The 57,671-nt window shown below is 40.0% G+C and carries 47 protein-coding genes (2 of these 47 cut by a window edge); 6 read left to right on the forward strand and 41 right to left on the reverse strand.

Features of this window, described 5'->3' with window-relative positions:
• The 3 genes in view from GC102_RS19100 to GC102_RS19110 are tightly spaced (at most 16 nt apart) and all read right to left on the reverse strand, a layout consistent with a single transcriptional unit that may run on beyond the window.
• Positions 1-104, reverse strand: the 5' end (the start) of a protein-coding gene (locus GC102_RS19100; protein ID WP_171690956.1) for a glycosyltransferase family 4 protein. 1,051 nt of this gene lie to the left of the window's left edge; the window shows 104 of its 1,155 coding nt (coding positions 1-104); its start codon is at positions 102-104; its stop codon lies beyond the left edge, outside the window.
• A 9-nt stretch (positions 105-113) separates the two neighbouring features.
• Positions 114-989 carry a UTP--glucose-1-phosphate uridylyltransferase GalU gene (galU, locus tag GC102_RS19105; protein ID WP_171690957.1) on the reverse strand — a complete coding sequence of 292 codons (876 nt, stop codon included), beginning with the start codon at positions 987-989 and terminating at the stop codon, positions 114-116.
• A 16-nt stretch (positions 990-1,005) separates the two neighbouring features.
• Positions 1,006-2,835, reverse strand: a complete 1,830-nt coding sequence (locus tag GC102_RS19110; RefSeq protein WP_171690958.1) for a polysaccharide biosynthesis protein — start codon at positions 2,833-2,835, stop codon at positions 1,006-1,008.
• A 506-nt stretch (positions 2,836-3,341) separates the two neighbouring features.
• Between GC102_RS19110 and GC102_RS19115 the strand changes: the two genes are divergently transcribed.
• Complete coding sequence (locus tag GC102_RS19115) at positions 3,342-5,840, forward strand: right-handed parallel beta-helix repeat-containing protein (RefSeq protein WP_171690959.1); 2,499 nt, start codon at positions 3,342-3,344, stop codon at positions 5,838-5,840.
• Between the two features lie 99 nt (positions 5,841-5,939).
• On the opposite strand, the gene GC102_RS19120 is transcribed toward GC102_RS19115, so the two are convergent.
• From GC102_RS19120 to GC102_RS19255, 28 genes are all read right to left on the reverse strand, one after another.
• Positions 5,940-8,096 carry a right-handed parallel beta-helix repeat-containing protein gene (locus GC102_RS19120; protein ID WP_171690960.1) on the reverse strand — a complete coding sequence of 719 codons (2,157 nt, stop codon included), beginning with the start codon at positions 8,094-8,096 and terminating at the stop codon, positions 5,940-5,942.
• Between the two features lie 434 nt (positions 8,097-8,530).
• Positions 8,531-9,589, reverse strand: a complete 1,059-nt coding sequence (locus GC102_RS19125) for a glycosyltransferase family 2 protein (protein WP_171690961.1) — start codon at positions 9,587-9,589, stop codon at positions 8,531-8,533.
• 389 nt (positions 9,590-9,978) lie between these two features.
• A complete protein-coding gene (locus tag GC102_RS19130) occupies positions 9,979-11,202 on the reverse strand; it encodes an acyltransferase family protein (RefSeq protein ID WP_171690962.1) in 1,224 nt (407 codons plus the stop codon).
• A 50-nt stretch (positions 11,203-11,252) separates the two neighbouring features.
• Positions 11,253-12,443: an acyltransferase family protein gene (locus GC102_RS19135; RefSeq protein WP_171690963.1), complete on the reverse strand. Its 1,191-nt coding sequence runs from the start codon at positions 12,441-12,443 to the stop codon at positions 11,253-11,255.
• A 69-nt stretch (positions 12,444-12,512) separates the two neighbouring features.
• Positions 12,513-14,054, reverse strand: a complete 1,542-nt coding sequence (locus GC102_RS19140) for a lipopolysaccharide biosynthesis protein (protein WP_171690964.1) — start codon at positions 14,052-14,054, stop codon at positions 12,513-12,515.
• 66 nt (positions 14,055-14,120) lie between these two features.
• A complete protein-coding gene (locus tag GC102_RS19145) occupies positions 14,121-15,218 on the reverse strand; it encodes a polysaccharide pyruvyl transferase family protein (RefSeq protein ID WP_171690965.1) in 1,098 nt (365 codons plus the stop codon).
• 56 nt (positions 15,219-15,274) lie between these two features.
• The gene (locus GC102_RS19150; protein ID WP_171690966.1) at positions 15,275-16,315 is read right to left on the reverse strand and encodes a glycosyltransferase family 2 protein; all 1,041 of its coding nucleotides are present in this window, start codon (positions 16,313-16,315) and stop codon (positions 15,275-15,277) included.
• Between the two features lie 35 nt (positions 16,316-16,350).
• Positions 16,351-17,544: a glycosyltransferase gene (locus GC102_RS19155; RefSeq protein ID WP_171690967.1), complete on the reverse strand. Its 1,194-nt coding sequence runs from the start codon at positions 17,542-17,544 to the stop codon at positions 16,351-16,353.
• The gene (locus GC102_RS19160; RefSeq protein ID WP_171690968.1) at positions 17,541-18,272 is read right to left on the reverse strand and encodes a glycosyltransferase family 32 protein; all 732 of its coding nucleotides are present in this window, start codon (positions 18,270-18,272) and stop codon (positions 17,541-17,543) included. Before GC102_RS19160 ends, GC102_RS19155 begins: the two co-directional genes overlap by 4 nt.
• 175 nt (positions 18,273-18,447) lie before the next feature.
• Positions 18,448-20,256, reverse strand: coding sequence for an ABC transporter ATP-binding protein (locus GC102_RS19165; protein WP_060645553.1), 1,809 nt, complete (start codon positions 20,254-20,256; stop codon positions 18,448-18,450).
• 11 nt (positions 20,257-20,267) lie between these two features.
• Complete coding sequence (locus GC102_RS19170; RefSeq protein ID WP_171690969.1) at positions 20,268-21,455, reverse strand: nucleotidyltransferase domain-containing protein; 1,188 nt, start codon at positions 21,453-21,455, stop codon at positions 20,268-20,270.
• Between the two features lie 12 nt (positions 21,456-21,467).
• Complete coding sequence (locus GC102_RS19175) at positions 21,468-21,929, reverse strand: lasso peptide biosynthesis B2 protein (RefSeq protein ID WP_171690970.1); 462 nt, start codon at positions 21,927-21,929, stop codon at positions 21,468-21,470.
• 38 nt (positions 21,930-21,967) lie between these two features.
• Positions 21,968-22,252, reverse strand: coding sequence for a lasso peptide biosynthesis PqqD family chaperone (locus GC102_RS19180; protein WP_171691073.1), 285 nt, complete (start codon positions 22,250-22,252; stop codon positions 21,968-21,970).
• A gap of 5 nt (positions 22,253-22,257) precedes the next feature.
• Positions 22,258-23,184 carry a phosphoenolpyruvate carboxykinase (ATP) gene (locus GC102_RS19185; RefSeq protein ID WP_171690971.1) on the reverse strand — a complete coding sequence of 309 codons (927 nt, stop codon included), beginning with the start codon at positions 23,182-23,184 and terminating at the stop codon, positions 22,258-22,260.
• Positions 23,185-23,284: 100 nt separating this feature from the next.
• Entirely contained in the window at positions 23,285-23,422 is a 138-nt protein-coding gene (locus GC102_RS19190) for a paeninodin family lasso peptide (protein ID WP_057305005.1), read from the reverse strand.
• A gap of 14 nt (positions 23,423-23,436) precedes the next feature.
• Positions 23,437-25,377: an asparagine synthase-related protein gene (locus GC102_RS19195; RefSeq protein ID WP_171690972.1), complete on the reverse strand. Its 1,941-nt coding sequence runs from the start codon at positions 25,375-25,377 to the stop codon at positions 23,437-23,439.
• A gap of 196 nt (positions 25,378-25,573) precedes the next feature.
• Entirely contained in the window at positions 25,574-26,602 is a 1,029-nt protein-coding gene (locus GC102_RS19200) for a nucleotidyltransferase domain-containing protein (RefSeq protein WP_171690973.1), read from the reverse strand.
• Complete coding sequence (locus tag GC102_RS19205) at positions 26,571-28,394, reverse strand: ABC transporter ATP-binding protein (RefSeq protein ID WP_171690974.1); 1,824 nt, start codon at positions 28,392-28,394, stop codon at positions 26,571-26,573. The genes GC102_RS19200 and GC102_RS19205 overlap by 32 nt, the downstream gene beginning before the upstream one ends.
• Before the next feature lie 20 nt (positions 28,395-28,414).
• Positions 28,415-28,870 (reverse strand): signal peptidase I, encoded by a 456-nt coding sequence (locus GC102_RS40620; protein ID WP_376769387.1) that lies wholly within the window; start codon positions 28,868-28,870, stop codon positions 28,415-28,417.
• Positions 28,857-29,126 carry a PqqD family protein gene (locus tag GC102_RS19215; protein WP_171641716.1) on the reverse strand — a complete coding sequence of 90 codons (270 nt, stop codon included), beginning with the start codon at positions 29,124-29,126 and terminating at the stop codon, positions 28,857-28,859. Before GC102_RS19215 ends, GC102_RS40620 begins: the two co-directional genes overlap by 14 nt.
• Positions 29,126-29,914, reverse strand: coding sequence for a hypothetical protein (locus tag GC102_RS19220; protein WP_171690976.1), 789 nt, complete (start codon positions 29,912-29,914; stop codon positions 29,126-29,128). Before GC102_RS19220 ends, GC102_RS19215 begins: the two co-directional genes overlap by 1 nt.
• Before the next feature lie 72 nt (positions 29,915-29,986).
• Positions 29,987-30,199 carry a hypothetical protein gene (locus GC102_RS19225; protein WP_171690977.1) on the reverse strand — a complete coding sequence of 71 codons (213 nt, stop codon included), beginning with the start codon at positions 30,197-30,199 and terminating at the stop codon, positions 29,987-29,989.
• Positions 30,200-30,211: 12 nt separating this feature from the next.
• On the reverse strand, positions 30,212-31,933 hold the full coding sequence (locus GC102_RS19230; RefSeq protein WP_171690978.1) for a hypothetical protein: 1,722 nt from the start codon (positions 31,931-31,933) through the stop codon (positions 30,212-30,214).
• 21 nt (positions 31,934-31,954) lie between these two features.
• A complete protein-coding gene (locus GC102_RS19235; protein WP_171690979.1) occupies positions 31,955-33,232 on the reverse strand; it encodes an efflux RND transporter periplasmic adaptor subunit in 1,278 nt (425 codons plus the stop codon).
• A 46-nt stretch (positions 33,233-33,278) separates the two neighbouring features.
• Entirely contained in the window at positions 33,279-33,944 is a 666-nt protein-coding gene (locus GC102_RS19240; RefSeq protein ID WP_171641707.1) for a CpsD/CapB family tyrosine-protein kinase, read from the reverse strand.
• Positions 33,925-34,686 carry a YveK family protein gene (locus GC102_RS19245; RefSeq protein WP_171690980.1) on the reverse strand — a complete coding sequence of 254 codons (762 nt, stop codon included), beginning with the start codon at positions 34,684-34,686 and terminating at the stop codon, positions 33,925-33,927. The genes GC102_RS19240 and GC102_RS19245 overlap by 20 nt, the downstream gene beginning before the upstream one ends.
• Before the next feature lie 209 nt (positions 34,687-34,895).
• Positions 34,896-35,234, reverse strand: a complete 339-nt coding sequence (locus GC102_RS19250; protein WP_171690981.1) for a response regulator transcription factor — start codon at positions 35,232-35,234, stop codon at positions 34,896-34,898.
• A 48-nt stretch (positions 35,235-35,282) separates the two neighbouring features.
• Positions 35,283-36,308, reverse strand: a complete 1,026-nt coding sequence (locus GC102_RS19255) for an HD-GYP domain-containing protein (RefSeq protein WP_171690982.1) — start codon at positions 36,306-36,308, stop codon at positions 35,283-35,285.
• 492 nt (positions 36,309-36,800) lie between these two features.
• On the opposite strand from GC102_RS19255, the gene GC102_RS19260 reads away from it, so the two are divergent.
• Positions 36,801-37,226: a collagen-like triple helix repeat-containing protein gene (locus tag GC102_RS19260; RefSeq protein WP_216628104.1), complete on the forward strand. Its 426-nt coding sequence runs from the start codon at positions 36,801-36,803 to the stop codon at positions 37,224-37,226.
• Between the two features lie 327 nt (positions 37,227-37,553).
• On the opposite strand, the gene GC102_RS19265 is transcribed toward GC102_RS19260, so the two are convergent.
• From GC102_RS19265 to GC102_RS19310, 10 genes are all read right to left on the reverse strand, one after another.
• Positions 37,554-38,252: a response regulator gene (locus tag GC102_RS19265; protein ID WP_171690984.1), complete on the reverse strand. Its 699-nt coding sequence runs from the start codon at positions 38,250-38,252 to the stop codon at positions 37,554-37,556.
• Entirely contained in the window at positions 38,218-39,780 is a 1,563-nt protein-coding gene (locus GC102_RS19270; protein WP_171690985.1) for an ATP-binding protein, read from the reverse strand. Before GC102_RS19270 ends, GC102_RS19265 begins: the two co-directional genes overlap by 35 nt.
• 4 nt (positions 39,781-39,784) lie before the next feature.
• The gene (locus GC102_RS19275) at positions 39,785-42,085 is read right to left on the reverse strand and encodes a histidine kinase (RefSeq protein ID WP_171690986.1); all 2,301 of its coding nucleotides are present in this window, start codon (positions 42,083-42,085) and stop codon (positions 39,785-39,787) included.
• Positions 42,086-42,161: 76 nt separating this feature from the next.
• On the reverse strand, positions 42,162-42,725 hold the full coding sequence (gene kdpC / locus GC102_RS19280) for a potassium-transporting ATPase subunit KdpC (RefSeq protein ID WP_171690987.1): 564 nt from the start codon (positions 42,723-42,725) through the stop codon (positions 42,162-42,164).
• Positions 42,726-42,753: 28 nt separating this feature from the next.
• Positions 42,754-44,796 (reverse strand): potassium-transporting ATPase subunit KdpB, encoded by a 2,043-nt coding sequence (kdpB, locus tag GC102_RS19285; RefSeq protein ID WP_171690988.1) that lies wholly within the window; start codon positions 44,794-44,796, stop codon positions 42,754-42,756.
• 31 nt (positions 44,797-44,827) lie between these two features.
• Positions 44,828-46,498 (reverse strand): potassium-transporting ATPase subunit KdpA, encoded by a 1,671-nt coding sequence (kdpA, locus tag GC102_RS19290; RefSeq protein ID WP_171691074.1) that lies wholly within the window; start codon positions 46,496-46,498, stop codon positions 44,828-44,830.
• 47 nt (positions 46,499-46,545) lie between these two features.
• Positions 46,546-46,623: a potassium-transporting ATPase subunit F gene (locus GC102_RS40625; RefSeq protein WP_376769389.1), complete on the reverse strand. Its 78-nt coding sequence runs from the start codon at positions 46,621-46,623 to the stop codon at positions 46,546-46,548.
• Positions 46,624-47,715: 1,092 nt separating this feature from the next.
• On the reverse strand, positions 47,716-49,542 hold the full coding sequence (kimA, locus tag GC102_RS19300; RefSeq protein ID WP_171690990.1) for a potassium transporter KimA: 1,827 nt from the start codon (positions 49,540-49,542) through the stop codon (positions 47,716-47,718).
• Positions 49,543-50,350: 808 nt separating this feature from the next.
• Positions 50,351-51,163 (reverse strand): sugar phosphate isomerase/epimerase family protein, encoded by an 813-nt coding sequence (locus GC102_RS19305; protein ID WP_171690991.1) that lies wholly within the window; start codon positions 51,161-51,163, stop codon positions 50,351-50,353.
• Positions 51,164-51,264: 101 nt separating this feature from the next.
• A complete protein-coding gene (locus tag GC102_RS19310; RefSeq protein ID WP_246321000.1) occupies positions 51,265-53,511 on the reverse strand; it encodes a helix-turn-helix domain-containing protein in 2,247 nt (748 codons plus the stop codon).
• A 244-nt stretch (positions 53,512-53,755) separates the two neighbouring features.
• On the opposite strand from GC102_RS19310, the gene GC102_RS19315 reads away from it, so the two are divergent.
• From GC102_RS19315 to GC102_RS19330, 4 genes are all read left to right on the forward strand, one after another.
• Complete coding sequence (locus GC102_RS19315; RefSeq protein ID WP_246321007.1) at positions 53,756-54,685, forward strand: ABC transporter permease; 930 nt, start codon at positions 53,756-53,758, stop codon at positions 54,683-54,685.
• Positions 54,686-54,697: 12 nt separating this feature from the next.
• On the forward strand, positions 54,698-55,582 hold the full coding sequence (locus GC102_RS19320) for a carbohydrate ABC transporter permease (RefSeq protein WP_171690992.1): 885 nt from the start codon (positions 54,698-54,700) through the stop codon (positions 55,580-55,582).
• 103 nt (positions 55,583-55,685) lie between these two features.
• Complete coding sequence (locus GC102_RS19325) at positions 55,686-57,317, forward strand: type 2 periplasmic-binding domain-containing protein (protein ID WP_171690993.1); 1,632 nt, start codon at positions 55,686-55,688, stop codon at positions 57,315-57,317.
• Positions 57,318-57,398: 81 nt separating this feature from the next.
• Positions 57,399-57,671: the 5' portion of a ComEC/Rec2 family competence protein gene (locus tag GC102_RS19330; protein ID WP_171690994.1), read on the forward strand. The gene runs 729 nt beyond the window's last position; 273 of the gene's 1,002 nt are visible here — the first part of the coding sequence; its start codon is at positions 57,399-57,401; its stop codon lies beyond the right edge, outside the window.

Consider the following 57,671-nt stretch of genomic DNA (forward strand, 5'->3'; position numbering starts at 1 on the left):
ATATGGACCTCCCAGCCCTGCTCTTTAAACCACTTCATGTAGGGTAAATGAAAAGCTTTGAAATGATAATCAACAGTAGCACATAATAGCACTTTCTTAGGCATCTGCATCCCCTACTTAATTAATTCCTTCTCCAAGATGGAAGAAAGATATTTTAGCAATTCGTATCTTATATCCTCACGCTGCAGCGCGAAATCAATCGTCGTTTGTATAAAACCTAACTTCTCGCCTACATCGAATCGCTGTCCTTCAAATTCATATGCATACACCGATTCGATTAGATTCAATTCCGCAATGGCATCGGTAAGTTGAATTTCACCACCTGCTCCCGGCTTTTGATTATTGAGTATGTCGAATATCCTTGGTGTCAGGATATATCGCCCCATAATCGCAAGATTAGACGGTGCTTCCTCTTTCTTGGGCTTCTCTACTAAATGATTGATGCTAAATAAACGATTCTCAATTTCGTTTCCGTCAACAATTCCATACCTGGACACTTCTTCATCGGATACATGCTTCACTCCAATGATTGAAGCATGGCGAGATTCATATTGATCCATCATCTGCTTCAGACAAGGCTTTTCCGCTCGAACGATATCATCACCTAGCAGCACTGCAAAGGGTTCATCCCCAATGAACTTGCGCGCACACCAGATGGCATGTCCCAGACCCTTGGGTTCCTTCTGACGAATGTAATGAATATCTACTTTGGACGACTTCTGAACTTCGGTTAATAAGTCGAACTTTTGCTTTTCCAATAAATTTTGCTCAAGTTCAAAGGAGTTATCGAAATGATCCTCAATGGCCCTTTTCCCTTTACCTGTCACGATAATAATATCTTCAATGCCCGACTCAACGGCTTCTTCAACGATATATTGAATGGTTGGTTTATCGACAATGGGCAGCATTTCTTTGGGCATGGCTTTGGTTGCAGGTAGGAATCTTGTCCCCAGACCAGCGGCAGGAATGATAGCTTTTCTTACTTTCATCGATGTCTTCTCCTTCTTAGCCAATTGAGACTAGTTTCTTAGGTAATGGAATTATATTGCTATTTCCTAAATTTACGAGATATTCCCTTAGGCTCTCTTTATCAAGAGAGGCGTAAATGGAAATCATCTCTTTGATTTCTTCCACATAAAGATCTGCCGTTTTACCAATGTAAATCTTTGGATATACTTGCTGTTCGTCGATTTCGTCGGCTTTCAGCAGCTCTTCATAAAGCTTCTCACCCGGTCTCATTCCGGTAAATTCAATCCCGATGTCCTCGAGTGAGTTGCCGGATAGCTTGATGAGATTTTTCGCCAGATCTACGATTTTCACTGGCTCTCCCATGTCTAGGATAAAGATTTCTCCGCCTTTCGCTAATGCTCCGGCTTGGATGACCAATCTGGATGCTTCGGGAATCGTCATAAAGTAGCGAATCATGTCGGGGTGAGTGACCGAAACCGGCCCGCCTTTTTCAATCTGATGCTTAAACCTAGGAATGACACTGCCCCTGCTCCCTAATACATTACCGAACCGAACGGCAACGAATTTGGTATTGCTGCTTCTATCCATATCCTGAATAATCATTTCAGCCATTCTTTTGGTGGCTCCCATGACGCTGGTTGGATTCACCGCTTTATCCGTTGAAATCATGACGAATGTACCCACTTCGAACTTGCTGGCCGCTTTGGCAACGTTCATCGTGCCGATTACATTGTTCTTTAACGCTTCTTCCGGGTTTCGCTCCATGAGCGGTACATGTTTATGGGCAGCTGCGTGGTACACAACATCTGGTCGATGTCTGTTCATGATCGACATCATCTTCCAGGAGTCCTGAATATCTGCAATTTCCGTAATGAATTCAATCTCAGTATGTAAAGAAATGTCCTTCAATTCCATTTCGATCGAATAAATGCTGTTCTCCCCATGTCCTAAGAGAATCAGTTTTTGAGGATGAAACTTCGTGACCTGACGGCAGATTTCCGAACCAATTGAGCCTCCAGCACCCGTTACCAGTACCACTTTGTCCGTAATAAATTCAGAAATACTTTCAATATCTAGCTCTATCGGTTCGCGACCTAATAAATCTTCCACTTGGACATCCAAGAATTGATTAACTGAAAGTTTACCCGTTACTAGATCTTCTAACTTAGGCAGTGTTTGGGTTTTGGCTGTCGTCTTCGCACATTCTTGGAATATGACGTTGAGGTCCTTTTTACCTAGAGAAGGAATAGCAATAATAATATTGTCGATTTGTAGTTCTTTAACTATCATTTCCATGCGATCAACGCCGCTAACGACGGGTATCCCCAAAATATCCAAATTATGTATTTTTGAGTTATCATCAATAAATGCAATAGGCTCTAACTCTGCGTCATTATTGTTAATCAATTGCCTGGCAACCATCATCCCTGCTGAACCGGCACCAACGATTAGTGTACGTTTCTTATTCACTGGATTTTTGATATACCCATTCCGAAGGAGTCGCCAGCAGAATCGCGAGCCTCCTATCAACAAGATATGCAGCATCCATGTCACAGCAAGTAATCGGAAGTAAATATCCTGAACAAAGACTTGTTGAACAAACGCCACAGTAACAATAGAAAACGTTATAGCCTTAACAATAAATAATAATTCGTCGATATTCGCATGTTCCCAAGCTTTCTTATAAAGCTTATACATAAAGGAAAACAAATGATGACTTAACAGCAACGTAATTGAACTAACGACCAAAGGCAACGTTATGACGTTTAGGTCTGCACTTAATAAAAATCGGCTAAAAAAAATGGACGTTAATACAATAAAGGAATCTGCGAAGATTAATAGCGATAACCTTTGTCGGTATGACAAATAAATCCACCCTCTCATTAAAGTTCTTAAGTATAAGGCCTTTGGTGAAAGACCATATAATTAAATCCTTTAATCCTTACTAGGGCATCTAACCCTTCCTCGCACCACACTTTTGACGACTCGCGTCTAAGGTCGATTCAACCCACAGCATGGCCGAGTGCTTCCATTGATAACGGTAAGGAGGCATCACCGAAGGGTATTTAGGAACCCAATATATCGTTCTTCATAAAGAACGAAGCTGGAAATATTGGCAATACTCCTATTATAAAGAACACTTTATGCATAATAATTCTTTATAAAGAACAATTTGAGTAAAAAAATTACTATTCTCAGGTCCCAAATAGTTAATTTTATTGTAGTTCTTTATAAAGAACGTGTCAACATAAATTAATTTTCCTAGTCGCTCATTATATTTGTATCTATTGCCCTATTCATACACCCAAGTAACCAGATCTTAAACTCATATACTAATAGAAACAATAGCTGATAAAGGGAGATGGTTTCAAATGACAACTGTTACCTATTTGGTTGAGCTAGAACGGTGGGGAATACAAAATAATGAAACAAATGCTATTAATACTACACAAGGTCTGAATAATGCCTTTCAATGGGCACGAGATAACAATTATCAAATAGTTACGCTGCCAAAGGGTAACTACCTCATTGATAAAAATTCCTCTGTAAAGCTCTTCAGCAACACACATTATATGTTTTACGACTGTGTATTAATAAAAGAATCGAATAGTTTCCAAGGTTACTCAGTGATAACTATTGACAGTATCTCTAATGTTATTATCGAAGGTGTTAAAATAAAAGGTGACCGCGAAACACATGACTACTCTAGCGGTAATACTCATGAAGGGGGTCACGGTATTCATTGTAAAAATTCATGTTATAGCGTCCTAATCAAAAATTGTGAAGTATACGAGTGTACTGGTGATGGATTTACAACGTTTATGGATTTTTCTGCGTTAGGAGGAGTCCAGCACCCAGCTCATTTCTCAAAAGGAGACATTAGCAGTCAAGGAAACTTAGATAGTTCAAAAACCAATTATACGACAGTTACTAGATACTTTGACGTTTCCAGCAATTTAGTTAAATCCGTTGGCTACTTTTATTATTCAGGGGATGGCTATGGTGGATATGGTACTGGGTGCAATCTAAATAAAACAGTAATTAAAGTACACTTTTACAATGCAACAGGCACCTATTTAGGTTATAGAAATACAAGGTCTTACGAGTTTATTTACCTGGATTCATTGCCAACGGGTACTACTCAGGTGAGATTCTCTTTTCTACAAAACTTTGATCTGATGAACGGCAACTTGCACTATGTTCTGTGTGCGAAAATTCCGCAACATATCACATATATGAATTGTAAATCTCATAAGAATAGAAGGCTTGGAGCTTCCGTCAATGGAGGCAGATTCATCACCTATGACAACTGTGAAATTTACAATAATAGCAATCCGATGTCTATTTCGACAGGATGTAATCCCGGTTTTGGAATGGCTATTGAAGATGGATATATGACTAACCAAAAGATAACAGTTAGAAATTGTAATTTCTACGATAATAGAGCCGGAGCTTTCATCTGTGTTAGCACAAGGGGGGTACAACTAGAAAATAATACATTCAGAGGTGCCGTCAATTTTGGAGGAAGCGGAGACGATTATTTCTCCCTTAATAATATGTATTATGGTGCTATAACCGGCAGGTCCATAACAAGTGGGGTTGAGACAGACGGGACATTTTGTACATTTAGAAATGATTCAATATTTGGTTCGAACTGTGCAATTACTGTTGGTAACACTACATTCGAAAACTGTGTATTCTCTAAATGCAGCTTAACCTTAAGTGGAGAAACAGTAAAGGTTTACCATTGTAAGCTTACTTTCGATGATCCTGATAAAGATGTAGTATTCAGTTTCTTGAGCAAAAACATTGAAATTCGCAATTCGACATTTGATATTAGAAGAGCAAAAGGCTTGGCTTTTGCTAGCTACAGCGCAACTGAAAACGCTATATTCTCCAATGTGAAATTCATTACCGATCAAACACCAGGAGGGCACTATATTGGAACTAAGAATTTATATATAGAAAATTGTGCGTTTATCCACACAGGGACAATTGTTAACTATAGTCGTATGATGGTATCTGATTCAATGCATGTAGAACACTCACTATTTAAAAATCAATCATTTAGGTTTGATGGTGGAGACATCAATGGAACAGAAAAATTAGCGAAGGATACAGGATATACTACTCATATATTTAGAAATAATAAAATTATTTGGGATGTTCCTTATACCGTTTATACTCACGAAGCTAGAAGTCCTGGAGTCTCATTCCTCTCTATCCCTAGACTGGGAATTCTAGATAATAATCTTCAGGTATTCGGAACAGGATCATCATTAGGCTCCTTATTTACAATGAGAGTATTTACTGAGAATCATTTACTTTTCTCCAATAACACCATTGTTACTTCTAATAATGCAGGAATAAATACAACTGGGACAATAGTCATAGAGGGGGCATATAGAAAAGGAGGAACAGCTTTAGCCACACCGAAGACAACGATAGTGGCGCAAAACAATAATAAAATTAACTCCAATATTATCTTTAGTAACAATGTGAATACACAATTAGAAAAAAATATTTTGGGGAATACCTTACTAGCAGCACTAGCATCATCTGCACCTACATTTGGAGCTTATAATGTTGGCCAACTAATATATAATTCTACACCGGTTCCGGGAGGATATGTTGGATGGGTTTGCACTACATCTGGCACAGCCAATAATAATCCATGGGTAGCAAATAGGACATATACACTGAATACCATGGTGAATATGAATGGGAAGGTTTACAAATGCATAACCGCTGGGACCACTAGTGCAACTCCGCCAAACCATATAAGCGGCACGGCTAAGGATGGTAGTGTGATATGGGAGTATACTGATGTATTAGCAATATTTAATGCATTTGGATTAATCACAGGATGATAAATATATATCAGAATAAATGTTCATTTGAAAGAACGAAAGGGGAAGGGAAGATAACCAACTTTGCTTCCCAATTGTCATTTACATGAAAATAAAAGGTTACTGCGTTAATTCTTCATTATCTATTTTAATATCGTTTGCCTTTAACTTTAATTTTGCTACAACGAAATTATTGTTGGAAATCGTATAGGCAGGTGCACCTGTTCCTGCGTCAATGGAGTGAATTCCGTCTAAATCTTTATTTGTTTTTATTGTGCTATTTTTGATTGTAAAGGATTTAACTTGGACTGGTTTGGTTGAGCCTGCAATTGATCCTACTTTGATAAATGGTGTACTTTTAAGTGTAAGATTATTAGCAGTGAAGGTGCTGTTTAGAAATGATAACTGTTTTGCTCCTTGGATATAAATTGCAGCTGCGTATCCAACATCTTTTGAAATAGTAAAGTTAGAATTGTTAAAGTTGATATCTGCTTCTCCAGACATATTATTTATTGTAAATATCTTACCTAAAGCATTAAAAGCACAATTGTTAAAAGTATACTTACCTGATTGATTAATAACCAACCCAGCAGATTCAGTTGTTGTGGATGAAAATTTGCAATTATTATATGTTCCTGCGGGGAATCCCGTTCCATTGATAGCATTATAATCTTGAACAATTAAATTATCATATATATTTTGATCCGTTCCTTTGCCTCCAAGTGCCGAGAGTTTTGTCAATCCTTTTATTGTGATATTTGAGAGGTGAACAGGATTTTTGCCAACGTTCAAAGACGTGAGAGAAGTTTTGTTGGTGTTGGTAATCGTAATATTCTCTACTTTTGACCCGAATGGGTCAGTGTTGTTCAAATTTAAAGTGCTATTAACTAGACTCGCATTTGTTAACGTGTTACTTGATGCACTCAGATTTACTTGCGAGTTATTGAATTTGTTTTGATCTGCAACTCCTGTTCCACCCATAGTAAGGCCACCATTATTAAATGTATTGTATGTAATAGTAGTATTGGGGAACCCTTTCCAAATGTACAAACCTATACTACTCTCAAATAAATTATCAGTAATTGAAGAAGTGTTCCCATCAGCAAAAACTATATCTCCACCTGTATTATTGTAAAAGTGATTATTTTTTATAATAAGATTACTATTGGGGAAAAACCCTTCCGCTTCTGCGTCAATTCCATATTGGGGAGCAGTCCCTTTGATATCATGAAACTTACTATTGCTAATTTCGATTCCATCTACTCCGACAAGTGAAATTCCTAGCCTTCTGTTGAACGCGGATTCCGAGTTTTTAATTACTATGTTCCTAGATACATCATTGCTAAAAAGAATAACAAAAAAATTATTAAGGTCATTAGAACTAAACACAGGGTAAAATGTATCAGCACCTACTGGGATTTGAACTAGGTCAGCTCCATATCTGACTTGTTTAACTGAAGACAAATATTTACCGTTACTATAGAAATAAACATCATATTTATTACTATTAACACCTTGTGGCTGCTCAAAAGCAAAATATTTTCTTCCTTTATATTTTGGGCTTGTAAAGTCTAGGGCAACCTTACTTCTAATTTTTGATGTGGAATTAATAAAGTTCCCATTATGATCTATATCTCCATAAACGTAGCTCTTACCATAGAAGCCAGCGATTACAACGCTAGAGCCGCTAATTGAAATGCCATCTCCAGTAAAATTTACTGTTTTAACACCATCTATCGTTAAATTGTATGCACCCTCTGAGGATATTCCGCTGCCGAATTCATGGGTTCCAGTGCTATAAGATTGGTCTTTCCCACTGAAATTATGTGACTGTTTATCCCCATGGTAAGTTCCACCTTTCAGAGTTACATTATTCACCCCATAGCCTACGTAAATTGTACGATATCCCTCAAACCCATTAGTTTCTTTTTGAATAATTGTTAAATCATCAAGTAAAAATGTCATATCACTTACCATATTTATCTGTGCTTGTGGATCTGCTGGACTATTTCCTTTACTAATTAAATATTTGCCAGTCGGTACTTTAAAGATTCGATATCCTTGATCATGTGCCCATTTCAGTGCATTGTTTATTCCATTTGTGGTTTCGATTGGATGTGTTCCGTCACTAGAGACATTCCAGCGGGAAAGCTCTAAGGTGTATGTTGAAGGTGCTACTGTTTGTGTTGAAGCCTCTTCTGAGGAAACTGCCCCGACATGTAAAGATTGAATAGAAATTATGAAAAACATTAGTATACCGATTGCTTTCGTAGTCATTTTATTACCATCCTTAAGGAGTTATTTATATTCATGTAACATTGTACACTAAAAAAAGGGAAAAATACCGAAAGAAGTCATAAAATGGATTATAAAGTAGATAATCTTTAATATTGTTGAAACATTACCTATGACGTTTCGATTATATGTTTTACATGGAACAAGTATTATTTTTACTTTATATACAAATAAAAAGACTGCATTCACCCAAGGAGGAGGAAAGGGTGTTTGTAGTCAATTACCGTTGTAACATTATGGCCGCATATCAATCAGCATGATAATTTCAGGTTTTTTCATTGTTCTCCTTCACATACGAACATATATTTGAGTATATTATACAACAAACACACGTTCGTTAAGCTGGCAGGGATACGGTGATGAGCTAAACTCAGTCTCTTGATCTTTGCATTTCCTATGAAATTGTAGTTTTATTATTAAGATATTCTTGATAGTAAATTCAGAACACATTTTCTGGGCTTATTTTTTATATGCAATCTCTCACCTAGATAATACAAATACTCAACGTCTTGATTTTTAATGGCATTCATGAAATATTCTGGAAAATGTCGCAATGCTCCTACATTCAAAATACATTCTTGCAATGACTCATCTGATACGCAGTTTTTTAATATCGCCCTTATCTCAGATGAATTAAGTTCACTATTAAATAAATTTTGTAAACATGTTTTAAAGGTATTTAGGAGCATAAAACTTATTCCGTTATGATGTTTTTCTTTAGTGTCCTGATAATACTCTTCAATTACTTGTTTTTGAATCTGATAGCCATTAATCATATCGTCGAATAAGTACGGTTGGAATCTGCTTGTAAAACCACCATGTCTGTAAAAATATAGTGGTTCATTGATCATTTTTATTCTTTTTGCTTTAAGCAACATTTCCAAATTATAGAAAAGGTCATCACCGAGAAATTTAATATTTTCAAGATACTTACCCGAATATAAAAGAAGATCTCGTTTAAATAATTTTGCACATAATGAAGATGGAAATGGATGACCATGAAAGTAAGCAGAAGCTAAGTCTCTTTTAATTTCATCTTCTTCATAAAGTTTATTGCCATCAAAATACCAACTTTTCGTAACTTTCTTTATGAGACCATTTTGACCCAATACTTTACAAATGTTGCATATCGTAATATCTGCATTGTTTTGAGTAGTCCCATTATAAAGTACTTGTATGGTCTTTGAATCAATCCAGTCATCAGCATCAACAAACATTACATACTCAGAGGTCGAAACTTCAATTCCTTTTTTTCTTGTGGCAATACTACCTTTATTATTTTGATTTATTATAATAATACGAACATCTTGTTTTTCGTATTTATTGCATATTTCCAAACTGATATTATCAGTAGATCCGTCATTTACTAATATTAATTCAAAATCTGAAAATGTTTGGTTAAGAATTGACTTGATGCATTTATCAAGTTTTTTACCCGCATTATAAATAGGAACGACTACGCTTACCTTACTCATTGAAATTCCTCCCTTATTTATACTTCTTTATCAAGAATACCACATTCTTTACAAAGAACAAAGAGAGAAAGAGAAGGGAATTTCGTTTATAAATTGGGAAGTCGTCATGTTTGTATTAAACCATATTGTATTAAAATTACAGGGACACCAACTTGCTTCCACGTTATTATTTGTCTAGGAACCCACACTACGCCATTGTCAAGATTAACGTTCATGGCTACATTCGATGATAACGACCTAGTTGGCAATTCCTCTGTATTATGATTAAATGTCTGTCCTTTTTTAGCCATAAAAAAATATCCCCTCCAAGTTACACTCGTTCCTTATGGTACCATAAGGTTTTTTCTGAGTGTCTACTTAAAGGGGATATTACCAATGTTAGATTATTTTTATTTAGATAGATTGCTTTCCATGCTAATTTCTTTTGTCTTACGATTACGGCTATTAAACCTTTCAATGCTGCTCATCATAAATGTTCTTGCAACATTAGTTCGTGCTTCTGTTATTCTTGAGAATAGAAAAGCAATCATACACATCAAGACTACGATTAATATTTCGATTAAGACAGACTTTATGTTAGGTTGGAGTCCGGTAAAACCATTTTTAGCTCCCCAGTAATATACAAGATTAATAATGGGATAGTGAATTAAATAAAGACTAAATGAAAAACTAGCTAATAAACTTGATGTTTTTTCAAACCATTTATTGTTTCTTTCGCTCTTAGTTTTGTTTGCATTAGCGTGCATCAATATGTAAATAAGAAATCCCAACGATAACCCTATAAATAAATCTACAAAAAACAAGTTGTTAGTATGATGGACAATAAAAAGTCTTCCATTATTCACAAGAGGTCTCAAAAGCATTGCCAAACATACAAGTAACAATGAAATGGACATAATGATTTTACTCTTTACTAGAGGAATAGTCGGCAAAAAGAGAACGAACATTCCCAACAACCATATTAAGAAATACGAACTTATACGTTGCCCAACCATAAACAAAATACCGAGAACAATGAAAAGGTATATAATTTTCAAAGCTTTCTTCTGATTTCGAAGTAGCAAAATTAATACAGGAAACATCATATAATACCAAAACTCATAACTTAGACTCCATAATGGCCCGTTTGACCCATAATTCCCCACAAAAATAGTCTGAAGATAAAACAGATTCCCAATAAATTCTTTGATATTGGTATAATCGTCAACATATCTTTGATAATTCAAAAAAAGGCTAGCCAATTTATCTGCAATAAATGTTAAAAATAAAGCTGGTATTAATACAACGTATAATCTAGATAATCGGTTTACAAGGTATGATTTCCAAGACCATCTATTGTCAAAGATTGCTTTCAGGACAGTTCTAGAAATGAATAAGCCACTAAGAACAAAAAATACTATAACTGCTGGCCCCCCTAGTAAGTTAAGAAGATAAAGCAGTTTAACGAAGGCGCCAGGACTTTGTAAATATCCATACCCTACAAATAATCGCGATCCTAGATGTTCCATCACTACTAAAATTGCAGCAAATCCTCGCACGAAATCCAAATAATTAGATACTTTCCCGTCTAATAAATCATTGGCCTTTGAGAAATTACTATACATTCTACTCATACTTTACCTCTACTACGTATCTTATCGTTGATAAATCTAAACGAGTCGAGTTAACCAATACGGACCCCCCCTTTTTGCAAACTTGTAGCTGATTTTCGTTTTATATTTTTAATGATATACCCTCGTAATTTTTGGGTCCTGGCCTCAGTAACCATTGAGAATAACCATGCAATTCCAAGCATTGTTAACACCAATATTCCTTCTATTGTAAATGATAGAATACTTGGTTTTAAACCAGAAAAACCCTTTGTTTTGGCCCATCCTTGTACAAAATTTAAAATTGGTTGATGAATAAGATAAAGACTAAAAGCAAAGTTAGCTAACAATCTGGATATTCTTGCAAATAGCGTTTTACTCTGTTCAAAGCTGGTGTTTCTATCACTAGAATGAAAATTTAGTAAGACATAAGTAAACAAAACAAATGCCAACCCGATAAAAATATCTACATAGGGCATTATATTACCTTTGTCTTCTAAAATCTTACCGGTTAACACCAAAGGTCTTATTAACGAGGCTAAGCAGAAAATCAAGAATGATGTGACTAGTACCAATCTATTTTTTAAAGGTGTAATAATTGGCAGAAAGAGAATAAGCGTACCCATTAACCAAATAAAAAAGTAAAAACCTATTCTTATACCTATCATTATGAATATTAAGGATGATAAACCCAGTAAAATGATTCTGGTTGATTTTTTTGCCCCTCTTTTTACCATTAATAATAACAATGGAAAAAGAATGTAGTACCAAAACTCACAACTTAGACTCCATAGTGGATGATTCGTCCCAAAAGGTTCAACAAATATCTCCTGTAAGAAAAATAGATTTCCAACAAAAGTTAGTAGTCCGTCCTTTGTATTTCCATATGGTGTTCCCCATAATATTGACCCTAACCAATCTAAGATAAATGTAAGTATTAAGGCAGGGACCAGCACAACATACAATCTACAAAAACGATTTATTAAGTATGAGCCCCAAGACCAACTTCTTGTATCTATTGCCTTCAATATACTTCTTGAGATAAAAAGACCGCTTAAAATAAAGAATATTCTTACGGAAACACCACCTAATAAATTAAAAATATACAACATTTTAATAATTGGTCCCTCATTAGCAAAGGCAAATATCATAGGACTTAAATGTTCCATCAATACTAAAATAGCAGCTATTCCGCGTATAAAATCTAAATATATAGATACCTTACCTCCGAGTAAAGAATCAATTTTCCGGAAATTAGTCCACATAAGCGCCCTCCTTTTCTTCGCCGATATGTTTTTTATTAAGAATAATTTCGAATGTAAAATTAGTGAAGATTAACTTACTTTGTATAATTTCCCTTTTGAAAATCTATGTATTATATTTTTAAGTGGCACCAGAAACAGATCTTTTTCATAACTGTTCATTCCAGCAAACCATATCAATATAGAATATACGACGGAAAATACAATAATCTTAATAGTAAAAAAAGCCCAGCTTTCTGTAAGTACTAATTTATTTAATGTTATTCCAAACAATAAGCTTACAAGAAGCGGTGAACTCATATATAAGATATTTTTCCAGAATGTAGGAATGGATATTTTCAACTTCTTCCAATAATAAATGTTCATAATTATTATATTACCTGTAGTGAATGCTGCAGCAGTTGCAATAGCACATCCTATTGCCCCCCACTTTTGAACTAATATAACGCTTAGAAGTACATTAGCTATAGCTATAGCTAAATAAACTATTGATCTAAATTTATGCATATTTTTCGCTTGAAGAATGATTATTCCCATGCTCTGTGTTAAGGATATTATCATAGGAACAAGAATTATAATGGCTATTATAAATGAAGTTCTATATGCCTTACCTACCCATAAAATAATAAATTCTTGTCCAAATACAACGAATCCACTTAGAGCAAATGATAAAATAATATATTGAACTCTCCCTATCCTAATAAATAAATCTGATAATTCTTTATCTGAGACCTCATTGGTAACCAGCCCTGTAACTTTACTTAAAAAAACATTGGAGATAGCTGCAGAGAAACCTGAAAAATATCCAGTAAAAGATACTCCAATTGTATATATTGAAATTGCTGCTGTACCGCTATATATACCTAGTATAAATGGATCTTTTGACCAATATATTTTATCTATAATTAAATTTAAAAATATATAGGATGAGAATACGATGATTTCTTTTAATATATCTGGTTTTAATTTCTTAAATAAAATTTTTATTCGGAGCACTCTAAAACAATAATATATATTGATTAAAATTGTTATAAAATTAATTGTAGTAGTTACAATTGCCACAGAAATAGACCCATATCCCATAATTAGAAGAGGCAACATAATGAGAGGGTTTACAATTAGACTCGCTATAGTTATCACTTTTTGAAATATAAATTTTTCATGCGCTAATATGATAACACTGAATAAACCTAACCCTATCCCTATAGATATGTTTATTACCATTATCCACATTAAGACAATTAGTTTATCAACCTCATCAATACTTAATGAGTTAGAGAATATTTGTTGCGAATTTAGTGTTAATATTATACCTGATGCTAATGCTATGATTCCTAATATACCGTACATTATACTAAACATCCCATATAAACGAGAGCAACCTTCTTCGTCTTTAAGAGTCTTATATTTTGCTGTGTACCTAATAACGGCATTACCTAATCCAAAATTTAACACCCCAACAAATCCTGCAGCTGTGGTAGCTAAACTATATAACCCATACTCTGATTGACCAAGAAGATTCAACATTATTGGAGTATATAATAATGATATAGCACTACTAATAAATAGCGCTATATACGATAAAACTGCACCAGCTTTAAGTTGACTTTTCATACTTGCAGCTACCTTTCATATTTAACATCCATCCATATGTCCTGAGAAGATACAGCAGTATCGATTTTACACTTTTAAAAGCTTGCTTATTTTTTCAAAGTGATCTTTAGAGTCATGTGAGATTGAGGTTAGATTTGCTTTGTTATCAAAAGATTTATTAATGGTATTTTCATCGCATTGCAAGTGAAGCTCTTCCATTTTTATTAGAATATTATTAAGATTTATATCAGTAAGCATATCAGTAGTTTTCTTACTATATATTATTGGCATAACACCGATACCCAGCAGTAGAGCAATTATGTTAGCATGGAATCTTGCAGCAACAAGCAACTCATATGTCGCAATTAGATTTATTGCCTCTTTTAAATCACCATTATAGTTGTATATAAATACATTTTTTAATGTATCTGGAGAAAGATATGATTCAATAGATTTTATTACTTGTAAGTCACCCTCCCGTTCACAAAAGGACATTAGGTAACACTCATACCCTCTTTTTGCAAATAATTCGATTGATTTAATTGTGTTAGTTATATATGCGTCATAATAATTTGATAACCCATTTTTATGTCTAACGTCTATTATTGAAAATCCAACTCTTTTTTTAGAAGATACTGCTTTATATTCATCTACATTCATTTGAAAAACGATATCCGGTGCATATCTGACTTGTGACAGATTCTTAAATAATTCGTATGAATATAAATCTCTAAAACAAACATCATCACATTGTTTAAATAGTTCTTTATAATCATTATGAAATTTTTCTGTCTTAAAAGGTCCAAAATTGGCACCTATTATAATAACTGATTTATCTCTCCTTTTAAATTCCATAACAAGTTTCATTCTTTCTTGATATAAAGAGTGATGATAATCCTCTTCTCTAAAAATGGAACCGCCAATAAATACTAATGCATCATGATCTTCCGCTATTTTTTCGAAATTATTTATATGATCGAAAATTTTTAGCCGCTGCTCAATTTTATTAAAAATTGTGTATTTTCTTCTCTTCATATTTTGATATTGAGAGATGAATTCGTCATAATTATTACCTAGATAATTAAGTGTAAATTCACAGTTTGGATATTTTCTTGCAAGAATATCTAAAAACAAGTCATCCCCTAAATTAAATGCCATGTAAACATCTACAAATACTTTTTTCATTTCAATATCACCACTCTTTTTTTAAAATGTTTTTTATATGGACATATATTTTTGTATCATGTTTTATTATTAATCTTTCTCTTTGAAAATTTCATTGTTAATCCCCTTAATGTATTTAGACAAACTCCATAAACAATACCTGGCTTTACAAATTTATTCTTCACAAGAAATACGTAAGGCTTATATAAAATTCTATTTGATGAAAAATTATCCAAATATCGCTCAACATACTGTATGGATATAATTTTTTCCACATTGCAGATTGCATGTTTCATTCCTATAACTTTTATATTTATACTCTGCTGCTGCACTAAGTTAATAACCATATCCTGAATTCTCTTTGTAATTACTTCGTTTGTTTTATTTTCATTCAGATTAGCTAAGTAAAATATATTTTCCAGATGCTTACAAACAGCAATATAGTTTTGTATATAGTCAATTGAAATATTTGAGCTTATACTATTTTGATTAAGTCTATTATAATAATACAAATGCCCTTCTATAGCAGCAAAAGACTTGCAATGAAGTGCATATTGTAGAACAAATATTAAATCCTCAGACATAAAAATATCTTTATCCATCTTCATATTATGTTTTATGATTATTTCTTTTTTGAATAATTTACTCCATAAAACTCCGCCCGTACCTTTACAAACTAAATCAATAAAATCGTGCTGCGAATTGCTTATTTCAAAATTAAAATCCGTACAATTTAGTATTCCATATACCGAGATATCCTTATATCCACAACACACTAAATCCACTCCAGTAGTAAGCATTCTACTAATCAGATACTCGATGTAATACCTATCAACCGTATCATCAGAGTCGATAAATGCTAAATACTCACCAGTTGATTTGTTGATTCCATGATTTCTTGCATCAGATGGTCCGCTATTATCCTGGTAATAGTAGACGATCCGGGCATCTTTTTCCATAAATTCATTTACTATCTCTTCACTTCGATCAGTAGATCCGTCATTTACAATAACAATTTCTAAGTTCGAATAAGTTTGATGTATGATGCTATCTAAACATTTGGAAATGAATTTTTCACAGTTGTATACCGGTACAATAACACTTACTTTCGGAAACATTCCTACCTCCGTGATCCGGTTAATACTTCAATCTCTCATCCATTCAACCTATATAACTTCTCTAATTCATAGCTATTACTATAGTCAGTACTCTCGCAATTCGTAGAGAGCTCTTTTCTTAGTTCAACATCCTTGTATAATTTTTCTATACCGTCAACAATCCCTTCGATCGACAGCTCCGAGATGACCCCATCATATCCATCTTCCACTTGACTCTTTGCGGTAGCATAGTTCGTGATTAATATAGGCTTACCTAAAATTTTCGCTTCGGTTACAGTAACAGCCTTGCCTTCGTACCTTGACGGTTGTACATACAGGTCACACGCTTTGATGTAAGGATATGGATTTATTTTCTTACCTAATAAGATGAATTGATCGTTTAAGTCATTACTTGCAATTAGCTCCTTGATAGCAGCCTCATCCCCACCGTATCCAACTATGTACCATACGATATCCCTATAGCCTTTATCATTTAAAACCCGTAAAGCCTTAACTGCATTGTCGATCCCTTTAGCATGAGATAATCTCGCAACTGTCACCAATTTGAATCTGTCATCATTCACCATGGGAGCAGCTGCTTCTTTATTAGCCATGTTTCTAATAAAATCCGGGGAGGTAATGTTCTCAATAACGACAACCTTGCTTTCCAATTCCCCATACTTGGATAAAAAGGAATCCTTACATGCGTCCGAGACAGCTACGATATGATCAAACTTTCTCCACATTTCCAGGTCCATCTTCACGTTGGTTTCCACATTAGAGTAATCAGTATGAATCCAGGCTATTTTCTTCTTCGCCTTAATCTTATGGGCTATAAAATAATGAGGCCATAAATAACTAATTGCCGCGTCATACTCTTTCTCAATCTGAGGCAAATAAGGTAACGCATATTTCCACATCAATTGCATTTGGTAGTATCCCGGCTCGGCTACTCTTCTTATTCGACCAAACATTTCCGCGTGTATCTTGGATAAGATTCTCGATAAACCGATTGTATATTGTCTATCTTGGAAGGTCTTTGCAATTGATTTTCTAAATGTGGTGTACTGGGGAATTTCGCCTAATAAATTGGTTTTATGGTTAATTAAATTCATAAATTCACCTTGATGTTTATATAGCATTAGATCAATCGCGTGTTCTTTATAATCGAAGTGATCAAGCATGCTAACCAGACTTCTCTCTACTCCCCCCACTTCCATATCATAGGAGGCAATCAATATGTTCTTCATTGTATCCTCCTAAGAACTTCCCTTATCCTTGCGATATTGTTTCCGCCAATCACTTTAGACGCAAGCACCTTCATTCGACTCTTCAATCTCGCCCTGGGTGACAACCAGCTCTTATAGAAGTGATGCATGGCGTACGTGTTTTCCGAAATAAATGTCCTACAGTTAATGTAGTCATAAGGGGAGAAGTATGTTTGCGGATAAAATGTTCCAACACCTTTTATGTCTTGATAGCTGCCATTGGGAGTAACCCCCCAGTCTCCTAGTATCTTCGTTATGATCGCTACATTGGTTAACGTGTCGAAGCTGCCGTCAGGACGGTTGAAATTTTTACTGTGATAAGAATCCATAAATACTTGAATCAGCTTATTTTCTTTCGCGGCTCCGATTGTACTTGTCGCGATATAGTTCTCTTGTTCAAATCCCCAGAATGACTCGTGATGCAACAGGTCGTCAAAGGATTTGAACACTTCCACATCGGTGTCTAAATAAATACCACCATAGTGGTATAGAGCGTACACTCTCGCATAATCGCTAACGAACGCAAATTTGCCTGCTTCGTAGGCCTCTTTTACATATGAATTACTACTGGTATCAAAGTTGTTTTCATTCCACTCTATGAATTGATAGCCAGTTAGATGGTTATGCCAGCTTGCTATACATCGCTTCACGATGTCGGGCTTTTCTTTCCCGCCAAACCAGCAATAGTGAATGATCTTAGGAATTTTCATTTCATGATCTCCCTCGCCCGATGACGCACATCTCAAATAAATTCAAAATTCTTTATTAAGAACATCTATCTATCCTTAATAATAGTTCTTTATAAAGAACATGTCAATGTGAATGTGCTTCGATAGAGAACATTTACACAATCAATATCCTTTTACACCACGCCAGCTTCAGAAACTATGAATTTACAGCACCTATTTGATTACCTAATAAGTTTGAAAATAGTCCCTCGCGCTCTTCAGCTAGCTGGTCATATTCTCCCTTTTGAATAATCTGCCCTTGATCGATGACAATGACTTGATCAGCCTTGCGAATGGTCGACATGCGATGGGCAATGACGATCATGGTCAACCTACCCTGCAATCGCTCCAACGCTTCTTGAATTTTCGCTTCATTCTCCCTATCTAATGCGCTCGTCGCCTCATCCAATATAAGGATAGATGGTTTACGCAATATGGCTCGGGCCAACACTAGACGCTGCCGTTCTCCACCAGATAACCGGATTCCTCTATCACCAATCAATGTGTCGAGACCCTCAGGCAGCTTGCTAACGAATTCCGCGGATGCGGCAAACTCTAGGGCTTCCCAGATTTGTTCCTCGGTTGCGTTAGGATCAATCATCAGAAGATTATCTTTTATACTTCCATTGAAAAGAAATGGATCTTGAGGGACATAGCTAATGGATTGCCTTAGTGCATATACCTTTTCGTTTGAAATTGGCTGCCCATCAATGCAAATCTGACCTGTTTGGGGTTCAATAAGACCCATAATAACATCAATTAATGTACTTTTCCCTGCTCCAGAACGACCCACTATAGCTGTCATCTTCCTAGACGGTATATAGATATTAATGTCTTTAAGCGCATAGGTCTGTTCATTTTGATTGTAACGAAAGGATACGTTCCTACACTCAATGTGCGTTTTAATTTCAATCGGTTGAAAGGTCTTGTTCTCTGGTTTGTTCTCCATATAAAATTCCTTCAGACGCACACATTCTTGCTGCAATTTGATGATTGCCTTAAAGGCAGGAATGGTTGAAGCGATTTGCTCCATGTTCGACTGTATGCCTGTAAAGCGAGGCCACAATCGGGAAAATATAACGAAGATTAGTAACAGTTGCTCCACTTTGGTCTGAAAGATGGTGACGGAAAGATAAACAAAAACAGCAATTAATACCGAAGAAGCAACTTTATAAAAAAGTTGGGAAGATGACCTTAGCTTGATGTATTCGACTTGTTCGTTCACTAAATTTTGTGTTAACGATCGATACCAACGCAGCCAAGATTCTTCCAATGAATTACTTTTAATATCTTTCATGCCGGCCATTTGATCGGATATACCTGCAAGAAAGTTTTGGGATAACTGTGAAGTTTGGCCGCCAAGTGATTTCGCTCTTTTAATAAATTTACGAGAAAATAAGGTTAGAATGACTCCAAACGTTAACACAAAGATTGTCATGACTGGGGATAGCCAGAATGCTATACCTATCTGGATTAAAGTGAAAATCAGAGAGGCTACTAATTGCAGCACTAAGGTTGTTCCAAACCCCACTCTTGTTAGTTCGGAAGTTAATAAATTAATGAGATCTGATTTTCTATGGTTTACGAAAAAACTCCAATTTGACTGCAGCAAATTCGTATAGGTTTCCAGTCGTAAGTGTCGAACGAATTTCTGTTGAATAATGGTATCTCGAATCGTTAAAGTTCGCAGCAACCAGTTTTGACCTATTACTAAAAAAACGAATAAACATAGAACTAACGGTAAGCTTAGAGCCTTTGGTAAGTCTTGAAGATACTTAATCATCATCGAAACAAGTGGAATTCCTGTCTCAACATTAGCAATGCCGCTCACATTAAGGATTGGAAGTAATAAAAGAACGCCTACACCTTCAATTAAACTAATAAATACCATGCCAAGAGTGTTAATAATCAATATTTTTCCAGAGAAAGCATATAGCTTTTTAGTAAAGTGCAGAACTTGCTCCATTTAAATTCCTCCTATGACCATGAGTGCCTCCTAGTTTTCCGCCAAAGCCACATGAAAGGCCTTAACGGAAAATATAAGAAATGGAGGTTCTTTGGTAAGGGTAGTAACTCTACATCCATGGGGTAAGGATGCAGGAAGCTTAATATATGTAACACTTTTAACTGATTAGACATTAAGGAAAATAAGTGACGTTTATGATACCTTGCTACATCCTCAGGTAGAGGCTCTCTGTGCAAGTGAATCATTTGTTTCATATAAAATAACGCTGCATGTGCTAAATGAACGGGGCGTTTCCCCTCGATCAGCGTATTCATTTCTTTGGTCAATGGAGTAGCTAATAAATTAGAGGCTAAGACTAGAGATTGCCCTCCAACGTGGGCCATTTGAAATTTTTTTAAGCAAGCGATTTGCTTCTCCCAGTTTATTTGATGCCTTGTGATACGGTCGATATCTATTAGCCAGCGAAGCCTGGACCAGCCGTGGCGCGCACCGTGGGAAGCTAGAAACATAAACAAATCCTCATTTCCTAACATGTACACGGGAAAGCTGGCTATTGAGCTCTTCTTTCTTCTCTCCCACAATTCTGTAAAAGTTGGCTCATAAGAGGGGCCTGGGTTTAGTTTCCAATGTATTTCGATTTTCGTTTTTTTCTGAGAATGCGTGTAGGTGACATGGTGATGTCTCCATTTCCAGTCGTTCATTACGGTTGAGAAATAATCATCTTTGACATAACCAAGTGCTGCTAAGAGATCATGGGCTCTATCTAAGTTATCAATAGATATCAGTAGATCTAAGTCACTGCAGGTTCGCTTGGATATTTCACCATAAAGGTCTACTGCAAGAGCAGGTCCTTTTAAGCTCAGCATTTCGATCTTATGATCTGCAAATAACCTGCAAAGCTGCTCCATCTCTGCGCTTAATCGTAGCATTTGAAACGTATTTTGTTGGTACTCGCGTCGCAATTCTTCACAAACATAGTCAGGAATATAGGTTTTCTCTATTTTTTTTATTTGTTTATAGATGTATGGATTTACCCGATGGTGTCGAACCAATTCCAGAAATAAATTCCAATTTATTCCGGTAAAAGCGTCAGCATCAAAAGAACTTAAGCTGCCTTCACTCTCGCTTTTGATGAACGATAGTATTAAATTCAATTCTTTGGGCAAGACGGTTGCATCTAAGCTTAGTTCTTTATTCATTGCTTAACTCCCTTATCTATTGGCATTTATTTGTTTGGCGAACTTTGCAACAACCGTAAATCGATCCATCCCTTCCTTCCCTGTAACATAAAAATGGCCACTACGTAGCCATGCGTGTGCAATCATTTTGGCCAACTCATCTTTAGTGGTTCCCAGATACAACGTACTCTCGATATTGCGTCGTTTGAGCATCTTCATGCCGGCTATAGCCTTAACTAGGCATTTGCTTTCCCACAACGTATATTTACTCATAATGTCAATAGCACTTGCGATATGCTTTAGTACAATCCGATTCCTCTCTAACTCCATAATTGAAGTTTCTTGCATGGGAACTCCTAATGTAGGAGCCACCTTAGAGAATGGCAGAGAGACAAGAATACGTGCCCATCCTAAGAAGAACAATGCCTCAACTAGTAACAACATAGTTTTTATATCTAATGTGAAAAAAGCTTTTAACTTATTCATGGCCTTCACTATCCTCCTACGACTCTTAGCTCGAACCCCTAGAGAACTTAACAGACATGAATAATCTTTTCTTCTAATAAATGATTTAAGAATACCTTGGTCTGTTCTTCACACACTTCTTGTTCGACATCAAATTCTTTCATTAAAGCTGTCACCAACTCCTCTACAGAGATAGGAGCACTTATTAACTCCCATATATGACCACCGATCTGACCGAGATTGTAATACTTCCCATTGGCAATGTTCAGCATTACTTTTTCTCCGTCCATATCACTAACAATATTCCCTTCACCTTGAACAATTTGTACATTTAACGGAATGGTGTAGTTCATCATGCTTATTCCTCCATTTTTATAGTATTCAGAATCAGTGACATGAGCTGGGGAGCCGTAAACCCAGAGCTCGGCCGGCGTAATTGATACATTCGAATCCGGTCCGAGATGCTTATCGATGTTTTAAAGTGCCAATCCATTAATTCAAATCTTTCTAACAGAGAACTCCGGAATGTATGGCAATATAGGGCATGCAGCCGCGCCAGGCCTTTCATAGGAACAATCTCAGTTTCATCTCCATCTGTTTTAGTAAGTTCGAATACTCCTGCTAGAGGTAACGGTTTCGTTACGAAATGATCAGAAACTGGAACTAGGTACTTTGTTTCTCTGTCAAATATGGATTGGTAGCGGCTTGTCTCCATTCCAAATTCCGTTAAGCTTTCCTCCCACAACTTTTGTTGTGGATAGGCAGGCATCACCATCGGCATGTGATCTGGAGAGAACGTTACCGCAATGACGTCATCACTTAGCAGTTGAAAGTCTCTGCCAATAAAGGCTGAAGCAAGAGTCGATTTCCCTGCTCCGGAATGACCTACGAAAGCATAGGCTTTCCCATCAATAGCTATAGCGCTGCCATGCAGAGGAAGTACTCTGCGCTGCATTAATAGCGTACCCATACAAGTACCAAGTACATATAGTCGAATCTTTGCCTCATCTGCACCAATCACAGGTGAAACGGTTATGATTCCCCCGTCTTGCACGCAAAAAATGGCGGTATCTTTGATATGGAACATAAATAAGTTCTTACTAATCACATACATATCGTCGGCTTTTGCCAATTGGCTCCATCGTTCTGATAAGTCTGCTTTGTTTATTACAACATCTATACTCTCATTCTCATTGTTACTTATCATTAATTCCGACAGCTCAAACTCACTATTAATATTTAAACCGAAAGCTCGATATATAACCTTATTTATTGTTTGAATCATTATTTTCACTCCATATGTTGACATGAATAAATTTAATGAAAGCCCTTATACCTGTAAAAGTATAAGGGCAATAGGTACTTACCGAATTATGTAATCTAAATTAGCTGTAGTGAACGACCTCAGTCGGGTCCGGTTGAACGCCATCCGGATGTGCAATTCCTGGTCCAGCCATTGTCATTTTCACATCAAGTACTTCTAAAGTCGGGATATTCCATTCTTTTTTAGCTTGATTTTGCATTTTCTCACCCCCTCTCAATTAAAGTTTTTTATAAAGCGAGAAAAAATAATGCTGCGCATTAATATTCTAAACCCAAATTCGTAAACATACTCAGGTTTAGCTGCATCCTTAATTTTGGAAAGCGCCGACTTAATTTCTTCCATATTCATGTATTCTGACATCCTTGGATCCTTGATATTCTGCTCGATTTCATGAATGAAAGCAGGCCATGAAGGAGCCATCCGGTGAACACCATCAGCGCCTTGAACGCCTCTGGATTGTTGATTTAATCTAACCTTATCGGGTAAATGGTTAACCGTTGCCCTTCTTATTAAAGATCTGTCTACACCGTTTTGAACAAATTGTTCGTCTGGCACAGACAAGCAGAAGCGAGCAACTCTTAGATCATTCGTTGGGTCACGTTCCCATAAGGAATAACGTAATGATAATTTGGTTCCTATGGTACCGTTTAAACCCCAATAGTAAAGCTGTTCGAACTGATTCTTTCTTATATCATAGGCACTTTGGCTTGAGTAATCTGTTCGATTAAACCCATGCTTCTCTATCAATTCATCAATATTTGTCTTTTTGGCAAATTGGGGGTTAATTAACTTTGGAAATACTTCATTGTCCTTGGAGGGAGCATTTCGCATGAAATGTGGGAATGCTTTCTTTCCAACCAAGGATAAAATCCTTTTTCTTCCTACACCCATATTCGCACTAAAATGCTTTACTTCTTTATACAGCTGAATCCATTTTAATTTTTTCATTAGAATAGCTTGATAGTCTATGGCTGGCCCCCAAGATATGGTCCAATTCCCTCTCTGACCATTTAGAAGGACACCGATCCCCTGTTCTTGGGCTTTCTCATAGATCCCCTTTAGCCAAAAGGAATTCTCAAAAAATTTATAGGGCATCTCCATCGTTTCAAGCCAGTTATCAATTTCCGATAGTGGGCTAAGTCCTTTGAAGTCCAAATAGTTATCCTTTATATTGCCTACATGTTCAACCGTGGAGCGAATATAAGGTCTTTCATCAGCAAATCTACTCCTGGGTGTCCAATCATCCTTAAAATCGTCAACAGGTATATAACTGTAGGTATGTAATAATTTATTCTCATTCCGCAGGGCTTTAGCGGCAAAGCTTGCAACAGAACCAGAATCAAGTCCCCCACTAAGATGTGCACCTACCTGCCGATGAGTACGTAATCTTGACGTTACTGCTTTTTGAAAAACATCACGAAATGCTTCTTCATACTCTTCATTTGATTTAAGCTTTAAAGTTTCCCCTGCAGCTAAAGTGCAGTATTTGGAGAACGTTACCCTTCCATCTATCACTGATATACTATGAGATGGCGGTACTTGCTCTATATCCTCATATACAGTAGCTGAGCAATCTATTGCATCAACTGTCAAAGGAATGGCTAGAAATTGTGCAACCCAATTTTCATTAAGTTTTTTTGCGATTTCTGGCAAAGTAAGTAATGGTTCAATGATCGTGCTAAAGGCAAATCGATCTGTAGATTTATGGAAATATAACGTTCTTGTTCCCGAAAAGTCCCTAGCTCCAAAAAGTGATTGCTTACGTTCATCCCAAATCATAAAGGCAAAGTCACCTATTAGATACTTCGGGGCATCCAATCCCCATTTCACGTAAGCAAGTAAAATCAACTCACTATCCTTGATTGTTACTTTCTGGTCTCGATCTATTTGAAGTAGATGAAACAATTCATCACGATTATCAATGATCGCGTCCGCTGTAATGGCCAGCCGTCTTTCGGAATCATAATAAGGATTTCGTTCACCGACCGATTCGGGTGTAATCCACTGTGCATGACAACCTAGGAAAACTTTCCCCTGCTGCCATGTCTGAACATCGTCTGAAGGATACTTAGCAAATCCTTGCATCAATTTATGGCTATGTTCAGCATTCACAGGCTCTTGGTCCAGGTGAAAGATTCCGGCTATTGCACTCATACGTTTCCTCCATATTTCTATATGATAAAAGGGAATCTCGCCCTTCATCGTTCTCATTAAAGAACGTTGCTATTCAATTAATTTACTTCTATTTACTTGCATGAACTTGTGAGAAATTCTTTTTCATTCTCTCACGTCGTTCTTTATCGAGAACAACCTCAGAATATCATCTTCTATCTTTGCTGTCAACAACTTCCTACATCTTTTTGATCTTATGCGTGAACTTCATATTTCCTACGCTATACATGAAATTAACGAGTGCTGCCCAAGTATGTTTCATCGAATCAAAATCGAAAAATTCATAATAGACCCAATTTACATATTGCATATATGTCTTATGATTTCGATCTCTTATTGCGTTGTATTGCCACCATAGGTTGATCCCTTTTTTAATGGGCAGCTCTTTGATGCTTGCTAGATGCGGAAAGTGGTGGTAGACAATAGCTAGTGTTCTAACGATCCTTCTCAGGGTTTTGTGGGCAGCGGCGTCCTTCTGTAAACGGGTGTAGTCAATATTGTCCTGCAGGGTATGTATCATTTGGATGATGTCCAAAAAATATTTAATAGAACACAAATTATGCCTCCAACCATGCAAACAAATCATATAAAACGTGTGATAATCCGATAATTCCTTGATATACCGGTATGATCCTATGGTTGTAGCCTGCTCCCAGAATTCATCCATATTTAACTCAGATGTTTTTTCTTTCATCAAATCCCAATGTAACTCAATTGTCAGAGGAATTGGTGAATCAGGTATTTCTTTACTGAAGCTCCAATGGAAATGGGATGGGATCCGCTCCTGCTCTAATGTATACCCCAGTGATTTCACACAATGAATAGCTCTTTCTAGATCAAAAGGATGCACTAAAAGATCAATATCGGACGTACATCTAGCTCCTAAGTGTCCAAAATACTTTTCAGCAAAGAAAGTGCCTTTAAGGGGGATTGTTTGAATTCCCGCTTCTTCAAGTTTTTCTAAAGCTATTTTCGTTTGACTTCGGATAAAAACATTTTGATATAAGGCACCATTATATTTTTGTTGTAACCTTTCCTGAAAAAACGACGGCATTTGCACCAATTGCCCCCGCTGCTTTAATAACCAATAAATCTGCGGTGATATATCAAAAAACTCAATATCCTCGAGTGCCTTTTCAAAAAACTCTATTTCCTGGGGCATGGGGACTCTTGGATCATATAACGCTTGTATCAAAGTGATGATCAACGAGCTCTCCCCTTTTCTGAAATCCCTTCTGATTTAAACTGCGATACAGCCCATTCTCCAGCAGTAAATCTCTATGATGTCCTGTTTGGACAATTTCCCCTTTGTCCATGACAATGATTACATCCGCATTTTGAACAGTCGATAATCGATGTGCAATGACAAGAGTTGTGCGGCCAGCCATTAATCTGTATAGAGCTTCTTTTACTTGATGCTCAGTCTCATTGTCCAAGGCGGAGGTAGCCTCATCCAGCAGGAGGATCGGGGCATTTTTTAACACCGCGCGGGCAATAGCCATACGTTGTTTTTGTCCACCGGACAGCCTTATCCCTCTTTCCCCAATTTCAGTGTCATAGCCACGAGGAAGAGATATGATGTAAGGATGGATGTTGGAAATCGTGGCAGCCTGCATCATCTCCGCATCCGTAATGCCCTCTCGAGCTAATAGGAGGTTTTCCCTTATCGTACCGCCAAATAGAAAGGTTTCTTGAGAAACATGGGCAAATAAACTCCTTAATTCGGAAGGCGCGAACTCTTCACTAGAACGATCATCAATGAAAATCTTACCTAATTGCGGTTTGTAAAATGCTAAGAGCAGATTAAATAATGTCGTTTTCCCTGCCCCGCTCAAACCGACTATGGCAACGACCTTTCCGGCCGGAATCTGCAAATTTAAATGATTGAAAATGTCGTTATGTCCATCATAGCTAAATGTGATGTCCTGAAACTGAATAGACTTCATTAATGGCTTAGATTGGACGGCTAACGGTAAATCTGTTGATTCGGTTGGCTGCTCCAAGATCTTGAATATTCTTTCCATAGCTGAAGATGATCTTTGAAAGCCTGCCCATTGTCCTGCGAGCTCTGTCAATGGATAAACCATATGGTTAACCAGGTTAACAAAAATTAGCAAGGAACCTACTGATATTAATCCTAATGAGACGTAATACGAGCCCATGCAGAGGCTTACAAGAAAAGTTATCGTAGAAACAGCGTGACCCCCTACATAAAACCATCCACGCAGTTTTGCATTCCTTAACTCTAGGGTATAGAGTTCTTGATTTTTACTAACATATTTCGCAAATATTGATTTTTCCATGGTAAAAGATCGAATGACTTGCAAACCATGAAATGTTTCATTTAGAAGGGTACTAATATTTCCTATCAGGTTATGAATCAATCTGCCATTGTTACGGAGTAATAAACCAAAGATAACACTAAATAGCATAGCAATCGGAGCAACTAGTACGCATATGAGCGCCAATTTCCAACTAATTTGTATCAAATAAATCAAAACAGCCAGATAGATAAAGGGGAGTCTTATAAGATCAATTAGACTTCTGCCGATAACACCATTAATGCTATGAATATCATTAGAAAAATGGGACATCAGCTCACCAGAATGGTGGTTGGAAACATGCATTCCAGATAAAAGCAATATATGTTTAAATAAGTGTACGGAAAAATCCCTCTTCACAGCATTTGTTGCAATGGTTTCAAAAACAGTATTCAGATAAGTCGAAGAAATACTAAGGATAACAAAGCTAACTCCAATGGGAATTAACCATTTCATACGTACGAAGTTACTTTGAATAGCAGCGTCCGTTAGGTTTCCAAAGAACCACGAATAGGCCAACGTTAGGGTGATATCAACAAATAACAAGAAAAAGAGAATTGCATACGCCTTCCAGTGCTGCAGCATATATGGAGTCAGTAAGGTGTAGGTTTTCTTAATGTCTTTGAAAGTAATGTATTCTCTAACGGCAAGTAGGTACCTTCGAATTATTCCTGTCATATGGACACTCCACAGAAAGTCTACACTTGCGTGCTTTCTCTTCGATTTAAATATACTCTTAACAATAGTGATATCATGGGGAATGAGAGGACGGTTTGGCCCCAAACATAAGCGGCTAGATTCGTTACATGGATGATCCGCTCATTTCGCCTAATCCAGATCATCTTGCCAATCATCTGATCAAGTAGAATAGCCTCATCATGTGCTAAGTTGGTATCTCCCTTACAAAGGTAATGCAACTGCTCATTCCTAGTTACCAATCGGCAAAAACGATGGGCGACTAAGTTTCCATGAGGTGTATGAAATAGGATGATATCGCCTTTCTTTATGTTTGCAGCCTCCGTGGATACAAAACGGCAGATATCCCCTTTTTTTATACAAGGATACATACTCGTTCCTCGAGCCGGAAGCTCGATCCATCCTCTCTTTTCCATTGTATGAGTAATAAGCTGTAGGAATTCCTTACGAAACTGCATATTGAACCAAGCCGCGTCCAATCATATCGTTCAAGAACGCTTCAATATCTTCTTCAACCGTTTCGTCGACAGATTCATACTCCTTCCGAATTGCTTCGCTAAGGGAACTTACCGTCTGAGCTGCGCCAAGCAATGACCAGCAAAATCCGCCCACTCCGTTTAACTTCGTTAAGTTATACTCATCTGTGTTCAAAATAATCCATTCCATATCCAGTTGAATAGACTCATAATCATTCATCCGAAGGTACTGGGTCATTACGAAATCAACTCCCAAAATGTATCGTTTTTTTGAAAATGCAGCTCGCATATCGAGACCGAGTTGACCAATTGCTGCAACAATTGAAGTATATCCCTGATTTCTTCAGGGCTGTGAGACCAGTAAAACACTTTATCCATGAGATGAAGGAATCCACTCGACTTGCTAAGCGGAACGATGTGATTATCGGCGGCCTGATTCAATAAATAAATCCCGGCTAGCGGACTATTTTCTTCAGCGCCTGTTGTTCTGTCCAGCTCACTTCGAAATGGGGAGTTAAAGATGGTCACCTTATCTGGCGTAATTTTGACAACAGTTGCTTCATCGGAAAGAAGGTTACGAGGCATTGACAGTTTAGCTGCGGTAGATTTACCAGCACCTGAATGGCCTGCAAACAGATACGCTCTTCCCTTGTCCATGACGCAGGAAGAATGAATTAACAGTCCCCACTTGTGATGAACCACATAGGAGCTGTACATATTCATTAAGGCATGCTTTAAAGCCAATTCATTGTTTACGGAAATAACAGCGTAACGATAATCCAATTCTGTTTCAATCAAATAATCAGCCCTGCGGAAGGAGACGCTATCGACTTCTTTGGTAATTTCGACGTAATAATCAACAAAGGGAATCCCATATCCCTCTTTGATATAAATAATGAGATCAGGTTTACTACTTACGATCGGATCCGCAGCTGGGAAATTCTTATGCATGATGCCCATTAATGCTTCAGATTGACAAATCAAATGAATGATATGCTCACCAATTTGTGTATAAAAGAGTTCCATGCTTCATCCCCTGGGGTCGAATTGAAATTCGAGGTCAATAGCCTATCACTATTGACCTCCTTGAATAAAAACTTACTTGTGCTTACCGTTGCCGCCTCCGTTACCATTATGTGGTCCGGTGTACGGAGGGTTCGGATAATTAATGCCGCCATTCCCTGTGCCTGGGTGATTCAGATTACCGTGGCCTTTATTCCAGCTTTGAGCTGTCTCAAAACGAACCGGTTGTTGACTTAAAACCATGGGGCGCTCATACAATTTTTGTTCCCTCTTCACGTTTTCTTCCATCGTTTCACTCTCCTATCGTCTCAAAGTTTGGATAAGTCGTCTTGCTTCCCCGAAGGGTGTATCAATAATTTCGTATATACGAAGATATACCGTAGTTTCAAACCGATCCAAGTCAAAATTAATGGTCTGTGTTCCGCTAACCAACTTGTTCTCGCCAGTAAACGAAAGAACCTTCGATACCATAATTCTGTTCTTGGCATCGACCAATTCGAGCCTCATCTTGGAGAAGCTTTGATCGACGACGACTTCATCCTGAAGCTTAATATTAAAATCCAAATTCAGCTTATAGGAGTAGGGCAAGCTTCCCGATGCCATATTATAGTTGGCCCCTGTTGACCAATCATTCAATGTAACTTGAAAAGGGTAGAAGGCAAGGGACTTATCGCTTGTCTCTTCCATAACCTTTGTCTTGAATGCAGCAAGCGGAATGTTGTAGGGTTCAACACTCTTCGTATCCAAAATCTGCATCGCCAACTGCTCACCAGTTTCCGTGCTCGGAATGATAAAAGAATAGTAAATGACGTAGCTTATATTCGGAATAAGCGTTTCTACCAGCGTATTTTGTCTGGTACCTAAGTATTTATTGCCGCTAACGCTCGACAACTCCGCCTGGAATTGAGGAACCTGCAATGGATTTTCGCTATGATTGAGCAGCTTGAACTTAGCAACTGCTGCTTTGAAGCCCCCGCCGGCGCTTTCATGCAATTGTAAATCCACCATGGAAACATCCACTTCAGGTCTTATCAACTTGTATAACGGATCAAACTTAATAGGCTTATTCCATTCATACTGTACTAATTGATTCAAAAAACGCAGATTGTTATCAGCACCTGGCAGTGTAATCATCAATCTACCTATTAAATAATTGTTATGCGTTTTGTCATCAACTGCAAAGTCTTCGGGCGTTAGGATAGATAAGCTCTTCATTTCCATCCTATTCCTAACTGGAATAGCATAGTGGATATAATGCTGCTCACCTGGTTCAAGTAACAGCTTATCTTGTTCCAGCCTTTTGCCGGTGTATACCTTTTTGTCGGATACTCCGTTTATTCGAAAATCAGGTATCGCTGTTTTCTTATCCCCCTTATTCGTTGCAAGCAAACCTACAATCGTCATAGGGCCCTCTTTTGTATTCTGTTCATTAAGGCTAATCGGTTTGTATTCTACCGTGCTCGATAACACTGGGATCGTAAACGCATCTTCCCATTTCTTCATCACAGCGGGATCAGAAAGGACAGCCTTCTCCCCTTTCCATTCTATGGCTGATACAGGAATAGATATGATTCTCTTTTCTTGTTTGGGATAGACGAATTCATCGACATCCAACCATGAAAGTTCGGTCAATGAGAAAACGTCATAACGATCGACTACATTCATATAACTAAGCTCGGCAGTTTCTTTGGGTTGAACATTTTTGACATTAGTTTGACTAGGACGCATGACATATTCCAAGCCTTCTTGTGTCTTGACGCGAACCTCATATTCCGGGACCCCAGTCAATCGATCTCCATCGTTATATATGCGTACAACGGCGGCAATTCTAGTTCCTTCTGAGGTTGATTCATTTAATATGCTTTTGACTTCCACCTTGATCGCATCGGTTAGTTGATAGCTAGTCAGATTCGATGACTGCGTATATTTCTCATCTGCCAATGCATGAAAGGACGCAGATGGAATCACTAGAGAGACGGATAAGATGAACATGACCATCGTATGTTTCCAATTTATTTTCAATTCAAGTCACTCCATTTTTCATTATTGCTCTTCAATAGCCGTCATTTGGACTTTTTCTTTGTCTCTTAACTGATTAGGATTGGATTTAACGACCAATTCCCCTTCTTTGACACCGGAAAGCACTTCTTGATTAGGCTCATTTAATCTACCAAGCTGCACGCTGCGCTTCTCAACCATATCTCCCGTAAGTACGAATACGAAGGCATCATCACCCTCTTTAACGATACTATACGTTGGAACTGTGGGGACGATTTGTTCTTTCTCATCTGTCATTTGAATCCTTAGCTTCATGCCAGGCTTCAAAGTCAAATCTTTGTTAGGCACTTCTAGGTTGATTTCATAAGCTTTCGTTTGCGGGTCGATCACTTTGGAAAGATAACTGATTTTCCCTTTATACTTCTGCTTTGTTCCTGCTATGTAGTAGGACAGCTCTGTCTTGTCACTTAAGTGTCTCGTTTCTTCTTCCGCCAGCTGAGCTTTAATCTTAATCGGATCCAGCCTCTGAATGACACCGATGGGAGCACCCGGCTGCAAGGACATCCAGCCCTCTAACGGCATCTCCGATAACAGGCCACTTACAGGGGCTTTTACTTCAAGACTTTTCATGGATTGATCGATCTGCTGCAAGGTAACTCGGGCATTTTTGAGCTGATCTTCCAATTCGGAAGTAGCATCAATCGGTTCCAAAATGCTTAGCTTATGCTTGAGCTGATCCAGATCCAAGCGGGCATTCATCATTTGGTTTTCCATCTGATACAGCTGGGCTTTCGTAACCAGACCAATATCATAGTCGTTCTTCATTTTATTGTAATTCCGCAGCAAGCTCGTCATGCCTAACTCCATTTTTTGAATGGTGTTGCTCATTTCAAGCTTCTGGCTTTCCATTTCTTTTTTTGCTCTAATTTTCGCTTTTTCTATGGCTTCCTGGGCCGTTTTGACAGCTGTATCCGCTGCTTCTCGCTGGGCTGAGACCTCGCTTGACTTCAACTTGACGATGACGTCTCCTTCTTGAACCATCTCCCCGCGCTTTTTCAGGATTTGGTCAATGTCACCAGCAACCTTGGCTACTACGTCAAATTGAACGGAGGATTGAACTTCGGCTGCACGTTCGAGCGGATCTCCAATTTTTTGATTTATGACCTTAAATACTTTAACACTTTTTAATGCTTGCACCTGAGAATTAGCATCCGGATTTAACGGGGCTGTATCAGAGCATCCGGCCAGAATTCCAAAGCTCAGCGTCAGGATGCAGGCGGTTCTCACGGCTCGCCGATGCGGCTTTCGTCTTTTTTGTCTCATTAGCTATAAACTCGCTCCCCTTGCTACAATTTTTTACAGATAAAGGTTACAGATAAGTTTCCGCATGATGGTCTTTTATTTCGTTCATAACCACCCCAATCAACTTGGCTTTCGCCAGCATAAGCTCCTCTTTCACCTTCTTGGCTGCGCCACGCTTCACCTTGCCATATTCCACAATGAGAAGCACCCCATCGCACTTGGTCGCCATTATTTTGGCGTCGGTTAACGTTAAGACCGATGGTGTATCCACAATAACCATGTCGTATTTCGCCCTTAGTTCGACCAAGAGGTCATCCATAGATTTCGATGCCAATAAACTGGACGGATTCTGCTGCACAGGTCCTGTGGTCAAAATAGACAGATTTTCAATGATTGTTTCCCGTATGATCCCGTCCAATGCGTTCCGATTAACCAAATAATTCGTCAATCCAATGCCATTATCTTCACCAAATGCAAGATGGATGGAAGGATTTCGCAAATCCGCATCAAGTAGAATCACTTTTTTTCCGATCTGAGCATAAGCCACTGCCAAATTAACAGCTGTCGTCGTTTTCCCTTCACCTCGGCCAGATGAAGTAATCGTAATCGTCTTCGCCTCACGTCCGAAGACGGAGCATTCGATATTAAATCTTAAAGAACGATATGCTTCTGAGGTGGAGGAATCCGGATGGACTTGCATCATAATCGTCGAATTATTGGATGGTTTTGGCATATGACGGTTCCCCTGCTTTTTTTCTAGATTTATTTTTTTGCTTGGTTCGCAATTCTTTGTTTTTCACTTTTGGTATGTACCCTAATGTCGATACTTCAAATACCTCGCGAATATCTTCATCTGTCTTTAACGTATCATCTAAGGCATCAAGCAGGAAGGTAAGACCGACCATGACAGCTAGGGAGGCTACAAAGCTCAAAATGAGGTATTGATTTGATTTTTGATTAATGGGTATTGGTTTGTCCTGTACTTTGGCTCTATTTAATATGGTGATATTATCAACTTTCATAATCTTGGGAATTTCGGATTGAAAGACATCCGAAACGGCGTTCGCTATTCTCACTGCTCTTTCTTGGGAAAAATGCCGTGCAACGATCGACATGACTTGCGTTTCATTGAGATTAGAAACATTGACGATTGAAATTAGTTGGTCTGTGGATACATTTAAATCGGGGTATCGTTGAACTACTTTATCCATAATAGCTGGGGTTCTAATGATTTCCTTATAGGTATTAATGAGGGCCATGTTAACACCGATCGCGCCGTAATCGATTTGTTCCGTGCCTGATTGAGCCTGTTCAAAGGTTTTATTGACGATCAACTTGGTCGAAGCCTGGTAAATGGGCTGATAATTGGATGAGGTATACCAAGCAGTTAGAATGGTCGTCACCAGTACGACTAAAACGATGAGCCACAAGCGCTTCTTTATAATCAGTAAATATTCTTTAAAATTGATTTCCATGATTCCCCTCCGTAGGAAGTCTACTTTTACATTTGGTAGAAAACAACGCATCCTTTGATACTATTTGTATCATGATGTTAAGTATTACTTTAAGATACTTTTTGTATCATGTCAATATAATTATTGCTATTTAGGTTCCAAATTGTATCAAAGAAAATCGTCATAAAAAAAGAGAAGAATTCCTGTTTCAGGAGTCTTCTCTTGGGTCATTAACTCATCCCTATTGTCGTTATTCTACTTGATTCATTCGTTCGATTGGAAAGTGTTAAAGCCTGCTGCAGAAGCATCGCAAGCAATTTCCGCATCGAGCCTATACCAATTTTGCTCATAATATTAGCCAGATGTATTTTTACAGTTTTCTCACTGATGAAACAACTTTCAGCAATCTCACGGTTGGTATATCCATGGGTAACAAGTAGAGAAAGAATTTCCGATTCACGCTGCGTAAGGCCGTAATTCGCAAAAAACTGATGAAAAACCAGCTCCGGTTCCTTGGTTAGCTCCACATTTACGTAACTTTCATGTACCGTAATCAACCTATTTGTCATCCGATAACTTCCTTTATATATATGTCTAATTGATTGTCAAACGATCTCTCATATTACAACTTCACTTATATGGATATGTCTTTCTCGACTTAGATCTAGAAATGACTCGTCAATCTTAACAAGCGGGTTCGTATCATCCGTAGGATTAATATAAACGACCTCTCCCCAACGTCCATCGGTTAGCTTCACTGTTCTGCCAATCAAATTCTGTATGATATTGGTCAGAAATACAGACACAATGTGGGGGTCCAATTCTCCGAAAAACCCTTTCCTCATCCGACTTACAACCTCGTAAAAGGGCATCATTTCGTGATAAGGCCTCTTCGATGACATCGCGTGAAAGACATCGGCAACCGCAACAATTCGGCTCATTCGATCCATCTGGCTATCCTTTAATTGCAAGGGGTATCCAGTGCCATCTGCCCGCTCATGATGCTGTAGGGCAACTAGAGCTACTCTATAGTTAATCCCTACCGTTTCCTTAAGCATATTATAGCCTAGAATCGTATGGCGCTTTATTTCGTCGTACTCTTCAGAGGTTAATTTCCCCGGCTTCAATAGAATCTCTTGTGAAATCTTGATCTTACCAACATCATGCATCGTAGCTGCCAGCGATAATAACGCCACTTCATTATCAGCCCAATTTAACCATTTACCAATCAACGTTGAAAGTATACCTACACCAATATTGTGCTGATGTGTATACTCATCTTTCGCTTTGACAGCTTGAAACAATTGAAATAAATCGGGGTTCTCAGCAGCCTGCTGAACAATAGGAATCAAATCATTCTTGATTTCCAGCAGTGGAATCTTTTTCTGCGATTGAATACGCTCGAATAAGTCCTTTGCATATTGGGAAGCTTTTTGGACAAGGAGTTGGGAAGAATCCGGTGGGGATACAGAATCAAGCTTATGCTCATGCATGGTTGTCGTAATGATACCCATAAAGTCAATGCGATGCTGCCGAAACAAATCCAAATGCTCTTGATTGAGAACCGATTGACTTGGTACCAAAACAAGTCCATGGCTTGTTGTCACATCGTATTTCAACATCTTACCCAATAGTTCTCTCAATAAAGCTCGCTCCAATTATTTCAAAATATAACCAATTTCAATTATATACGACAAAATTAGTACAATCTATGGGTCGAAATCCCATATTTTTTTGGAATATCTAGGATGAATAACCTATTCCATTCCTAGAAATAACCAAAAGTAGGACTATTGATCTGCTTATTACGTTCAATTGACGCTAAATGCACATCGTGACATCCGTCTACCCTGCTGCATATAGTAAGTATCGACTAATCCGCTTTTACCTAAGGAGGAAATTACGCAATGGCTTCAGACAACAAACAAGAGCATCGTGAATTGGAAACTGAATTATTACAGCCTGAAACTACGGAACAGTCCTATCCTAATTCATATCCACAAACTGTTCCTTATCCATACGGCTATGCTGTACCGCAAGCTTACGCTTGGGTGCCTGCTTACGATCCGCGCGGCTTAGGCGGCATGTTCGGACTTCCGGGTTTCCCTGGGCAACCTGGATTCCCCGGATCTGGCATGTCTCCTGGTTTTCCTGGGCAGCCTGGCTTCCCCGGGCAACCTGGCTTTCCTGGGCAACCTGGCTTTCCTGGACAACCAGGCTTTCCCGGACAACCAGGTTTTCCTGGGCAACCTGGATTCCCTGGGCAACCTGGATTCCCTGGGCAACCGCAAGGAGAAGGGCAAGCCCCCACTTCGGCACCTCCAGCTTATACACCGCAGAAGCCGTTTAAAGCGGAAGGTGTCTCCGCTTATGCCGTAGACCCGGGAGCTATTTCCCGCTGCTTGTTTAATTTCACTTATGTCTGGCTCAGCAACGGTCAACAGTTCTGGTATTTCCCTACTTTTGTCGGACGCAATTCGATCGCAGGCTTCCGTTGGACTGGGTTCTCTTGGATGTATTTCGGTATCGATTTGCGCTTCATTGACTCATTTACTTGTTAAAAAAAGGCGAAAAGAAAAACCTTGAGCCATTTTTTCATGTAGCGAGTTAGCTAGAAATAAATAAGCAAGCTCAGTTTGCTTATTGACTCTAATATCGAAGCATCTCGTCATATTAGACCACAGTGCGTGCTTATTAGCTGTTAAACGTTACTTTCAGAGCGTATTAGCCTGGAATAAGCACACCTAGCTTGCCTATGTAATCATAACAGGGACTATTAAGACAAATAAGTATCTTCAGTTGCCTTACTCACTTCATGGACCATAAATTCCTATATGTAAATAAAGAAGGCTGCCATTCTCATCAAGAGAATGACAGCCTTCTTTTCTTTAACCTTCCTGCCAAGCAAAGCGGTATCCGATCCCAGGCTCCGTAAGGATATACTTCGGTCTTGTCGGGTCCACTTCAATCTTTTTCCTCAGATGACCGACATACACTCTCAAGTATTGGCTGTCTGACTCATACTGCTGACCGCCCCAAACTTGTTTGAGCAATTGTTTATGAGTCATCACTCGTCCAGCATTCAGGGCGAGTACTTTCAACAAGTCGTATTCGGTCGGTGTTAATTTGAGTTTCTCATCATTTAGCTCTACACTACGTTGAGATAAATCAATAACTAAATGCCCCAATCTCAACACCGGTTCATCTTGCGTCTTGGCGATATGCCGTAAGGCAACTCGCATACGGGCCATAAATTCGCCCATGCCAAACGGCTTCGTTACATAATCGTCGGCACCGCGATCCAATGCAGCAACTTTATCTTGCTCCTGGTCTTGAGCCGTAAGAATAATGATGGGCACCTGCGACCACTCACGGATATGCGCTAGCACTTCCATGCCCGTCATATCAGGCAATCCTAGGTCTAAGACAATTAAATCAGGGCGCACCATCGTAGCCTGCAGCATGCCTTCTTGACCGGTAGAAGCTTCAGCTGCTTCAAAACCGTGTGCGGTTAGAGTGACGCGCAGTAATTTTCGAATTTGTGGTTCATCATCAATGATTAAGATCTTCGCCCCTGTGGTTGTCATTCCTATCCCCGTCTTTCTCAGCGAATTGTAAAGGCAAGCTTATCCGAATAGCCGTTCCTCGATTCCCATTCATCATAGCTGCAATATGGCCGCCATGTGCTTCCACAATGCTTTTGCAGATCGCAAGCCCTAGCCCTGTTCCTGGGATATGTTTGGTTAAATGGCCTCTATAAAATTTCTCAAATACCCGCTCCAAATCAACTGAAGCAATGCCTGCACCCTCATCCTTGATGGTCAACTCAAGCATGTCTTGGTTGTGATCCGCTTCAATCACAATTTCGCTCCCATCAGGCGAATACTTAATGGCATTACTAATCACATTAATCAACACCTGTTCAATAAGAACTTCGTCAAGAGGTACCGACGGAAGATCTGCAGCAAGACGTATATTTACTTTTCGATGCAGCAAAGCATCGTTCAATTGCGTAAGAGCAACACCTACAATATCCTCTATCCCACACCACTGTTTATTTAAACGCAGCATGCCGCTCTCAATCCGAACCATACCCAGTAAATTGCCTACTAACCGGTTCATCCGGGTAGCTCCCTCACGAGTCGTTAGTAATAACTCTCGTCGATCTTCAGGACCGAAGACGTCTTCCCCTTCTAGAAGTCCGGTTACGGAACCAATGATGGTTGCCAGTGGCGTTCGCAATTCATGTGAAAGCGAGTCCAGCAGCGCGGTACGCAGTTTCTCCGATTCTACCGTTAATTGCGCCACCTTGGCTTCATTCGCTAGTTTAACGCGAGATATCGCAACGGCCACAAGATCGGAGAGCGCTTCGATGATCCGAATAAGCTCCGGCATATCTAACAAATTTCTATCGCCTATATGAACAGCAAGCACGCCATGGACCTGCTGATCGGTAGCTAAAGGGACATGCAGATCCGATGATTCACCCAATGTACGAGTACCTCGACCCGCAATGGAATTATGTTTATTCACCCATGCGGCGATAGACAGGTGAGATTCATCATTAGCCCAATCTCCGCCATCTTTAGAGTAGGCTTCCAACTGCTGTTCACCCAACTGGTTTGGCAAAATGATTGCAGCCTTAGCATCAAGCGTATCGGATATATGCTGAACAATCTGATTCAATAGTACATCTAAGTCTGAAAAGGCTGTAATCTTACGACTTAGCGCATACAGAGCAGCCGTATTTGCTTCTCTCTGCTGGGCTTGATGGATTTGACTCCGCAGCTTTGAAGCTAAACTTGACGTAAGGGCTGCAACGGAAAAAAATACAATAAAAGAGATCACATAACGCAAATCTGTAACCGTCATACTAAAAACGGGAGGCACAAAAAAGAAATCAAACGCCAATATCCCCATTCCCGCAGCAAAAAAGGAGGGTCCCCTCCCCCATCTTACGGCACTAAAAAGAACAGGAAATAAATAGAGAAGCGCAATATTAACTAAATCCAAAAAAAGACCAAAACCCCTTAGAAATATGGTCGATACTGCAATATAAATAGCGATAATAAAATAAGATTTCCAGTTAATAAATTCATTTGTTTTATTCACCATATTTTCATTTTACCCTATTTCCCGAAGATTGCCACATATCATAATCGGCAACAATCAATACATCCATTGTACTAGCAAGCGGCACTAGCCTTTTGACAAGAGCATCTTTCCACACAATGATTTGAGTAGCTCCCGCTTCACTTGCTCTGGAAGCAAATACCTGCGGGATTTGGTTGCGGTTAGCTACCTCTTGATACGAAAACTCGCCCCCGAGCCTAATGGTCAGCTTCTCCAATGACTCTAGCTTCTGCTTCCACTCCTCTGCGCCTCCCACCGCAATAAAGCTTACATGCCAAGCTGCTTTAAGTCGATGCGCAATCCGAAAGCCGCGACGAATTAAGCGGTCGGCTTGTGAGATTTCCGTGACGCACACGTAAATCACTTCTTTTCTTCGCCATGGGCCGCGAAGTGAGCTCTTGCGCTCCATAGATTCTAGACGTTCATCTACATCATCAGCGATTTCGCGCAGCGCGAGTTCCCGTAAAGCGATTAGATTCCCCGTTTTAAAGAAATTGTTTAACGCTTGATCTACTTTTACCATCGCATAAATTTTACCATCTCTCATGCGAAGCTGTAAGGCCGCTGGGGCAACGTCGATTAACTGAACTTCATCCGCCATACGAAGAATACTATCGGGAACAGTTTCCATAACCCGAATACCCGTAATTTGTTCCACGGCATCATTTAAGCTTTCCAAGTGCTGCACATTAACGGTAGCAATAACCGATATACCCGCTTCTAGAATTTCCAGCACATCTTCATACCGTTTTTTATGCTTACTGCTGGGTACATTCGAATGGGCTAGTTCATCAACCAAAACCACTTCTGGTCGAAGACGTATGATACCTTCTGTATCCATTTCCTCCAGCTTTACACCTTGATACTGAATTTCTGCCCTAGGTATGATTTCCAGTTCGCCAATCTGTGCGACAGTCTCTTTTCTCCCATGGGTTTCAAGTAAACCAATCTTCACATCAATCCCCTTTTTGAGCAGATCGTTGCCTTCCCGAAGCATCGTATACGTTTTACCGACACCAGGGGCAGCTCCAATATAGACTTTAAATTTTCCGCGTTTAATTTTTTCGATTTTCGCCTCTACTTCTTGTTTGCTCAAACGTTTATATTTGTAAGGTTCCTTCAGCGAGTGGATATGGGCAGGCAGAATACGCTCACCCTCCTGAGAAGCACGATCAGCAATCAAGAACACATCGATATTTGTCGTTCTTTTTAACACGCCATTGATGACGGAGCCTTGTATCAAAGTTTGCCATTGGGTTTGCTTAGAATGACCTAATACAATGCGTGTTACATGATGAGCTATCGCATAGTCGACCAATATTTGAGGGATACTGCGACGGTTCCGAAAAGGCAGCTCTTCAAATTTGCCGCCTACTTTTTGGACAAGCTTCATAATAGACCTGCGAAAAGTGGCCGCTTCTTTGGTGAGCGGTTTATTGAAATTACGCAGCGTAACCACATGCAGATCACCATTCAAACGCTTAGCGATCTGTTGTCCTCTACGCACGTAGATAGAACCGTTCCAATGATACTGTGTCGTAACAAGAATGCGCTCAGTCGCTCCAGATGGACCTAGAATCCCCATTTGTTCGCGATGTTCTTCCAGAGAATCGTTTACATCCTCAGCAACAAGTCGAAGAGCCAGTTCCCGCAGCACGCCTAAATTACCGCGTTTGAATAAAGCTGTATCTTTATTCCCCTTTAAATTGCCTTCTTCCAATCGATTTAAAATCGTTTCCGGCGTCGCGTCGATTAATCGAACCTCATCAGCGAGTTCCAACGTATCTGAGGGAACGCAGTGCCCTACTTCAATGCCAGTTAGTTTATGAGCAACTTCCATCGCCTCTTCCAGCTCATACACATTCACTGTGGTAATAACACTAATGTCATTTGAAAGTAAAAACTTGATATCGTCTAACCGGGATGGAAAGCGAGCATCTGCTCGATTACAGTGGGCTAATCCGTCTACAAGAACGACCTCCGGGTTTCTTTCGAGTAATGCATCCAAATTGAGATCTTTTTGCTCTACACCGTCCTTGATCCAATGAATGCTCGGGACCCTTTCCAAATCCCCCAATTGTTCCACGGTTTCCGGTCTTTGGAGCGTCGATACGGCGCAAATGACCACATCGATCCCCTGCTGCTTAAGGTTCTGCCCTTCACGAAGCATGTGATAGGTTTTCCCAGAGCCGCTGACTGCGCCGATATATATTTTAAAACTGCCGCGGTGCAGTTTAGAAATGGAATATAGGATTTCTTCTGGTGTTTTTCTTTTGAAACCATCCAAATGGCAACATTCTCCCTTCTCCCTAAAATGTGCAGAAACCACTCTCATTATTAACGAGAGTGGCTGCCTGCTTACCTCACAATTTCACTTGCTTAAGCAGTTCCATATTTAATTCGGTCACATTGACTCTAGGCTCACCGAAAACCCCGAGTTGGCGCGTTTTTGAAAGCTTATCAACGAGGTCATTGAGATTTTTCTCAGAGATCCCCGTTTCCTTGCTAATTCTTGGCACTTGGGCCTTAGCTCCTTCCGGAGACAAATCCGGATCGAAACCGGAACCGGAGACAGTAACTAAGTCAGCCGGAATTTCCGTTAGCTTAGGATTCTCTTGCTTCAAGGCATCGATTTTCTCTGCCATTGCCGCAGCATAATCACTTGAAGCCACCGCTGTATTGGAGCCCGATGAAGCAGTGGGATCATACTTGGCTGCAGATTCTCTTGGATGGAAAAGTTTCGGAGACTCGAAGGCTTGAGCTAACAATTCTGATCCAATCACGACACCGCCTGATTCTATGAGACTTCCATTCGCTTGTTTAGGGAATAAGACCTGAGCCACACCTGTCGTTGCAAGTGGATAGATGAGCCCACAGACGATCATGAACAATAAAGACACCCGAACAGCTATAAAAACCGATTTCATAAAGCTATCTCCTCGTTTCTCTTTCTCTTTAAACGATATTTAATCCGTGAAGCACCATATCAATGATTTTAATCCCGATGAAAGGCACGACTACACCGCCTAAACCATAGAGAAGAATATTACGTGACAACAATTTATCTGCTGACATCGCCCGGTACTTAACACCCTTCATGGCAATTGGGATCAGCAGCGGGATGATGATAGCATTGAAAATGAGCGCTGATAAAATGGCCGATTCCGGCGAAGCCAGATTCATAATATTCAAGGCCTGCAGCTGCGGCATAGCTAGAATAAACATCGCAGGAATGATCGCGAAATATTTGGCAATGTCGTTGGCGATAGAAAATGTTGTTAAGGCTCCACGAGTGATCAGCAACTGTTTACCTATGGAGATCACAGAAAGCAGCTTGGTCGGATCGGAATCCAGATCGATCATGTTGGCAGCTTCTTTCGCGGCCATCGTTCCTGAATTCATCGCCAAACCTACATCGGCTTGAGCAAGTGCAGGAGCGTCATTCGTTCCGTCGCCTGTCATAGCTACCAGTTTGCCTTCTTGCTGCTCTTTTTTGATTGCGGCAATTTTATCTTCCGGCTTCGCCTCAGCGATAAACTCGTCGACACCAGCCTCAAGTGCAATCGTCGCAGCAGTCAGTGGGTTATCCCCTGTACACATGACGGTTTTGATGCCCATGGCGCGAAGCTCAGCAAATCGTTCCTTCAAGCCCGGTTTTACCGTATCCTTGAGGTAAATGACACCGTAAATCCGTTCGTTCACCGCGACGGCCAACGGAGTGCCTCCGGCTTTGGCAATTCGGTTTGTGATGGCTTCTAAATCACTGGGAATTTTCCCGCCCATAGCTGCTACATATTTCTTAATTGCGTCGATAGCACCCTTGCGGACTTGTTTACCATCAGCTAAATTAAGCCCCGACATCCGTGTTTCAGCGGTAAACTCCACCACTTCTGCCCCTTGATAGCTATCTGCTTGCCATGTCTCTCCAAGCTTATTCGCAAGCTCCACAATGGAGCGTCCCTCAGGAGTTTCGTCTTTCACTGATGCTTGCAGGGCAGTAAAGATGATGTCTTTAGCAATTAATCCATTCACTGGGACAAACTCCGAAGCCATCCGATTCCCGAAGGTGATCGTCCCTGTTTTATCTAGGATCATCGTATCGATGTCGCCCGCAGCTTCAACCGCTTTACCTGACATGGCAAGCACATTGAACTGCGTCACACGGTCCATTCCTGCGATACCGATAGCTGACAAGAGTCCACCGATTGTCGTCGGAATGAGACAGACCAGCAGAGCAATCAGTGTGGAAATCTCCAATTTTACGTCCAAATACTTCGCCATCGGCACCATGGTCACAATGACAATTAAGAAGATCAAGGTCAGTACAGCAAGCAGCGTTGTTAACGCAATTTCATTCGGTGTTTTTTGTCGTTTGGCGCCTTCCACGAGTGCAATCATGCGATCTAAGAATGATTCACCGGGATCCGTCGTTACTTTGACAACAATGAAGTCAGATGCGACACGCGTTCCACCTGTTACCGATGAGAAGTCGCCGCCTGCTTCCTTAATAACCGGAGCGGACTCCCCTGTAATAGCTGACTCATCAATGGAAGCCAAACCTTCAATGATTTCCCCGTCTGACGGGATGATCTCACCGATTTCAATGCGGACTAAGTCTCCCTTACGAAGAGAAGTCGAAGACACTTCCTTATAAGAACCATCCCTTTGAACCAGGCGAGCCATCGTATCGGATTTCGTCTTCCGCAGGGAATCCGCCTGCGCCTTGCCCCGCCCTTCGGCCAAAGCTTCCGCGAAGTTAGCGAAAAGCAAGGTGAAAAGCAAGATCAAAAACACAGCGATATTATAACCCCGCCCTACTTCTGTGGTACCAAAAAGATCTGGTGCGAGTGAAAGCAGGAGCGTAATGACCGTACCGATCTCAACCACAAACATAACCGGATTTTTGATCATCACCCAAGGATTTAATTTTTTAAACGAATCAACGATAGCTTGATTCATAATTTCTTTTGTCATTGTTTTTTTACGTTCCACAGCCATTTAAATCCTCCCTCTCTATTACGTTTATCCCTTAACGCGCAGCCAAATGTTCAGCAATCGGCCCCAATGCCAGCGCCGGAAAGAACGTTAGAGCACCAATAACTAGAATAATCATGATTAAAATCCCCATAAATAAGGGTGTATTTGTGCGCAATGTGCCTGTCGTTACAGGAACTACTCGCTTAGTAGCAAGTGAACCCGCAATAGCAAGCATCGCTATGATTGAAATGTAACGACCAAACAGCATGACCATACCGATACCCAAGTTGTAGAAGTTCGTATTTGCGGTCAAACCGCCAAAGGCAGATCCGTTATTGGCAGCACCTGACGTGAAAGCATACAGCACTTCTGACAACCCATGCATCCCCTGATTGGCTATCGAGGTAATGGATTCTGGACGAGTAAGCGCCCAAGCTGTCGGTGCCAAAATGATAAGCGGATGGATCAGAATAGCAATGGCCGCCAACTTGACCTCCTTACCTTCAATCTTCTTGCCTAGAAACTCAGGCGTACGACCCACCATCAGTCCACAAATGAAAACAGACAAGATTAGGTAAAGCAACCCGTTTAACAAGCCAACCCCTTTACCGCCGAAGACATTGTTCAACATCATTTCTGCAAATGGGGCGATGCTTCCGAGTGGAGTAAGCGACTCATGCATCGCGTTTACACTGCCTGTTGTTGCAGCTGTGGTTACGGCTGTAAATAGGGCAGTCTCAGACAACCCAAACCTTACTTCCTTGCCTTCCATGTTGCCATGTATGCCCATCGCATCAATCGCCGTTATACCGCGATATTCGGCGTAGAATACCGCCCCCAACATCACGATAAAGATGATCCCCATAGCAGCAAAGATCGTCCAGCCTTGCTTTTTGTTCTTGATCATTAATCCAAATGCGTACACCAGTGATGTAGGCAGCAGCATCATACAAATAATATGGATCAAGTTAGACACCGGGGTCGGATTTTCAAAAGGATGCGCGGCGTTCGTACCGAACCACCCGCCACCATTTGTACCGATATGCTTAATGGATTCGAACGAACCCACTAACCCACGAGTAATCGTTTGTTTCGCTCCTTCTAGCGTTGTAGCCTCCACGGCTCCCAGCAAGGTTTGCGGAATACCTTGAAAAACTAAAACTAAGGCAACAATAAAGCTAAGCGGTAGAAACACCCTTGTAATCACCCTAGTGATATCCACGTAAAAGTTTCCGAGATTATCTTGACGTCCAATTAATCCGCGAATAAATGCAACCGCCACAGCAAATCCAGTTGCTGCCGATGTAAACATCGGGAACGTTAACCCCACCATTTGAGAGAAATAGGACAATGCATTTTCACCGCTGTAAGCTTGCCAGTTCGTATTTGTAATAAAAGAAACAGCTGTATTAAAAGCTAATGCGGGAGGCATATTACCAATGCTATCTGGATTTAGAGGTAGGTATTTTTGAAGTCGAAACACCGCATAAATCAATAGCATCATGACCACATTGAGTAATAATACGGCTCCTAAATACTTTTTCCAGCCCATTGCTTCCTCTTCTTTAACACCCATCAATCGATAGGATGCTCGCTCAAAAGGACCAAAGACACGATCAAGGCGACTCTTTTCATTTCCAAACACTTTAACCAAATAACTACCCACAGGCTTCACCAAAAGCATAATAATACCCAGTGTGATGACTACCTGTAACAATCCCATTCCCATAATAGGTTCTCCCCTTGCTTACATAAGTTCTTGTTATACAATTAAAATTTCTCTGGTTTTACTAGAACAAAACCGAGATACACCATCATGACAAATGCAATAACGCCAATAACAATCATATGAGTGCCTCCTACGAGATTTTTTGCAGAACGCTTATCGAAAGCTAAGCTTAAGCTCACACTTTTTCACAAAATTTAAAAAATCCCCAAAACCCTAGAAATGTTAATGCCATTAATAAAATCATCGTTACATCGTTGTACATAACACACCTCCTTGATTAGACCGGCTCTACTGCTTTCTAGAAATAGTGTAACGCCGAACCATATAAAAAGGGGGTAAAGAATCTATAGTATCCGTATAAAAAAAGCATAAAAATTGCTGACTCTAGAAAGAGATATACGCCTCAGAATGGTCAAATAAATAGATACGATCCCATTGGAGGATAAGTTCTTTTTTGCCCGCAGATGAGTACTTAAGCTTTTCAGATAGATCCGTTAATGCCGATTCTATTAAATGTGTTCTAACTTCTCCCCATGCCTTTTGTTTCTGACGAACATACTTCAGACCATCCGTAAGGGTAAGACCTTGGATCCGCTGAAATTCGAGCTTGGAAATGTCCTACCTTGGCAAACTGCGCTTGCTTTGGATTCACCTCGAGAAACCCATTGTTTACATACAATCAACTCCACTTTGGAGCTTACCTTAATCCACGACCAAGGATAAGCTCAGAGCCTCTAAAGATTGTTATCAAATAAGAGCCCCTAAAGACTCTTATCCCGCTCCTTTAGCCACTTTCTGCGCAAATAGAAGCTCCCAAAGGCTCTTATTTCTCTGAGTAGCTAGCTTTCCCACCCTATCAACGACAAATAAGAGCCTCTAAAGGCTCTTATCCCGCTACTTAGCCACTTTCTGCGCAAATAGAAGCTCCAAAGGCTCTTATTTCTCTGAGTAGCTGGCATTCCTACCCTATCAACGACAAATAAGAACCCCTAAAGGCTCTTATCCCTCTACTTTAGCCACTTTCTGCGTAAATAGAAGCTCCCAAAGGCTCTTATTTCTCTGAGTAGCTAGCTTTCCCACCCTATCAACGACAGATAAGAGCCTCTAAAGGCTCTTATCCCGCTCCTTTAGCCACTTTCTGCGTAAATAGAAGCTCCCAAAGACTCTTATTTCTCTGAGTAGCTAGTATGAAGTAAGGCCACCCTAATAGCTTATTTTTTCAAATGATACGGTACTGTCGTTACGATAAGGTCCCTTCTGTAAAGCAGAAAAGCTCGGATAAGTAAGCTGGATTGGTTATGGAGAATATTCTGCCAGCTTTTCTTTGGAATAAACTGTGGGATTAGGACCGTTACCCTAAAATTCGATTCAGCTGCCTTATTCTCAACCGTATCAATAAATTTCGTCAATGGTTGAACAATGCTCCGATATTGGGAATGTAAAGTAACCAACCTTATATCGGGTTGCCAATTATTCCATTTCTCCTCAAATTGTTTCTCGGCATCTCTTTCGAAAGCCACATAAACGGCGATGATCTGATCTGGCGAAAGGGATTTGGCATAATTCAAGGAGTTCTCTACCACATGCGTAATGCCTGCCACAGGCACAATCATCACATTTCCTTCAATAGGAATCGCGGGTTCGCAAGTTGTTATTCGTAATTGTTCACCTACGGCCTCGTAGTGTTTCTTGATTTGATGAAAAATAAAAACAATTAAGGGCAAAAAGATGAGAACGGACCACACCTGCCCAAACTTGGTAATAAAGAAAATCATCATGACCGTAAAGCTCATGAAAGCTCCAACTAAATTAATCGTTAATTTCACAATCCAGCCTTCCGGTTTCTCACGGATCCATTTTACCAACATCCCCGTCTGAGCTAAGGTAAATGGAATGAACACTCCCACTGCATACAGAGGGATTAAATGCTCCGTTTTTCCTTTGAAAAGGATGATTAACAAGATCAATGTAACTGCTAGGAAAATGATTCCGTTTGAATACCCAAGCCGATCTCCTCTAATCGTAAACATCCTTGCTATAAATTTATCTTTGGCCAGATTAACAGCCAGTAATGGGAAAGCCGAATATCCCGTATTTGCAGCGAGAACAAGAATCATAGCGGTTGTACCTTGAATGATGTAATACATGAAATTTCTGCCGAACGTTGAAGCAGCAATTTGTGAGACAACCGTTTCCTTTTCTTTGGGAGATATCCCATAGTAATACGCTAGATAAACGACTCCCGCAAATAAAATCGCAAGTAGTAAGCCCATAGCCATCAATGTTTTGGAAGCATTTTTGGGAGCTGAATCCTCAAAGTTCGGAATGGCATTAGAGATAGCTTCAACCCCTGTTAAAGCTGAACTTCCCGATGAGAAAGCTCTTAGTAATAGAAACAAGGAAATACCTGCAACAGGCGTGCCAATTGGAGTATGCAGTTCAGCTGAGACATTCCCAGTTACGATATTGTATAATCCAACACCAATTAAGATAAACAAAGCCAGAACAAATAGATACACAGGATAAGCTAAAATAGAAGCCGACTCCGTTATACCCCTGAGATTTAAGATCGTAATGAATATAACCAATACAATGGCAATAACCACAGTATAAGGATGCAAATGCGGAAAGGCAGACGTAATGGCATCTGTACCTGCCGAGATACTGACCGCCACCGTTAGTATGTAATCAACTAAAAGGGATCCTCCTGCAAATAAACCCGCGTTCATCCCGAGATTTTCCTTCGATACGACATAGGCCCCGCCACCATGCGGATAGGCATATATGATTTGTTGATAAGACAAAATAAGTGCTACTAGAAGAAACAGAACGCCTATTGCGATAGGGATTGTGTACCAATAAGCTGCAGCACTTACGGTAATCAATACTAGTAGAATCTGCTCAGGCCCATAGGCAACGGATGATAAAGCGTCGGAAGAGAGGATAGCTAAAGCTTTCTTTTTATTAAGCTTTTGTTCCCCTAGTTCGTTTGACTTTAATGGCTGACCGATTAAAAATCGTTTAATGACAGAAAACATGATTTACACCCGCCATGGTTTTTTAAGTTCATTTTATTTTACCCAGTTGTGAGAAAAAAGAATCATAAATTTTGGATATGGATCATCCGATTTGATTCCTAACGCATTGCTTTTTGTTGTATATAACATACAATATTAGTGTAAACGTATGGTAAAACCCACAAAAACTACAAGACCACCTTTGCGTGGTTTCTTTTTTTTTTGACGAAAAGCAAGCTGACAAAAGTAGTGTTTTTTCATCAAAGGATTCGACAAGACTCAAATTGAATAAATATTGTACTATACATAGAAAGGTTGTGGCTTCTGTGTACTCACACGAAGATCTAATTTCAATTCGACTTGGGATCATGCTCTTTCTGGTTCCAATACTGGGCGTCGCATCACTTTATTTGATTAGTTAAATTTTTTAATCATACCAGCAACTCCAATGCGATGCGTTCTTAGCCCATCACTTAACAGACTGGACCATTGACAGACTACAGAGCATAACACTCACACGAAAGGTTGTGCGGCCATGAAATGGATTATTAGGTGGTTCAAACCGAAACCAGTAATTGTAACGGGGTACATACGATTTCACGGCACTTGGTATGTGAAACATGAGTAAGTCATGGCAGCATGAATATGGACTTCATACTGTCTCCCAAAACAGCAGAAACTATCACCAAGAACTTCGTTGAATACGACGGGTAACGATATTTCAATAAAAAAGCGGCAGTCTAGGACTTTAAAGTCCCAAGCTGCCGCTGTATTTTTATGTTGCTTAGTACTTTTCTCCACACCTCCCTCATATCGGGAGGCTTATTTGTCAGCGCTTATTCTCAATGGTTATATCTAGACGCTCTAGTAGAAGAGCTGTATCCGAACGAAGTCTGGAAAGCTCCGTTCCAGGTGCGTATTCAAGAATCAACTGGCAATCGCGCGCTGAACGCAACTCCTCATAAATAGGTTCCCATTCTATTGAGCCTTCTCCAATGGGAAGATGCTCGTCGGAAACTCCAGAATTATCATGCAGATGAACGGAACCAAGCCTAGGGGCTACCTTCTGGAGCAAGGCTGGAATATTCCAGCCATTAAGGTGGGCATGCCCAGTGTCTACCAAATAGACAGCCGCAGATTCCAGCCGCTGGACGAACTGCACATACTCATCCTCCGTAAATAGCGAATGACCGTGATATCCAACATTCTCAATAGCTAATTGAATCCCGAGAGGAGAAGCAATCCGGCATAGCCTATTTACTGCCTCCTCAGCATGCGCGATTGCGTTTTGTTTACTGAAAGCCGGTGAAAAGCAAAACCCCGGATGAATCACGACATGCTTGGCCCCTATACGGTGGGCAAACAAGACCGATTTGCGGTATTCATCGAATGAAGCTTCACGTATTGCTTTATTTTCACTGGTTAGATTCGTATCCCAAGCAGGAGGATGCACGCTATAAGAAACGCCGGCATGCAGGAGGTAGGGGACAGCCCTGTCCATGGTTCCTTCTATATCGTTCCACGCCCCTCCATCAAGCAGAAGCTCAATATGCTTCGCCCCTTCTCTAATCAGCGCTTCCACATTTTCTTCCACTGGCTTCCCTAGTAACAACAAATCGGAATAACTGATCGTCCACTCCATTGAAACGCCCCCATTCTTTGATTGTGACAACGAGATTGTCTACAACAAGATTATCCTACTTCCGAACGGGTCGGCTGGCAATTGACGATTTTTTAGATGGTTTACATTCGTTTTGATTTCCGATACTCACCGGGCGGTATGCCGGTTATTTTCTTAAACATTCGTATAAAAGAAGTGACGTTCTGATAACCGATCTGAAGGCCAATTTCCTGTACACTAAGATTATGCTCGGTAAGCAACTCCTTCGCTTTGCGAATTCGGATAGCATTTAAGTGCTCGCTGAAGTTGGTGCCCGTTTTCTCTTTAATGTACACCGACAAGTAGGCAACGGATAAATTCAGTTTATCGGCAAGCAGTTCAAGTGACAGATCCTCCGCATACCGATTCTCTACATAGTCCAAGATGAACGAGATGGTTGGATCTTGTTCATCTTTGATGGATAAGATGATTGTCGCGGATGTGAGAAAAAGATGCTCATAGAACTGTTTGAACTGGTCCAGCGTGTAGCATTCTTTCATAAGTGCCATATTGCGCTGCTGCATGGAGGATTCTGCATCGACTCCATAGGGTGCTAATATTTTCACTACCCTTGCTATGATTCCAGCAGCCAGTTGCTTCAGCTGCTGGATGCTTGCTTCCTTTCGATCAAATTGTTCGAGCATCCGATTCAAGAATGAGATACAGAACTCATGGTTGCCTGCCTGCAAGTTCGCGTACAGCTCTTGCTCTTGCTGAACTGTGAATACCAGTTGAGGTGGTACATGGCGACGTTCCCGAATGACTTGGCTTTCATCAACTGGCCTAGCTCGCTGAGCCATCTCCTGAACTTCGAGATAGGCATCATTAAACTGGCTGGAATGCTCGTAAACCGAGCTGATTGCAATAGTTGCAAGAAAATAATCTTTATCCCGGTCAAGTATCATTTTCAGCATCCCCAGTCCTTGCTCCAACTCTTCTCCCAAATCTTTACCTCTAATTAGAGATAATATTTGATTATTTTCGATTTGAAAGGTATGGGAAGAGGGAACAGATTCGGACATGACCACATTAATATACTCCTGAATATAGTAAGCCATGCGATCCGTTTTCATCTGACTGTTCTCAACCGATAGCATCTTAAAGTGGAGCTGATACAATACGATGAAGAACGGTTCGTTCATTTCGGCGATATCCTTCCAGTCGTTAATGTCGGACATAATAGCTTTCAATTTATTGATATAACCAAAGCTAGTCAGAAGAGATCGTTTGTCGATTAGATCCTTGAGGGTAGCCTCCTTCTCCAGCATCAAATCCCGGATGTTCTGATGGATCAAGTCAAACTCGTGAATGGTGCTTTTCAACTTGCCCGAATCCCTGCGTAAAAGCAAAGTTACCATATCTTTGACTGGTCGATTAATTTTGCGGCTGAAGAACACGGAAGCAAGGATGCCGATGATGATCGCAGCGCCAGAGATTAAGATCAGAGTAAGTGTGGTAGTCCTGACTCTTGCCGCAATATTGGAATAAGGAACAGCTGTTACATAGGTGAGACTAGAGTCGGCAGGCGCTTCTCTAAAAAAGTAATAATCGCCGGATAAGATGTAATCTTCACTTTCATTAAACTTGGGTATATCGGTTGCCGCCAGCCGACCAGAGGTGCTATATAGAAGCGATCCATCCTTCTCTAAGATCATGAACTGCCGATTGTCCTCCTCGCCATAATAGGCTTCTCGCATCAGATTGCCATCAAGCAAGGCAATCACCTGATAATTGGAGGCTGGCACCCGAAACGAAAATGGAATAAGCTGTAGATCCAATGCGGAATTCAGGCTAGACACAGTAAATGTTTCTTCGGCGTGCAGCCTGTAATTGCGGGAATCACGGAAATTATTTTCCCAAAATGAGAGCGGGTAATCTTCGCTCACGTAGAATCGCGAGAAAAGCATGTCCGCTTCGACGCTGCCTTCCTTTTCAAAAACGATCGATGGCGTGTTGAAATGAATCAACACATTATGGAGATAGAGCATCGGATTGTACGCTTGGGCCCGCAGAGGCTTCATAAGTTCCATCGCAGAGGAAAACTCGATATCTAACGGACTCTTCCTAAGAAGTTGACGGTTGAAAGCAACCACATATTCATCTGAATAAAGATCAAACAGTATAGTCTTCATTCGCTCAAAATGAGTTTGATACCGCTCTGCGGTATTCTTAAGCATCAAGCGGTTGTACTGAATAATCTCTTTCTGTACGCCCTTTCCGAATAAATGGACGGACAGCAGGTTAAATGAGGAAAACAGTAAAATAATGACAAGAAAGCTAATGAATATTTTAAAAACGAGCATTTGTCGGTTAAAGATAGGCCATTTCAATGAGAGTACTCCTTTTCAAGTGAGGTTCTATCTTTATTTGGTTGTATTTATTCTACATGAATATGGTCTTGTAAATAAGATACTATTTTTTATGTAGTTATCATTATTTTGGGTGGGCCATGATTTAGCCAACGAACATAAGAACTGTAAATACCTATTTCCTCAGAGCCATGCTACGATCTGAATTGAAAAAACGAAAGCGGGTGAGAATTTGTCGAACCAATCTTCTATGTCAACAGCAGAAATGAATGTAAGTACCCGAAAAAAAAGTTCGGCAACGGTGAGGCGTATCAAAAAAAACTGGGATTTGTACTTACTTATTTTACCTGTCATGGCCTTCTTTATTATATTCGAGTATGTGCCGATGTACGGTGTGCAGATTGCATTCAAAGACTTTATCGCAAACAAGGGGATTACGGGGAGCCCATGGGTCGGCTTCAAACACTTTGAGCGCTTTTTTGAAAGCTACTATTTTTGGAGATTACTCAAAAATACACTCGGCATCGGAGTGTACCAGTTAGTAATTGGCTTCCCCGTACCGATTGCGCTTGCGCTCTTAATCAACGAGCTGCGCTCCAAGAGAGTTAGCCGTTTCGTACAAACCGTTACCTATGCGCCTCACTTTTTGTCCACGGTAGTTATGGTAGGAATGATCTTCATTTTCCTCTCGCCTCAAACGGGAATCGTGAATGGACTGATCACCTGGTTTAGGGGAGCACCCATTGATTTTCTGACGGAGCCGGCTTGGTTTAAAACCATATATGTTGGCTCGGGTGTATGGCAGCAAATGGGCTGGAGCTCCATTATCTATTTGGCTGCTTTAACCGGTATCGATCCACAGCTTCACGAAGCCGCAAGGGTGGACGGAGCGAGCCGCTGGCAGCGCATCTGGCATGTTAATTTACCAGGCATTATACCTACGATCATCATTTTGCTCATCCTGAATATGGGTTCCTTGCTCAGCGTTGGCTTCGAGAAGGTGTACCTGATGCAGAATTCGCTCAATATGTCTTCATCTGACATTATTTCCACCCATGTATACCACAAAGGGATTCTCGATGGGCAATACAGTTATTCCGCAGCCGTCGGTCTGTTCAATTCAATCGTCAATTTCACTTTACTTGTCATTGTCAATCGAATGGCCCGTAAAGTAAACGGCACAAGCTTATGGTAGGAGGTCAGGAAGATGCAGCAGCAATTCAACACTGAGAAATTATTCGACTGGTTCGTCCATGCATTATTGGCACTTATATGCGTTGTTGTGTTATATCCGTTAGTGTTCGTTCTGGCTGCATCCATTAGCAGTCCCGAAGCGGTCATGCGAGGTGAGGTTTGGCTTTGGCCGAAACAAATTACGTTAATTGGATATTATAGAGTTTTTCAAAACAGTGAAATTTTAACTGGTTATACGAACACGATTATTTATACCGTAGTCGGGACCGCCATCAATCTGGTGATGTCGATCGCAGCAGCTTTTCCTCTTTCACGAAGAGATTTTTACGGACGTAATCTTTTTGCTGCTTTGATGGTGTTTACGATGTTTTTCAGCGGGGGCATGATTCCGTCCTATCTATTGGTCAAAGATTTGGGGATGCTGAACTCGATGTGGGCGCTTATTATTCCGGGAGCCGTATCCGTTTATAATATTTTAATCATGCGAACTTTCTTTCAAAACGGTATTCCGCAAGAGATGCAAGAAGCCGCTTCGATTGATGGTTGTTCGAATATTGGCACGCTTGTGAAAATTGTGCTGCCGCTATCGATGCCAATTATAGCGGTTATGATCCTATTTTACAGTGTAGGACATTGGAATTCCTATTTCAGCGCCCTCATTTATTTGACCGATCGTGATCAATACCCGTTGCAGCTGTTCTTGCGCGAAATCCTGATTCAGGGACAAATGCAAGAGATGCTGGGAGTTGGTGACGATACGAATGCTAATGTCGTACTGGAAGGTGAAGCCATCAAGTATGCACTGGTCATCGTTGCTAATTTGCCAATATTTCTGTTGTACCCATTTCTTCAAAAATATTTTGCCAAGGGCGTTATGATCGGTGCGATCAAAGGGTAAGGGCACTTGTAAGAGCTTGCATGCTGCGCTTTATAAGTTTAGCTATTAAGGTAATACCTTTTAGCCATAGATGTAAAGGAAAATAAGGGAGGCAGAAAAATTAATGAAAAGTAAGAGCTGGGTATCGTTAACTATAGTAGCTGTCATGACCGGAAGCCTATTGTCGGCTTGTAGTGAAGGAGAGCAAGGTACAGCGAAGAATCCTACCAGTCCAAGTGCCAATACGAAGGACGTTGCCAACTTAAACAAAACGGGCATGCCGATCGTAAAAGAGCCTATTTCACTGACCTTTTTCACGGGCAAAGCTCCTACCAATGGCAATAACTTTGAAGAAACACTTGTATGGAAAGAATATGCGAAAATGACGAATGTTAACGTCAAATTCCAGCTCGTTCCTTTTGAAAATTTAAACGAAAAACGTAACCTTGTGTTAGCTGGCGGTGATTATCCAGACGCTTTTTATTCCTCGAGAGTATCTTCTGCAGATTTAGCGAAATATGGCGCTCAGGGGACCTTTGTCAAATTGAATGACCTGATTGACAATTATGCACCTAACTTCAAGAAACTGATGGAGAAATACCCTGACTTGAAAAAAGGGCTGACTATGCCTGATGGCGGTATCTATTCATTCCCGTCCTTTTATAGTCCAGACTTCCTTCCGATGCTCATCGGAACCCCGCTCTGGGTCAAGCAGGAATGGCTAGAGAAGCTCAAAATGAAGGAACCAACGACAACCGAGGAGTTTTATCAATATTTGAAGGCAGTCAAGAATACCGATTTGAATGGGAATGGTCAGGCGGACGAAGTTCCTTACGCTGGAGAGGGCATCAATCCGCTAATTGAACAAATAAGAGGTGCATGGGACTTCGGTAACCGTGGATTGGGCCACAAATTCGTAGATGTCGATTCTAAATCGAATGAACTGCGCTTCTTCCGAACAGATCCGAAATACAAAGAGGTCATCGAATACGTGCGCAAGCTATATACAGAAGGCCTAATCGATAAGGAAATTTTCACGGTTAAACCGGCTGCCTTGTACGCTAAAGGCGGGAAGGGAGTCTTTGGCTCAACGATCAATCCTAATCCGATGACCCAGATGAGCCAGCCGGGCTATTATGGACTTGGCGCATTAAAAGGGCCGCACGGCGATCAATTGTTTACTCAAGTTAAGGTACCTATCGTATGGCCTGGATCATTTGTTGTCACAGACAAAAACAAGAACCCTGAAGCCACGATCCGCTGGATCGACCACTTATACGGCGACGAAGGAGCAACGTTTTATTTCATGGGTGTTGAAGGACAAACCTATAAAAAGGCTGCGGATGGCAAGCTGGAATTCGTAGAAGAAATTACGAAAAATCCGAACGGATTGACCATGGATCAGGCATTGGCGAAATACATCACTTGGCTCGGAGGAAGCTATCCAGGCTATGTGCAGGAAAAATATTTCAAAGGCTCCGAGACATTGCCAGAATCGATAGCTGTAGGGAAGAAAGCGGAACAACACAAACTCAAAGAGCTATGGAATGCATTTAACTTTACTCAGGAAGAAACCGAGTTCAGATCGTCCATTGGAAATGATATCCAAAATTATATCAGTGAGATGGAAGCGAAGTTTATTTCCGGTACCGCACCGATGTCAGAGTGGGATAAATACGTTTCTACCGTTGATAAAATGGGTGTTGGTGAATATATGAAAATCTATAAGCAAGCGTACGATCGTTACAAGAAGTAAATTAGCAATGCTAGCAGATTCTAGGGAGGGCTGCCTAGTCGCCCTCCTGCTTATCCTTCAGAATGGGAAGGAGATGAGATCATGTTCTTGAAGCACTGGACCGCTGTTGCAAAGCTAGTGTGCATTGCGGTCATTCTTTCCTTGCTGTTTACAGCCTGCACGGATACCAAGCCCCAGGTGACTCCAGTCGCCTTGACAATTCAGAGCCAGCAGAAAGTGCCGAGTGTACGAACGGAGCAAATATTTGATAAGCAAGTTGGTAAAGGACAACTGACCATCCGTTATTTTTATTTGGATGGAGATAATTTGATGGGTGACAGCTTTTTGATTGTTTCTCCGGATGGCAAGACGATG

This window comes from Paenibacillus germinis (genome assembly GCF_013141785.1).
GTDB lineage: Bacteria > Bacillota > Bacilli > Paenibacillales > NBRC-103111 > Paenibacillus_E > Paenibacillus_E phytorum.

Excerpts from the sequence above, each read along its gene's own strand:
- galU (WP_171690957.1), bottom strand. The coding sequence starts at position 989 with ATGAAAGTAAGAAAAGCTATCATTCCTGCCGCTGGTCTGGGGACAAGA.
- GC102_RS19115 (WP_171690959.1), top strand. The coding sequence starts at position 3,342 with ATGACAACTGTTACCTATTTGGTTGAGCTAGAACGGTGGGGAATACAA.
- GC102_RS19120 (WP_171690960.1), bottom strand. The coding sequence starts at position 8,096 with ATGACTACGAAAGCAATCGGTATACTAATGTTTTTCATAATTTCTATT.
- GC102_RS19125 (WP_171690961.1), bottom strand. The coding sequence starts at position 9,589 with ATGAGTAAGGTAAGCGTAGTCGTTCCTATTTATAATGCGGGTAAAAAA.
- GC102_RS19130 (WP_171690962.1), bottom strand. The coding sequence starts at position 11,202 with ATGAGTAGAATGTATAGTAATTTCTCAAAGGCCAATGATTTATTAGAC.
- GC102_RS19135 (WP_171690963.1), bottom strand. The coding sequence starts at position 12,443 with ATGTGGACTAATTTCCGGAAAATTGATTCTTTACTCGGAGGTAAGGTA.
- GC102_RS19140 (WP_171690964.1), bottom strand. The coding sequence starts at position 14,054 with ATGAAAAGTCAACTTAAAGCTGGTGCAGTTTTATCGTATATAGCGCTA.
- GC102_RS19145 (WP_171690965.1), bottom strand. The coding sequence starts at position 15,218 with ATGAAAAAAGTATTTGTAGATGTTTACATGGCATTTAATTTAGGGGAT.
- GC102_RS19150 (WP_171690966.1), bottom strand. The coding sequence starts at position 16,315 with ATGTTTCCGAAAGTAAGTGTTATTGTACCGGTATACAACTGTGAAAAA.
- GC102_RS19155 (WP_171690967.1), bottom strand. The coding sequence starts at position 17,544 with ATGAAGAACATATTGATTGCCTCCTATGATATGGAAGTGGGGGGAGTA.
- GC102_RS19160 (WP_171690968.1), bottom strand. The coding sequence starts at position 18,272 with ATGAAAATTCCTAAGATCATTCACTATTGCTGGTTTGGCGGGAAAGAA.
- GC102_RS19165 (WP_060645553.1), bottom strand. The coding sequence starts at position 20,256 with ATGGAGCAAGTTCTGCACTTTACTAAAAAGCTATATGCTTTCTCTGGA.
- GC102_RS19170 (WP_171690969.1), bottom strand. The coding sequence starts at position 21,455 with ATGAATAAAGAACTAAGCTTAGATGCAACCGTCTTGCCCAAAGAATTG.
- GC102_RS19180 (WP_171691073.1), bottom strand. The coding sequence starts at position 22,252 with ATGAACTACACCATTCCGTTAAATGTACAAATTGTTCAAGGTGAAGGG.
- GC102_RS19185 (WP_171690971.1), bottom strand. The coding sequence starts at position 23,184 with ATGATTCAAACAATAAATAAGGTTATATATCGAGCTTTCGGTTTAAAT.
- GC102_RS19190 (WP_057305005.1), bottom strand. The coding sequence starts at position 23,422 with ATGCAAAATCAAGCTAAAAAAGAATGGAATATCCCGACTTTAGAAGTA.
- GC102_RS19195 (WP_171690972.1), bottom strand. The coding sequence starts at position 25,377 with ATGAGTGCAATAGCCGGAATCTTTCACCTGGACCAAGAGCCTGTGAAT.
- GC102_RS19205 (WP_171690974.1), bottom strand. The coding sequence starts at position 28,394 with ATGACAGGAATAATTCGAAGGTACCTACTTGCCGTTAGAGAATACATT.
- GC102_RS40620 (WP_376769387.1), bottom strand. The coding sequence starts at position 28,870 with ATGCAGTTTCGTAAGGAATTCCTACAGCTTATTACTCATACAATGGAA.
- GC102_RS19215 (WP_171641716.1), bottom strand. The coding sequence starts at position 29,126 with ATGACCCAGTACCTTCGGATGAATGATTATGAGTCTATTCAACTGGAT.
- GC102_RS19220 (WP_171690976.1), bottom strand. The coding sequence starts at position 29,914 with ATGGAACTCTTTTATACACAAATTGGTGAGCATATCATTCATTTGATT.
- GC102_RS19225 (WP_171690977.1), bottom strand. The coding sequence starts at position 30,199 with ATGGAAGAAAACGTGAAGAGGGAACAAAAATTGTATGAGCGCCCCATG.
- GC102_RS19235 (WP_171690979.1), bottom strand. The coding sequence starts at position 33,232 with ATGAGACAAAAAAGACGAAAGCCGCATCGGCGAGCCGTGAGAACCGCC.
- GC102_RS19240 (WP_171641707.1), bottom strand. The coding sequence starts at position 33,944 with ATGCCAAAACCATCCAATAATTCGACGATTATGATGCAAGTCCATCCG.
- GC102_RS19245 (WP_171690980.1), bottom strand. The coding sequence starts at position 34,686 with ATGGAAATCAATTTTAAAGAATATTTACTGATTATAAAGAAGCGCTTG.
- GC102_RS19250 (WP_171690981.1), bottom strand. The coding sequence starts at position 35,234 with ATGACAAATAGGTTGATTACGGTACATGAAAGTTACGTAAATGTGGAG.
- GC102_RS19260 (WP_216628104.1), top strand. The coding sequence starts at position 36,801 with ATGTCTCCTGGTTTTCCTGGGCAGCCTGGCTTCCCCGGGCAACCTGGC.
- GC102_RS19265 (WP_171690984.1), bottom strand. The coding sequence starts at position 38,252 with ATGACAACCACAGGGGCGAAGATCTTAATCATTGATGATGAACCACAA.
- GC102_RS19270 (WP_171690985.1), bottom strand. The coding sequence starts at position 39,780 with ATGGTGAATAAAACAAATGAATTTATTAACTGGAAATCTTATTTTATT.
- kdpC (WP_171690987.1), bottom strand. The coding sequence starts at position 42,725 with ATGAAATCGGTTTTTATAGCTGTTCGGGTGTCTTTATTGTTCATGATC.
- kdpB (WP_171690988.1), bottom strand. The coding sequence starts at position 44,796 with ATGGCTGTGGAACGTAAAAAAACAATGACAAAAGAAATTATGAATCAA.
- kdpA (WP_171691074.1), bottom strand. The coding sequence starts at position 46,498 with ATGGGATTGTTACAGGTAGTCATCACACTGGGTATTATTATGCTTTTG.
- GC102_RS40625 (WP_376769389.1), bottom strand. The coding sequence starts at position 46,623 with ATGATTGTTATTGGCGTTATTGCATTTGTCATGATGGTGTATCTCGGT.
- kimA (WP_171690990.1), bottom strand. The coding sequence starts at position 49,542 with ATGTTTTCTGTCATTAAACGATTTTTAATCGGTCAGCCATTAAAGTCA.
- GC102_RS19305 (WP_171690991.1), bottom strand. The coding sequence starts at position 51,163 with ATGGAGTGGACGATCAGTTATTCCGATTTGTTGTTACTAGGGAAGCCA.
- GC102_RS19315 (WP_246321007.1), top strand. The coding sequence starts at position 53,756 with ATGAATGTAAGTACCCGAAAAAAAAGTTCGGCAACGGTGAGGCGTATC.
- GC102_RS19320 (WP_171690992.1), top strand. The coding sequence starts at position 54,698 with ATGCAGCAGCAATTCAACACTGAGAAATTATTCGACTGGTTCGTCCAT.
- GC102_RS19325 (WP_171690993.1), top strand. The coding sequence starts at position 55,686 with ATGAAAAGTAAGAGCTGGGTATCGTTAACTATAGTAGCTGTCATGACC.